This is a genomic window from Catenulispora pinistramenti, assembly GCF_018274385.1.
Taxonomy (GTDB): domain Bacteria; phylum Actinomycetota; class Actinomycetes; order Streptomycetales; family Catenulisporaceae; genus Catenulispora; species Catenulispora pinistramenti.
In genome coordinates this window covers 1-56823 of record NZ_JAAFYZ010000035.1, presented here as the reverse complement: position 1 = coordinate 56823, position 56823 = coordinate 1, and the positions used below count along the sequence as shown (strand labels likewise).

52 protein-coding genes (1 of these 52 only partly in view) are annotated in these 56823 nt (G+C 70.9%); 30 read left to right on the top strand and 22 right to left on the bottom strand.

The window, feature by feature from the left end:
• From KGQ19_RS13240 to gnd, 6 genes are all read left to right on the top strand, one after another.
• A protein-coding gene (locus KGQ19_RS13240; RefSeq protein WP_212009407.1) for a protein kinase domain-containing protein crosses the window boundary here: on the top strand, positions 1–1253 show its final stretch. The gene continues 1699 nt to the left of window position 1, outside the view; only the last 1253 of its 2952 coding nucleotides appear in the window; the start codon falls outside the window, past its left edge; the stop codon is at positions 1251–1253.
• 60 nt (positions 1254–1313) lie between these two features.
• Positions 1314–2753 (top strand): hypothetical protein, encoded by a 1440-nt coding sequence (locus tag KGQ19_RS13235; protein ID WP_212009406.1) that lies wholly within the window; start codon positions 1314–1316, stop codon positions 2751–2753.
• Positions 2754–2839: 86 nt separating this feature from the next.
• Positions 2840–3646, top strand: coding sequence for an SAM-dependent methyltransferase (locus KGQ19_RS13230; protein WP_212009405.1), 807 nt, complete (start codon positions 2840–2842; stop codon positions 3644–3646).
• A 153-nt stretch (positions 3647–3799) separates the two neighbouring features.
• Positions 3800–5149, top strand: coding sequence for an amidohydrolase (locus tag KGQ19_RS13225; RefSeq protein WP_212009404.1), 1350 nt, complete (start codon positions 3800–3802; stop codon positions 5147–5149).
• A gap of 29 nt (positions 5150–5178) precedes the next feature.
• On the top strand, positions 5179–5505 hold the full coding sequence (locus KGQ19_RS13220; protein ID WP_212009403.1) for a hypothetical protein: 327 nt from the start codon (positions 5179–5181) through the stop codon (positions 5503–5505).
• 39 nt (positions 5506–5544) lie between these two features.
• Positions 5545–6984, top strand: coding sequence for an NADP-dependent phosphogluconate dehydrogenase (gnd, locus tag KGQ19_RS13215; protein ID WP_212009402.1), 1440 nt, complete (start codon positions 5545–5547; stop codon positions 6982–6984).
• 154 nt (positions 6985–7138) lie between these two features.
• Here the strand turns inward: gnd and KGQ19_RS13210 are convergent, their stop codons facing one another.
• Positions 7139–7708: a TetR/AcrR family transcriptional regulator gene (locus KGQ19_RS13210; RefSeq protein WP_212009401.1), complete on the bottom strand. Its 570-nt coding sequence runs from the start codon at positions 7706–7708 to the stop codon at positions 7139–7141.
• A 61-nt stretch (positions 7709–7769) separates the two neighbouring features.
• On the opposite strand from KGQ19_RS13210, the gene KGQ19_RS13205 reads away from it, so the two are divergent.
• Positions 7770–8267 carry an FBP domain-containing protein gene (locus KGQ19_RS13205; protein WP_212009400.1) on the top strand — a complete coding sequence of 166 codons (498 nt, stop codon included), beginning with the start codon at positions 7770–7772 and terminating at the stop codon, positions 8265–8267.
• A gap of 3 nt (positions 8268–8270) precedes the next feature.
• On the opposite strand, the gene KGQ19_RS13200 is transcribed toward KGQ19_RS13205, so the two are convergent.
• The 9 genes from KGQ19_RS13200 to KGQ19_RS13160 all read right to left on the bottom strand — a co-directional run bounded on the left by KGQ19_RS13200 (position 8271) and on the right by KGQ19_RS13160 (position 15586).
• Entirely contained in the window at positions 8271–9359 is a 1089-nt protein-coding gene (locus tag KGQ19_RS13200) for a D-alanyl-D-alanine carboxypeptidase family protein (protein WP_307856409.1), read from the bottom strand.
• A 75-nt stretch (positions 9360–9434) separates the two neighbouring features.
• Positions 9435–9779 (bottom strand): YrdB family protein, encoded by a 345-nt coding sequence (locus tag KGQ19_RS13195; protein ID WP_212009399.1) that lies wholly within the window; start codon positions 9777–9779, stop codon positions 9435–9437.
• 64 nt (positions 9780–9843) lie between these two features.
• Positions 9844–10200, bottom strand: a complete 357-nt coding sequence (locus KGQ19_RS13190; protein ID WP_212009398.1) for a GatB/YqeY domain-containing protein — start codon at positions 10198–10200, stop codon at positions 9844–9846.
• A 31-nt stretch (positions 10201–10231) separates the two neighbouring features.
• Positions 10232–10858 carry an HAD family hydrolase gene (locus tag KGQ19_RS13185; RefSeq protein WP_212009397.1) on the bottom strand — a complete coding sequence of 209 codons (627 nt, stop codon included), beginning with the start codon at positions 10856–10858 and terminating at the stop codon, positions 10232–10234.
• Positions 10855–11667 (bottom strand): enoyl-CoA hydratase-related protein, encoded by an 813-nt coding sequence (locus KGQ19_RS13180; protein WP_212009414.1) that lies wholly within the window; start codon positions 11665–11667, stop codon positions 10855–10857. Before KGQ19_RS13180 ends, KGQ19_RS13185 begins: the two co-directional genes overlap by 4 nt.
• A 43-nt stretch (positions 11668–11710) precedes the next feature.
• A complete protein-coding gene (fabG, locus tag KGQ19_RS13175) occupies positions 11711–12517 on the bottom strand; it encodes a 3-oxoacyl-ACP reductase FabG (protein WP_212009396.1) in 807 nt (268 codons plus the stop codon).
• Positions 12514–13551 (bottom strand): phosphotransferase family protein, encoded by a 1038-nt coding sequence (locus KGQ19_RS13170; protein WP_212009413.1) that lies wholly within the window; start codon positions 13549–13551, stop codon positions 12514–12516. The genes fabG and KGQ19_RS13170 overlap by 4 nt, the downstream gene beginning before the upstream one ends.
• A 10-nt stretch (positions 13552–13561) precedes the next feature.
• The gene (locus KGQ19_RS13165) at positions 13562–14332 is read right to left on the bottom strand and encodes an SDR family oxidoreductase (protein WP_212009395.1); all 771 of its coding nucleotides are present in this window, start codon (positions 14330–14332) and stop codon (positions 13562–13564) included.
• Positions 14333–14377: 45 nt separating this feature from the next.
• A complete protein-coding gene (locus tag KGQ19_RS13160) occupies positions 14378–15586 on the bottom strand; it encodes an acyl-CoA dehydrogenase family protein (protein ID WP_212009394.1) in 1209 nt (402 codons plus the stop codon).
• Between the two features lie 56 nt (positions 15587–15642).
• Between KGQ19_RS13160 and KGQ19_RS13155 the strand changes: the two genes are divergently transcribed.
• Positions 15643–16275, top strand: a complete 633-nt coding sequence (locus tag KGQ19_RS13155) for a TetR/AcrR family transcriptional regulator (protein ID WP_212009393.1) — start codon at positions 15643–15645, stop codon at positions 16273–16275.
• A gap of 47 nt (positions 16276–16322) precedes the next feature.
• Here the strand turns inward: KGQ19_RS13155 and KGQ19_RS51850 are convergent, their stop codons facing one another.
• From KGQ19_RS51850 to KGQ19_RS13135, 4 genes are all read right to left on the bottom strand, one after another.
• The gene (locus tag KGQ19_RS51850) at positions 16323–17444 is read right to left on the bottom strand and encodes an acyl-CoA dehydrogenase family protein (protein WP_212009392.1); all 1122 of its coding nucleotides are present in this window, start codon (positions 17442–17444) and stop codon (positions 16323–16325) included.
• Positions 17441–18631: an acyl-CoA dehydrogenase family protein gene (locus KGQ19_RS13145; protein WP_212009391.1), complete on the bottom strand. Its 1191-nt coding sequence runs from the start codon at positions 18629–18631 to the stop codon at positions 17441–17443. Before KGQ19_RS13145 ends, KGQ19_RS51850 begins: the two co-directional genes overlap by 4 nt.
• A gap of 91 nt (positions 18632–18722) precedes the next feature.
• On the bottom strand, positions 18723–19328 hold the full coding sequence (locus KGQ19_RS13140) for a YbhB/YbcL family Raf kinase inhibitor-like protein (protein WP_212009390.1): 606 nt from the start codon (positions 19326–19328) through the stop codon (positions 18723–18725).
• 91 nt (positions 19329–19419) lie between these two features.
• Positions 19420–20328, bottom strand: a complete 909-nt coding sequence (locus tag KGQ19_RS13135; protein WP_212009389.1) for a LysR family transcriptional regulator — start codon at positions 20326–20328, stop codon at positions 19420–19422.
• 92 nt (positions 20329–20420) lie between these two features.
• Here KGQ19_RS13135 and KGQ19_RS13130 point away from each other — a divergent pair, with 92 nt between their 5' ends.
• The 4 genes from KGQ19_RS13130 to KGQ19_RS13115 all read left to right on the top strand — a co-directional run bounded on the left by KGQ19_RS13130 (position 20421) and on the right by KGQ19_RS13115 (position 23885).
• Positions 20421–21116: a type 1 glutamine amidotransferase domain-containing protein gene (locus KGQ19_RS13130; RefSeq protein WP_212009388.1), complete on the top strand. Its 696-nt coding sequence runs from the start codon at positions 20421–20423 to the stop codon at positions 21114–21116.
• 138 nt (positions 21117–21254) lie between these two features.
• Complete coding sequence (locus KGQ19_RS13125; RefSeq protein ID WP_212009387.1) at positions 21255–22271, top strand: NADP-dependent oxidoreductase; 1017 nt, start codon at positions 21255–21257, stop codon at positions 22269–22271.
• A gap of 122 nt (positions 22272–22393) precedes the next feature.
• On the top strand, positions 22394–23050 hold the full coding sequence (locus KGQ19_RS13120) for an SDR family oxidoreductase (protein ID WP_212009386.1): 657 nt from the start codon (positions 22394–22396) through the stop codon (positions 23048–23050).
• A 4-nt stretch (positions 23051–23054) separates the two neighbouring features.
• A complete protein-coding gene (locus KGQ19_RS13115; protein WP_212009385.1) occupies positions 23055–23885 on the top strand; it encodes an aldo/keto reductase in 831 nt (276 codons plus the stop codon).
• Positions 23886–23944: 59 nt separating this feature from the next.
• Here KGQ19_RS13115 and KGQ19_RS13110 read toward each other — a convergent pair whose 3' ends face one another.
• Positions 23945–24607, bottom strand: a complete 663-nt coding sequence (locus KGQ19_RS13110) for a hypothetical protein (protein ID WP_212009384.1) — start codon at positions 24605–24607, stop codon at positions 23945–23947.
• A 51-nt stretch (positions 24608–24658) separates the two neighbouring features.
• Between KGQ19_RS13110 and KGQ19_RS13105 the strand changes: the two genes are divergently transcribed.
• From KGQ19_RS13105 to KGQ19_RS13095, 3 genes are all read left to right on the top strand, one after another.
• Positions 24659–25543, top strand: a complete 885-nt coding sequence (locus tag KGQ19_RS13105; RefSeq protein ID WP_212009383.1) for a Gfo/Idh/MocA family protein — start codon at positions 24659–24661, stop codon at positions 25541–25543.
• A gap of 141 nt (positions 25544–25684) precedes the next feature.
• Positions 25685–26188 (top strand): potassium channel family protein, encoded by a 504-nt coding sequence (locus KGQ19_RS13100; protein WP_212009382.1) that lies wholly within the window; start codon positions 25685–25687, stop codon positions 26186–26188.
• Between the two features lie 5 nt (positions 26189–26193).
• Positions 26194–26853: a DedA family protein gene (locus tag KGQ19_RS13095; RefSeq protein ID WP_212009381.1), complete on the top strand. Its 660-nt coding sequence runs from the start codon at positions 26194–26196 to the stop codon at positions 26851–26853.
• Here the strand turns inward: KGQ19_RS13095 and KGQ19_RS13090 are convergent.
• Positions 26843–28048: an amidohydrolase gene (locus tag KGQ19_RS13090; RefSeq protein WP_212009380.1), complete on the bottom strand. Its 1206-nt coding sequence runs from the start codon at positions 28046–28048 to the stop codon at positions 26843–26845. The genes KGQ19_RS13095 and KGQ19_RS13090 overlap by 11 nt on opposite strands.
• Positions 28049–28098: 50 nt before the next feature.
• Entirely contained in the window at positions 28099–28650 is a 552-nt protein-coding gene (locus KGQ19_RS13085) for a GlcG/HbpS family heme-binding protein (protein WP_212009379.1), read from the bottom strand.
• A gap of 203 nt (positions 28651–28853) precedes the next feature.
• Here KGQ19_RS13085 and KGQ19_RS51845 point away from each other — a divergent pair, with 203 nt between their 5' ends.
• A complete protein-coding gene (locus tag KGQ19_RS51845) occupies positions 28854–30101 on the top strand; it encodes a sensor histidine kinase (protein ID WP_212009378.1) in 1248 nt (415 codons plus the stop codon).
• Positions 30098–30727 carry a response regulator gene (locus tag KGQ19_RS13075; RefSeq protein WP_212009377.1) on the top strand — a complete coding sequence of 210 codons (630 nt, stop codon included), beginning with the start codon at positions 30098–30100 and terminating at the stop codon, positions 30725–30727. Before KGQ19_RS51845 ends, KGQ19_RS13075 begins: the two co-directional genes overlap by 4 nt.
• Positions 30728–30811: 84 nt before the next feature.
• On the opposite strand, the gene KGQ19_RS13070 is transcribed toward KGQ19_RS13075, so the two are convergent.
• Entirely contained in the window at positions 30812–32266 is a 1455-nt protein-coding gene (locus KGQ19_RS13070; protein ID WP_212009376.1) for a methyltransferase, read from the bottom strand.
• A gap of 104 nt (positions 32267–32370) precedes the next feature.
• Here KGQ19_RS13070 and KGQ19_RS13065 point away from each other — a divergent pair, with 104 nt between their 5' ends.
• The 7 genes from KGQ19_RS13065 to KGQ19_RS13035 all read left to right on the top strand — a co-directional run bounded on the left by KGQ19_RS13065 (position 32371) and on the right by KGQ19_RS13035 (position 43882).
• A complete protein-coding gene (locus tag KGQ19_RS13065) occupies positions 32371–35892 on the top strand; it encodes an ABC transporter permease (RefSeq protein ID WP_212009375.1) in 3522 nt (1173 codons plus the stop codon).
• On the top strand, positions 35889–38693 hold the full coding sequence (locus tag KGQ19_RS13060; RefSeq protein ID WP_212009374.1) for a hypothetical protein: 2805 nt from the start codon (positions 35889–35891) through the stop codon (positions 38691–38693). The genes KGQ19_RS13065 and KGQ19_RS13060 overlap by 4 nt, the downstream gene beginning before the upstream one ends.
• An 82-nt stretch (positions 38694–38775) precedes the next feature.
• The gene (locus tag KGQ19_RS13055; protein WP_212009373.1) at positions 38776–39756 is read left to right on the top strand and encodes an STM4015 family protein; all 981 of its coding nucleotides are present in this window, start codon (positions 38776–38778) and stop codon (positions 39754–39756) included.
• Entirely contained in the window at positions 39753–40838 is a 1086-nt protein-coding gene (locus tag KGQ19_RS13050) for an STM4014 family protein (RefSeq protein ID WP_212009372.1), read from the top strand. Before KGQ19_RS13055 ends, KGQ19_RS13050 begins: the two co-directional genes overlap by 4 nt.
• 23 nt (positions 40839–40861) lie before the next feature.
• The gene (locus KGQ19_RS13045) at positions 40862–41671 is read left to right on the top strand and encodes an STM4013/SEN3800 family hydrolase (RefSeq protein ID WP_212009371.1); all 810 of its coding nucleotides are present in this window, start codon (positions 40862–40864) and stop codon (positions 41669–41671) included.
• Positions 41671–42972, top strand: coding sequence for an STM4012 family radical SAM protein (locus KGQ19_RS13040; protein WP_212009370.1), 1302 nt, complete (start codon positions 41671–41673; stop codon positions 42970–42972). The genes KGQ19_RS13045 and KGQ19_RS13040 overlap by 1 nt, the downstream gene beginning before the upstream one ends.
• 7 nt (positions 42973–42979) lie before the next feature.
• Positions 42980–43882 (top strand): STM4011 family radical SAM protein, encoded by a 903-nt coding sequence (locus KGQ19_RS13035; RefSeq protein WP_212009369.1) that lies wholly within the window; start codon positions 42980–42982, stop codon positions 43880–43882.
• Here KGQ19_RS13035 and KGQ19_RS13030 read toward each other — a convergent pair.
• The 4 genes from KGQ19_RS13030 to KGQ19_RS13015 form a co-directional block, all read right to left on the bottom strand.
• Positions 43845–44915 carry a DUF6745 domain-containing protein gene (locus KGQ19_RS13030; protein ID WP_212009368.1) on the bottom strand — a complete coding sequence of 357 codons (1071 nt, stop codon included), beginning with the start codon at positions 44913–44915 and terminating at the stop codon, positions 43845–43847. The genes KGQ19_RS13035 and KGQ19_RS13030 overlap by 38 nt on opposite strands.
• Positions 44915–45259, bottom strand: a complete 345-nt coding sequence (locus KGQ19_RS13025; RefSeq protein WP_212009367.1) for a DUF8820 family protein — start codon at positions 45257–45259, stop codon at positions 44915–44917. The genes KGQ19_RS13030 and KGQ19_RS13025 overlap by 1 nt, the downstream gene beginning before the upstream one ends.
• Before the next feature lie 149 nt (positions 45260–45408).
• On the bottom strand, positions 45409–48285 hold the full coding sequence (locus tag KGQ19_RS13020; protein ID WP_212009366.1) for a VWD domain-containing protein: 2877 nt from the start codon (positions 48283–48285) through the stop codon (positions 45409–45411).
• 103 nt (positions 48286–48388) lie between these two features.
• Positions 48389–48682 carry an LPXTG cell wall anchor domain-containing protein gene (locus KGQ19_RS13015; RefSeq protein ID WP_212009365.1) on the bottom strand — a complete coding sequence of 98 codons (294 nt, stop codon included), beginning with the start codon at positions 48680–48682 and terminating at the stop codon, positions 48389–48391.
• Between the two features lie 473 nt (positions 48683–49155).
• On the opposite strand from KGQ19_RS13015, the gene KGQ19_RS13010 reads away from it, so the two are divergent.
• The 6 genes from KGQ19_RS13010 (at position 49156) to KGQ19_RS12985 (ending at position 56145) form a co-directional block, all read left to right on the top strand.
• Positions 49156–50106 (top strand): ROK family protein, encoded by a 951-nt coding sequence (locus KGQ19_RS13010; RefSeq protein ID WP_230418574.1) that lies wholly within the window; start codon positions 49156–49158, stop codon positions 50104–50106.
• 139 nt (positions 50107–50245) lie between these two features.
• Positions 50246–51970, top strand: a complete 1725-nt coding sequence (locus KGQ19_RS13005; protein WP_212009364.1) for an ABC transporter substrate-binding protein — start codon at positions 50246–50248, stop codon at positions 51968–51970.
• Between the two features lie 114 nt (positions 51971–52084).
• A complete protein-coding gene (locus tag KGQ19_RS13000; RefSeq protein WP_212009363.1) occupies positions 52085–53071 on the top strand; it encodes an ABC transporter permease in 987 nt (328 codons plus the stop codon).
• A 7-nt stretch (positions 53072–53078) separates the two neighbouring features.
• The gene (locus tag KGQ19_RS12995; protein ID WP_212009362.1) at positions 53079–54092 is read left to right on the top strand and encodes an ABC transporter permease; all 1014 of its coding nucleotides are present in this window, start codon (positions 53079–53081) and stop codon (positions 54090–54092) included.
• Positions 54089–55105 (top strand): ABC transporter ATP-binding protein, encoded by a 1017-nt coding sequence (locus KGQ19_RS12990; protein ID WP_212009361.1) that lies wholly within the window; start codon positions 54089–54091, stop codon positions 55103–55105. The genes KGQ19_RS12995 and KGQ19_RS12990 overlap by 4 nt, the downstream gene beginning before the upstream one ends.
• Complete coding sequence (locus tag KGQ19_RS12985) at positions 55102–56145, top strand: ABC transporter ATP-binding protein (RefSeq protein ID WP_307856407.1); 1044 nt, start codon at positions 55102–55104, stop codon at positions 56143–56145. The genes KGQ19_RS12990 and KGQ19_RS12985 overlap by 4 nt, the downstream gene beginning before the upstream one ends.
• Positions 56146–56823 lie beyond the last annotated feature (678 nt).

Genomic DNA, 56823 nt, shown 5'->3' with positions numbered 1-56823 from the left:
CCGGAGCCGTGACCAAGCGGGTCGCGGACGTCGAGCTCAGTCTGTGGACGCCGAGCGGCGCGGTGATCCGCTACGTGAAGCAAGTCAGCCCACTGCTACGTGACCTGACCGACAACCGGATCCCGGGCGACGCGGTGCGCACCGTCGGCTTCCCGACCGGCGCGTGGGGCGAGGAACGCCGGGAGTTCCACATCTGCGTCGAGGTGGCGCCGGGCGAACTCGGACAGGAGAAACTGGCCGCGCGGGTGCAGCTCACCGCGCGCGGGCCGGAAGCCATGGAAGTACTCGGCGAGGGCAAGATCCGCGCGGTGTGGACCGACGACGAGACCATGGTGATGCGGGTCGTGTCGAAGGTCGGCCCCTACACCGGGGCGGCCGAGCCCGAGGTGTGGCTGGACCCCGAGATCGCCGACCTGGAACGCGAACTCGCCGGGCTCGCCGACGAGCTGTCGCAGGCCGAAGCCGAACTCGCCGAGGTGCGCAACCTGCTGACCGTGTTCGGGCGTGCCCACGCGCGCATGTTCGCGCCGCTGCTGGCCGAACTCGACGAGATCGAGGCCCGCATCGCGGAGGTGCACGCGGCGCGCAGCGGGCGCGAGGACGACCAGCGCGACGCGGAGACGGCGCGCGAGCGGGCCCAGCAGTCGGCCCGGCAGGCGGACGAGGAGAAGGTGCGCGCCACCCGCGCCGACCCGCCGCGCCCGGCCCCGACCGGCGAAGCCAAGCGCATGTACCGAAAACTGGCCCGCCGCTGCCACCCGGACCTGGCCGACGACGAGGCCGACCGGCAGCGCCGCGAGGTCTTCATGGCGCGCGTCAACGACGCCTACACCCGCGGCGACATCGGCCTGCTGGCCCAGCTGTCGCAGCAGTGGGACGCCGAGGGCGGTGCCGACAGCACCACCGCGCCGCCTCCGAAGGACCCGGGCGCGCGCCGGAAGCTGAAGGAGCACCTGCGCCAGGCCCTGTCCTCGGTCCACACCCGCCTGGACCGCATCCGCGACGAGCTGACCGCCGCGCGCGACTCGGAGCTCGGCCGCATAGTGTTCGCGCCCGGGCAGGAGGCCGGGATGCCCGCGGCGATGCGCCGGCTGGACACGATGGCGGACAAGCTGAAGACGCTGGTCGACGAGCGGCGGCGGGTGCTGGACGGGTTGTTGGACGCCGCCGCGGCTGCCGGCGCCGCCGGTGTTTCGGGTGCGGGTGCTGCCGGCTCGGCCGGTGCCGGTGTGGGGGATGAGCGCAGACGGTGAGGATCGGCCGGTTGGCCGCGACGGCGAGCGTGGCGGCCCGGTGACGAGGCGGCGGTGAGCATGGCAGGTGACGCGGTCGGCGGCGAAGCGAGTGGCGTGGTTGGCGTCGAGGCAGGTGGCGTGGTCGGCGGCGAGGCGAGTGGCGCGGCTGGCGCTGAGGAACCGGAGCGGGCTGCCACGGGTTCCGAGGTCGCGCTGGCCGGCGTGGCGGATCTGGCGGTCGTCGGCGAGTCCGTGCTCGCCCGGCGGATGTCAGAGCTCGGTCTTGCCGACGAGCCGCGAGTGGTGTGGCGGCGGCCGATCGACGAAGACTTGAGCGTCGGGGCTTGTGAGGATGGCACGCTCGGATTGCACCTGGTCAGGCTTGCCGAGGTCGGTCTCAACGCGCCGGTGGGCTGGGTGGATGCCGCCACCGGTGCGGAGGTGAATCCACTTGGGCCGTACATCGTGGCGGGTTCTGTCATCGGACCGGTGGACACGGTGGTGCGCGTGGACCCGCGCAGCGGCTATCTCGTCTTCACCGATCAGGATCACCCGGGACGGGCCAACACCGTCGCGATCGGTCGGCTGAGTTCCGAGGTCGCGTGGATGATCGTGGCCGACCGCATTACGAAGACGCTGGGCTACGGCTGGCCGCTCTGGGTCCACGACGACCATCCGGACGCCGAGGTCCTGATCCCCTACGCCACTCAGTTCACCGATGACTTCTTGTGGCAGCTCTCTGATCCGCTCAGCGGCCGACCGGTGTGGGGGGTCGACTGGATGGAGGAGCTGGAGCCGCCGACCGGGGCCGGGCCCGATCCCACTCAAGTAGTGCTCGCCTTGCTGCCCGGCGGCACGCGCGGCTACGACGGCTTGCTCGGCCTGAGCGCCGAAGACGGCACGCCGTTGTGGCGCCTCTTCTATACGACCGTCGGCAATCGGTACCGGAGCCGCAAGCACCCGATCTACGCGGGAAAGTCAGACACCTGCGTCGTGTTCGCCGAGGTGATCGATGAGATGTCGTGTGCGTGTGGCGAGGTGGTGGTACCCGGCGGGTTTCCTGAGCGCTTCTGTGAAAGCTGTGGCCAGGGGTTCGACTATCGAGTGACCATCCAGGTCCACAGCCGCGCGACCGGTGGGCTCCTGTTCGCTCGTTCCTGGCCGGACCTCAACGCCCCGGTGACGGAAGTCGCCGACGTCGTCGACATCCGTTCCGAGGTCCTGTTGACCCGCGAGGGTTCTTTCGTGCGCGGATACTCGCTTCCCGAGGGTCGGCAGCTCTGGTCCCTCACCCCGCCGACCGGGACCACCTTCCACGACAGCGGATGCCATCCGCACAGTCGCTGGGCTTGGCTGCGGGGCGTGGCCGACGCGTCGGAAGGCCTGTTCGTCCACGCCGCCACCGGCCGCACCCTCGCCCTGCCCGGCGCGGTCCATCACACTCCCGACGACCACGTCGTCACCCACGTCGACGGCGAACTCGTCTGCTGGGCGCTGCCCGGCGGCGGAATCGGTTAGCGAGCGCTGTTATCAGGAAGCAGAGTTCGTGGGTATGATCCGCGCCAAGCGATCAACACCGGGATGGGCCGGGATGGGGAGGCGACATGCCTGAGGCGGACTGGACTGTGCCGGGAGTGGACACCGAGGTCGCCACGCCGGCCCGGATGTACGACTACTACCTTGGTGGCAAGGACAACTTCGCCGCGGATCGTGACGCCGCTGAGAAGGTCCTGAAGAACATGCCGAAGGTGCGGGCCTTCGCCCGGGCGAACCGTGCGTTCCTGGGCCGTGCGGTGCGGGCGATGGCGGCCGAGGGGATTTCGCAGTTCCTTGATATCGGCATCGGGCTGCCCGGCCCCGGCGGGACGGTGGCCAGTGCGCTGGCGGCCCGGCCGGACGCGCACGTCGTGGGCGTCGACAACGACCCGATCGTGCTGGCGCACGCCCGGGCCCGTCCGGTGGACGCCGGGGCCGGGGCCGCGACGATCGTCGCCGGGGATCTGCGGGATCCGGCCGCGGTGCTGGCCGATCCGCGGGTGCGCGGGGTGCTCGACTTCGAGCGGCCGATCGGCGTGATGCTGATCGCGGTGCTGCACTTCGTGAGCGATGACGAGGACCCCTACGGCATCGTCAACACTCTGATGGACGCGGTCGCGCCCGGCAGCTTCCTGGCGCTGACCCACGTCACCGGGGACTTCGATCAGGAGCGGCTGGCGGTGTCGGCGCAGGCCTACGAGAAGTCGACGGCGAAGCTCACGGTGCGCAGCGCCAAGGAGACCGCCGCGTTCTTCGACGGCCGGGAGCTGCTGGAGCCCGGTGTGGTGTTGCTGCCGCGGTGGCGTCCGGACGGCGCGGTGCCGGCCGACGCCGACGACATCTGGATGTACGGGGCGCTTGGCCGCAAAAACTGACCGAAGAGGCTGACCGAAGCAGCTGACCGAAACGGTTGTCCGAAGCGGCTGACTGAAGTCGCGGCAGCATCTGCCGGTCGAAGTTACTGAAGAGTTGCCTCCGCACCGCACCCCGACCAAGGTGGGAGGCATCCACCTCGGAACGGAGTCCGCATGACCCAGCCCGCCGCGCCGGCCGTCGGCACGCACCCGAACCCGGCCGACCTCCTCCGCGGGCTGGAAGCAGTGCTCCCCGGCCTCCGAGACCTCTACAAGGATCTCCACGCCCACCCCGAACTCTCCTTCCATGAGGTGCGTACCGCGGGCATCGTCGCGCAGCACCTGCGCGCGTCGGGCTGGGAAGTCACCGAGGGCCTGGGCGGCACCGGAGACCTCCCGGGCACCGGTGTCGTGGGTGTCCTGCGGGGTGGCCTGAACGGCGCAGCCGCCGGGCCCGTGATCCTCGTCCGCGCCGATATGGACGCGCTCCCGGTCGCCGAGGAGACCGGCCTCCCCTACGCCTCGACCGTCACCGCCACCGACCGCGACGGCACCGACGTCCCGGTGATGCACGCCTGCGGTCACGACGTCCACGTCACCTGTCTGCTCGGCGTGGCCGACCTGCTGGCCGCGAACCGTGCGGCGTGGGGCGGCACCGTGGTCGCCGTGTTCCAGCCGGCCGAGGAGGTCGGCGGTGCGCCGAAGATGATCGAGGACGGGTTCCTGGATCGCTTCCCGCGTCCCGAGATCTGCCTCGGCCAGCACGTCGCCCCCGCTCCGGCCGGGCTGGTCGGCACCCGGCCGGGTCCGGTGATGAGCGCCTGCGACACGATCCGGGTCAAGGTGTTCGGGCGCGGCGGGCACGGTTCGATGCCGGAGTCGACCGTGGATCCGGTGGTGATCGCGGCCGCGATCGTCATGCGGTTGCAGACGATCGTGACCCGGGAGATCGCCGCGAGCCAGCAGGTCGTGGTGACGGTCGGATCGCTGCGGGCCGGGACCCGGGCCAATGTCATCCCGGACGAGGCCGAGCTCGGTATCACCGTCCGCACCGCGTCGCCGACCACCCGGACCAGGGTGCTGGCCGCGATCGAGCGGATCGTGAACGCCGAGGCCGTCGCGTCCGGCGCCGAGCGGATGCCGGAGATCACGACCGAGGACGAACTGCCGTTGCTGGTGAACGACCCGGCCGCGACCGAGGTGGTCCTGGCGGCGTTCCGCGGGCTGCTCGGCCCGGGCTCGGTGTTCGTGCTGCCCAGTCCGCTGACCGGCAGCGAGGACTTCGGGAACTTCGGCACCGCGCTCGGCGCCCCGACCGTGTTCTGGCACTTCGGCGGCCTGGACCTCGCCGACTTCACCGAGGCCGACATCCAGTCCCTGCTGGAGAACGGCATCCCGGCCACGCTCCCGACCAACCACTCGCCGAAGTTCGCCCCGGCGGTCGATCCGACGCTGGAGTTCGGGGTGCGGTTGATGATCGCCGCCGCCGGTGCGTGGCTGGCGGGCACGTCGGCGGGAGAATAGGCGTTGGGACATTCGGAAGGGAGCGCGGGATGGGTGTGGGTGGCTGGCTGCGCAAGGGCACCGATCGGTTCCTGAGCCGTTTTGAGGATCCGCTGGAGCAGTTCGAGCTCGCCCGGCGGCGGCAGTTGGACCTGCTCGGCGACCTGGAGCACCGGATGCTGCTGGTGCAGCCCGGCTCGAAGGAGGAGGCCAACCTGCTGAAGGCCAAGGCTGATCTGGAGGGCCGCATCAGCGAGTTCCAGGGCATCATCGTGCGGTTGAAGGCCTCGAAGTCGGCCGGGGCCTCGGCCTCGGCGGCGGACCGGTTGGAGGAGGAGATGCGGCGGTTGGCCGAGGACGCCCGGCGGTGGAGTTGAACATCCCCCTCGGCGGCCATGAGTGTTAAGTTGCCGAATATGCAGGCATCCGCACAGATCGGCGTGACCGGACTGGCCGTCATGGGCCGCAACCTGGCCCGCAACTTCGCCCGTCACGGCTACACCGTGGCCCTCCACAACCGCACCGCCGCACGGACCCGGGCCCTCGTCGAGGAGTTCGGGGACGAAGGCTCTTTCGTTCCCACCGAGACCGCCGAGGACTTCGTCGCGGCGCTCGAGAAACCCCGGCGCCTGATGATCATGGTCAAGGCCGGGGACGCCACCGACGCGGTGATCGACGAGTTCGCCCCGCTGCTGGAGTCCGGCGACATGATCATCGACGGTGGCAACGCGCACTTCCTGGACACCCGCCGGCGCGAGAAGGCACTGCGCGAGCGCGGCATCCACTTCGTCGGCTCCGGGGTGTCCGGCGGCGAGGAGGGCGCGCTGCACGGCCCGGCCGTCATGCCCGGCGGCTCCGCCGAGTCCTACGCGGTCCTGGGCCCGATGCTGGAGGCGATCAGCGCCAAGGTGGACGGCGAGCCGTGCTGCACGCACATCGGCACCGACGGCGCCGGGCACTTCGTGAAGATGGTGCACAACGGCATCGAGTACGCCGACATGCAGCTCATCGCCGAGGCCTACGACCTGCTGCGGCACGTCGCCGGCTACACCCCGGCGCAGATCGCCGACGTGTTCCGGGTCTGGAACAAGGGCCGGCTGAACTCCTACCTGATCGAGATCACCGCCGAGATCCTGGCGCACACCGACGCCGGGACCGACAAGCCGTTCGTCGACATCGTCCGCGACGCCGCCGAGCAGAAGGGCACCGGTCGCTGGACCGTGCAGACCGCCCTGGACCTCGGCTCCCCGGTGACCGCGATCGCCCAGGCGACGTTTGCCCGAGTGGCCTCGTCCCGCACCGCGCTGCGCGAGGCCTACCGGCCGCTGGCCGGCGGCACGGAGCACCCGCTGCGGCCGCACGAGGCCGAGCGCTACGTCGCCACGGTCGAGCACGCGCTCTACGCGTCCAAGGTCATCGCCTACGACCAGGGCTGGACGATGATCCGGGACGCCGCCGAGGAGTACGGCTGGGACATCGACCTGGGCAACGTCGCGGCGATCTGGCGCGGCGGCTGCATCATCCGGGCGGCGTTCCTGGACCGCATCCGCGCCGCCTACAACACCGACGCGACGCTGCCCAGTCTGCTCTCCGAACCGGAGTTCGCCGACGAGATCACCAAGGCCCAGGTGCCGTGGCGCGAGGTGATCGCGGCCGCCACCCGTCGCGGGATCCCGGTGCCGGCGTTCTCCTCGGCACTGGCCTACTACGACACACTGCGGGCCGAGCGGCTGCCGGCGGCGCTGATCCAGGGCCAGCGGGACTTCTTCGGCGCGCACACCTACCGCCGGACGGACCGGGAAGGGACGTTCCACACGTTGTGGGCCGAGCCGGGGCAGCCTGAGGTCGAGGCCTGATCCGGTTCTGACGCGGGGCTGAGTTGGCTGAGTCAGTTGAGTCAGTTCCCGCGCGGGGCTGATTCACTGATTCGCTGATGTGCGGCGGGTTTCGGCCGAGGTGTGGACCTGGGTCCTCGCTTCGGTCGAAGCCCGCCGCGTTTCGTCGCGGTCGCTACGCTGCCGGCCAGTTCCGCAGCGCCACGTCCAACGCTTCGATGGCCGCGTTCCACGAGTCCTCGGCAGGCCGTGGGTGGTGCTGATACGAACCCCCGGCCTCCAGCGTGACGAAGCCCAGGATCGTCGCGCCGAGCAGCCGCACCGCGTCGGTCTCGGCGGGTTCGCCGAGGGCGTAGCCGCGCAGCAGGGCGCGGTTGAGGTCCGAGTTCCGGCGCGCGGCGTCGGCGGCGGGGGAGTCGAGCGGGAAGGACATCCGGGCGGCGGCGAAGCGGCCCGGATGGGACTTGGCGTAGTCGCGGTAGGCGGCGGCGAAGGCCAGCAACGCCTCGCGTCCCGCGCGTCCGGCCAGCGCCTCGGCGACCCGGTCCGCGAGCTCGCCCAGCGCCCGCGCCGCGACCCGGACCCGCAGGTCGTTGGCGTTGCGGATGTGCGAGTACAGGCTGGGCTCCCTGACCCCGAACCGCCGCGCCACCACCCCGATCGTGAGGTTCTCGAACCCGATCTCGTCAGCCAGTTCCGCGGCCGCGGTCACGACCAGCTCGGGGGACAGCCCGGCGCGCGCCATCCGACTCCTTCATGAGTTAACGATTTGCCTAAGTGACTTAGGCAACCTTACCGTACCCACCATGGAACCGATCACCGAGCGCGAGATCCGCACCAGCTTCGTCAACTGCTCCAAGGGTGAGGCCCTGCGACTCGGCCTGCCGGCGGACCTGGCCGAGAAGTCCTGGCCCGACCTGGACTTCCTGGGCTGGCGCGACCCCGGGGCCCCCGAGCGCGCCTACCTGGTCGCCCCGTACGAAGGCCGCCTGGTCGGCGTCTCCCTGCGGGCCTCCGGCGGCGGCGCCCGCGGCTTCGGCGCCCGCAGCATGTGCTCCGTCTGCTTCACCACCCGCACCGGCGGCGGCGTGGCCCTGATGACCGCCCGCCGCACCGGCGAGGCGGGCCGGCAGGGCAACTCGATCGGGCAGTATCTGTGTACTGACTTGCAGTGCTCGCTGTTCGTGCGCGGCATCAAGACCTCGGCGGTCGGGCACGACCTGGACGAGTCGATCGATCCGGCGGGACGGATCGCGCGGGCGAATGCGAATCTGCACTCGTTCTTGAACCGGCTTTTCGCTTAGCGGTCAATCCATCGCCTCAACCAGGCGTCGGCTCACCAGCAGAACGCTGGTCAGCCCCGCTTCGGCTGTGGTCCCCGCATTCTCGTGCAGCACCACTCCGAGCACGAAGTGGTCCTCCCCGTTAAGGGTGCGGTGCGCGGCCCACATCAGGGCCCCGCCGGCGGGGGTGCTGGAGCCGGTCTTGCCGCCGACTACGCCGTCGGCGCCGAGGAGGGTGTCAGTGTTCGCCAGCACGGTCGGGTCGTCGGGGACCTCGGTGTCGGGGACGCCGGTCAGGGCGAGCAGGGTGGGGTCGGTGAGGGCGGATTCGGCCAGCAGCAGTTGGTCGGTGGCGGTGCTGCGGGTGGCCGCGTCCAGGCCGCTGGGGTCGGTGTACGTGGTGTGGGTCATGCCCAGCGTGGCCGCCGCGGTGTTCATCTTGGCCACGAAGGCGTCCTCGCTGCCGGCGTCCCAGCGGGCCAGCAGCCGGGCGACGTTGTTCGCGGACGGGACCAGCATCAGCTCCAGCATCGCGCGCTCGCTGAGCCGCTGCCCGGTCCGTACCGGCGCCGAGCTCTCGTCCCGGTCGTAGGACTCGTCCTCGGCCTCCCGGTCGACGGTGATGTCCGGCCCGTTCTGCCCGTCGGCCAGCGGGTGGTCCTTGAGGAGGACGTAAGCCGTCATCACCTTGGCGACACTGGCTATCGGCACCGGTGTCTGGTCCCCGCACGTGCCGAGGCTGCCGATCCCCTGGGCCCACAGCGCCGTCTCGCCGTCGTTCGGCCACGGCAGCGACTCGGCTATGTCCCGGTACGCCGGCGCGACCAGCCTCAAGTCCGGCTCGGCCGGGCTGTCGAAACCGTGCGCGGCCAGCACCGCCACAGTTCCCCCGCCGCCGACCAGCACGACGCCGCCGACAAGGGTCGCGGCGGCGGCGAGCCGGGAACGCCGCCGGCGTCTGCCGGCGCGTGCCGCGGCCCGCGCCGCGGATTCAGGTGCCGCAGCTCCGAGTGCCGCAGCTGGCGTAACAGCTTCGGGCGCCGAGGTCTCAGGCCCGGAAGCCGATATCTCAGGGGGCTCCGATGCCGTCTCTTCCAGTTCTGGATTGGGCACCCATCGAAGCTAGCGGAGCCCCGGTGTCGAACGCGATCTCTAACGCCGCGTTGTGACAGAACTGCGGAACGGCAGTCAGGTCCCGACCGTGTACTCGATCAAGACTGACAGCACCGCCAAGGCGGCGAACCCGATCGCCATCGTCCGATGCCCGGTCCCGGCCAGCGCGAGCGCCGCGATCAGGAACACGGCCAGCTTCAGCGCCGCCTCCGGAACCGTCGGCAGGTTCACCGGATGTCCGCCGGCGGCCAGGAACGTGGCCCAGATCGCGATGGCCGCCGCGGGCGCCCCCACGGCGAGCGCGGTCTTGGCGAGCCCGTTCCCGCCAGTGCGGATGCCCCAATAGACGAGCACCGCGAGCATCGCCATCTCCAGCGCGAAGGCCAAGCCGGCGTTGGTGGCGGTGACGGCGGTCTTCACGGGTTCCTCCTGGGCCGACATCGGGGATCGCGCGGACGTCCGGTGAGCATAACGGCGTCCGCTCTCAGGCGAGGAACGCTGCCAGAGTCGCTGCCGCAGCCCGCAGTTCAGCCGCCTTCTCAGCGTGCCCCGCCCCGTCGTAGACCTCCGCAGCCCGCTCCTGCTCGGCGATCTCCGCGCGCACGATCGCGGCGACGTCCGCCTCACTGAGCTCGCGGCGCGCGGCCTCGGCCACGCCGATCCCCACCGCGCTGGCCTCGATCGCACCGGCCCGTGCCGAGCCCGCGTCCACGGCTTCGGCGTTCTCGATCGCGGCCAGCGTGGCGCGCAGCGTGGAGGCGGTGGCACGGTCGCGTGCCTTCAGGGCGGTCGGCAGGGCGGCACGCAGGCGGTCGCGCAACAGGACAGGAGGTTCGGTCATGCGTTGACGGTAGGTCCGGCGGCGCCGGTGATCAAACTGTTAAGCCGAACCACTCCGCCAGCGTGGCGACGGTTCGCGCGGAATCCGTGTGATGCAGCCCCCTGATACCGAGCCGCTCGGCACCCCGCAGATTGTGCTCCAGATCATCGATCATCACGCACTCGGCGGCCTCGACCCCCAACCTGCCACACGCGATCTCGTAGATCGCCCGCGACGGTTTGCGCACCCCGACCTCGCCGGAGATCACCCAGGTGTCGGCGAGCGCGGCGAGATCGTAGCCGCGATAAGCGTCGTCGCCGAGCGAGTTGGAGACGATCGCGACCGGGACGCCGGCCGCCCGCAACGCCTCCATGGCCGCGACCATCGCCTCATCCGGCTTCAGCAGCGCCTGGAACGAGTCGACGAACCCCGGCGCCGGCACCTCGACATCGTGCGGTGCCAGCAGTTCCGCGATCCCGCGCTCGAACCCCGCTTGATCGATCCGCCCGCACTCGTGCTCCACCAACAGCGCACCGGCCGCGGGGTCGGTCCGGAACAGCGTTCCGAACAAGGCCGGATCGCCTGACACCGACAGCGAATACGTTTCGAAGGCCTCGAAGATGCTCGTCGTCAGGACGCCGCCGAAGTCGGTCAGCACGGCGCGGGGCGCGTCGCTCATGCCGACTCCAAAGGCTCGAACCGCGGGGGACGGCGCTCCAGGTAGCTGTGCACGCCCTCCGCCGAGTCGGGATGCCGGAACGACTCGTGCATCAGCTTCGTCGACAAAGCGACAGCGGTCGGCAGATCCGAGTCCAGCGCCTGGAACACCTGCTGCTTGATCAGCGCCATCGACCGCGGCGAACAGTTCTCGGCCAGATCTGCCGCGTAGGCCAGTGCGTCGGCGAGCAGGGATTCGGCGGGCCGGACCCGGTCGACCAGACCCAGCGCCAGTGCCTCCTCGCCGAGCACCACCCGCGCCGACATCAGCAGGTCCAGTGCCCGGCTGGGCCCCACCAGGCGCGGCAGCAGCCAGGCGATCCCGTACTCGGCGATCAGGCCGCGGCGGGCGAAGGCCGTCGTGAACTTGGCTTGCGGCGTGGTGAACCGCAGATCGCAGTACAGCGCCTGGACCAGCCCGAGCCCGGCCACCGGGCCGTTGATCGCGGCGATCAGGGGTTTGCGAAAGGACAGCGGACGCTCCCGGGGCCGGCCCGGGAGCTGCCCGAAGGTGTCGGGATCGACGGTGCCCAGCTGCGACAGGTCCTCCATGTCGGCCCCGGCGCAGAACCCGCGTCCGGCGCCGGTGACCACCACGACCCGTACTCCGGGATCGGCTTCCGCCGCGTCGAGCAGGGCGAAATACCGCTCCTGGAGCGGTATGTTCCACGCGTTCAGCCGCTCCGGCCGGTTGAGCGTGAGCAGCAGGACCGCGCCGTGCCGCTCGGCCAGGACCAGCTCGGATGTCTCAGTCTCAGTGCTTTGCGTCATGTTGCTCCGCGTCATGCCGCTCTCCGCCTCCTTGAACGAGCGCTCAGTCCTTCGGGCCGCCGGCCGCGTAGATCACCTGGCCGGACACGAACCCGGACTCCTCGCGCACCAGGAACGCCGCGATCGCCGCGATGTCCTCGGGCTTGCCGGAGCGCCCGACCGGGATCTGGCCGATCGCCACCTGCCGGAACACGTCGAAGTCCACGCCCATCCGCTCGGCGGTGGCCCGGGTCATGTCGGTCTCGATGAAGCCCGGCGCGATCGCGTTGGCCGTGACGCCGAACTTGCCGAGCTCGATCGCCAGCGTCTTGGTGAAGCCCTGCATCCCGGCCTTCGCCGCGGCGTAGTTCGCCTGGCCCCGGTTGCCCAGCGCCGAGGTGCTGGACAGGTTCACGATCCGGCCGAACCCGGCGTCCACCATGTGCTTCTGCGCCGCCCGGGACATCAGGAACGCGCCGCGCAAGTGGACGTTCATCACCGCGTCCCAGTCCCCGACGCTCATCTTGAACAGCAGGTTGTCCCGCAGGATCCCGGCGTTGTTGACCAGGATGGTCGGCGCGCCGAGTTCGGCGACGATCCGGGTCAGCGCCGCGGCGACCTGCTCCTCGTCCGAGACGTCGGCGCTCACGGCCAGCGCCTTGCCGCCGGCCTTGGTGATCGCCGCGACGGTGTCCGCGCACGCGGTCTCGTCCAGGTCGACCACGGCGACCGCGTGCCCGTCGGCGGCCAGCCGCAGCGCGACGGCGGCGCCGATCCCGCGCGCGGCGCCGGTGACGATCGCGGTGCGCGCGGTGTCGCGCGTCGTTCCGGAGGCGGCGCCGGAGGTGGTCTGGCCGGTCTGCTCGGTCATGTCAGTGTCCTTAGTGCTTTGGCGATGAGGGAGTCGATCTGGTCGGTGGTCGGCGCGAACGCCGCGGCGCGGTTGCGCGGCTCGTCCTGGACGCGGCGCAGCACGCCCTCGGCGATGATGGCGATCTTCCACAGTCCGAGTGCGTGCCAGAAGCCCAGGGCGGAACCGTCACGGCCGCTGGCTTCCAGGTAGGCCGCGGCCATCTCGTCGCGGTCCGGGAAGCCCGGCATCGCGGAGTTGCTGAGCAGGCCCTGGCCGGCCTCGCCGTCCGCCGGCCAGTACGCCAGCAGCGTGCCGACGTCGGCCAGCGGGTCGCCGAGCGTGCACAGTTCCCAGTCCAGGACCGAGCGGACCGAGCCGTCGTCGGGGGAGACGATCACGTTGCGCATGTGGAAATCGCCGTGCACGAGCGTGAGCTCCCGCTGCCCCGGGATCGCCGCCGCCAGCCCGGCGGTCAGCGTGTCCAGGTCCGCGGATTCGCGGGTCTTCGAGTTCTGCCACTGCGTCGTCCAGCGCTTCAGCTGGCGCTGGGCATACGGCTTGTGGCTGGCCAGGTCGATCAGCTCGGTCCGGGCCAGATCGACGGCGTGCACCGGCGCCAGCGCGCGGGCGATGGACAGGCCGACGGCGTGCCGGGTCGGCTCCGGGACGGCGTCGACGACTTCCTGTCGGTCCAGGACCAGGCCGTCGACGAACTCCATCAGCACCATCGGCACCTCGTCGGTCTTCCACACGCCGAACACGTGCGGCACCGGGACGTCAGAGTCCCGCAACGCGGTCAGGACGCGGGCCTCGCGGGCCACGTCGTGCGCCGAGGCCAGCAGGTGCCCCAGCGGCGGGCGCCGGACGATCCAGCGCCGGTCCGGCCGGCCGGTGGCGTCGGTGACGGCATAGGTCAGATTCGACTGGCCGACGCCGACCCGGGTCAGCGTCAACGGCGGCTCGTACTCGATCCCTGATTCGCCGAGCCAGCCCGAGACCAGCCCGGGCAGCTCGGCGGCGCTGCCAGAGCCCGCGCTGCCAGAGCCCGCCATGTCAGAGCCCTCAGACACCGGCCTGCCCCAGCAGCGCGCCGCCGTCGATGACCAGCGTCTCGCCGGTGATCCAGGCCGCGGCGTCGGAGGCCAGGAACGCCACCGCCGAGGCGACGTCGTCCGGCTCGCCGAGCCGGCCCAGCGGATAGGCGCCGGCGACCTCGGCCTCGTGGTCGGCGAACAGGCTCTCGGCCAGCCGGGTCCGGACCACCGCCGGCGCGACGCCGTTCACCCGCACCTTCGGTGCCAGCTCCAGCGCCAGCTGCTTGGTGACGTGGATCAGCGCGGCCTTGCTGGCGTTGTAGACGCCCAGGTTCTGCGCGACGTGGATGCCGCCGATCGAGGCGGTGTTCACCACCGACCCGCCGTGCTCGCCCATCCACGCCTTCACCGCGAGCGAGGTCCACAGGATCGGGCCCCACAGGTTGGTGTCCAGCGTCTTGGCGAACCGGCTCTTCTCGATGTCGATCAGCGGGCCGTAGGCGGGGTTGGTGCCGGCGTTGTTGACCAGGATGTCCAGGCTGCCGAAGCGCTCGACCGCGAACGCCACGCAGGCCCGGGCCGCGTCCTCGTCGGTGGCGTGCGCCTGGTAGCCGATCGCGGTGCCGGGGCCTTGGACCAGCTTGGCCGCTTCGTCGGCGTTGTCCTGCGTGCGCGAGGTCAGGATGACGTTCGCGCCGCCGGCGGCCAGCGTCTGGGCGATCGCCAGGCCGATGCCGCGCGAGGCGCCGGTGACGATGGCCGTGCGGCCGGACAGGGAGGGGATGAGGGGATTGGTCATGAGCTTTCGGAAACTCCTGCTGGGCGGCGGGTGTGTCAGTACTTGTCAGTGCTTGTATTTGGCCAGCTCGATCTTCGCGATGGCCCGCTTGTGCACCTCGTCCGGCCCGTCGGCCAGCCGCAGCGTCCGCAGGTGGGCCCAGGCCCAGGCCAACGGGAAGTCGTCGGTCACGCCGGCGCCGCCGTGCACCTGGATCGCCCGGTCGATGACGCGCAGCGCCATCTCCGGCGCCGCCACCTTGATCGCGGCGATCTCGGTCCGGGCCGCCTTGTTGCCGACGGTGTCCATCATCCACGCGGCCTTCAGCGTCAGCAGCCGGGTCTGCTCGATGTCGATCCGGGACTCGGCGATCCAGTCCTGGATGTTCGCCCGCTCGGCCAGCGGCCGGCCGAAGGTCACACGCTCGGCGGCCCGCCGGCACATCAGCTCCAGCGCCCGCTCGGCCATGCCGACGGTGCGCATGCAGTGGTGGATCCGGCCCGGGCCCAGCCGGGCCTGGCTGATCGCGAAGCCCTCACCCTCGCCCTTGAGCAGGTCCTCGGCCGGCACGAACACGTCCTCGAAGGTGATCTCGGCGTGCCCCTCGCGGTCCTGGTAGCCGAACACCGGCAGCGAGCGCACGATCGTGACGCCCGGCGCGTCCAGCGGCACGACCATCATCGACTGCTGCCGGTGCGGCACCGCCTCCGGATCGGTCTTGCCCATCACGATCAGCACCCGGCAGTTCTGGTGCATCGCGTTGGACGTGAACCACTTGCGGCCGTTGAGGACGTAACCGCCGCGCGCGTCGTCCCGGACCATGCGCATCTCGATGTTCGTGGCGTCCGACGACGCCACCGCCGGCTCGGTCATCGCGAAGCCGGACCGGATCTCGCCGTCCAGCAACGGCTTGAGCCACTTCTCCTTGTGCGCCTCCGAGCCGAAGAGCGTGAACACCTCCATGTTGCCGGTGTCCGGCGCGGCGCAGTTGGTGGCCTCCGGGGCCAGGTGGCTGCGGCCCATGATCTCAGCCAGCGGCGCGTACTCGAAGTTGGTCAGCCCGGGACCCCACTCGGCGTGCGGGTGGAAGAGGTTCCACAGCCCCCGCTTCTTGGCCTCGGTCTTCAGCTCCTCGATGACCGCCGGCTGGTGGTGCGGGTCCCCCGAGGCGCGCATCTGCTCCTCGTAGACCACTTCTGCCGGATAGACCTGCTCGTCCATGAACGCGAGCAGGTCGTCCTGGTAACGCTGGGCGCGATCAGAGACAGTGAACATGATTCCGGTATAGTTGAGGTCGGCGTCAAGTTCAAGTAGGGAGACCGCGTTTCGCCATGGCGAAGTCTGAGGTGCGCGTCACACCGCGCAGTGCCCGGGGCATCCGCACCCGCAACGCGCTGGTCGCGGCGGCGCGCGTGGTCTTCGAGCGGGACGGCTACCTGGAGGCCCGGCTGGCGGACATCTCCGCCGAGGCCGGCGTCGCCTCCGGCTCGCTCTACACCTACTTCGAGGGCAAAGAGGAGATCTTCCAGGCGGTCGCCGAGCAGGTGACCGAGGAGATGGTCCACCCGCACCTGCGGGCCCGCACCGGCGTCACCGACCCGCGCGAGCTGATCAACCTGGCCAACCGCGAATACCTGCGGGCCTACAAGAAGAACGCCGCGCTGATGGGCCTGTTCGAGCAGGTGTCGCAGATCGACGAGGACTTCCGGGCGATCCGGATCGAGCGCGCGAACGCGTTCGTGCGGCGCAACGCGAAGATGATCCGGACGTTGCAGGACGCGGGCGTCGCCGATGCGGATCTGGATCCGCTGCTGACGGCGCACGCGCTGTCCGGGATGGTGTCGCGGATGGCGTATGTGGCCTTCGTGCAGAAGGCGCCGATGCCGTTCGAGAAGTTGGTGGAGACGCTGAACCGGATCTGGGCCAAGGCGTTGGGGCTGGACCCGAGCGCGGCCGAGAAGTAGGGCGAAGGTCAGGGCTCACCGCTTTCGGCGAGCCCTGACACAAGACCTCAGCTGGCCGGCAGATCCACCAACTCGGCGAGCCGCCGCCGATGCCGGGCCGGACTCCCCAGCGCGATCGACGCGCTCTTGGCCCGCTTCAAATACAGATGTGCGGGGTGCTCCCAAGTGAAGCCGATCCCGCCGTGCATCTGCACGCACTCCTCGGCGGCCTGCACCGCGACCGCCGAACAATGTGCCTGGGCGACCGCGACCGCGATCACCTGCTCGTCGCCGCTGGTCGAGACCGCGTACCGGGCGACTGCGCGAGCCTGCGCGATCTGTACCCATAGCTGTGCCAGCCGGTGTTTTAGTCCTTGGTAGGAACCGACCGCGCGGCCGAACTGGTGCCGTGTCTTCACGTACTCGACCGTCGTCTTCAGGCACTGTTCCGCCAGGCCGAGCTGTTCGGACGCGAGCACCGCCGCCGCGCTCAGCAAGGCCTGCGCGAGCGGTGCGTACCCGATCGCCAGCATCTGGCCGGGGGCGTCGTCGAACTCGATGTCACACAGCACCCGGGTCATGTCCAGCGTGGTGACCGGAGTGCGTTGTGCGTCCGCGGCCTGCACGACGTAGATGGACCCGTCCGCCGGGACCAGCAGCACGTCGGCCGGCAGCGCGTCCGCGACGCTGGTGACCCGGCCGGTGAGCCGGGCTTCGTGCGGATCCTCGCGGGGCGGCCACGGGGTGACCGAGACCTTGCCCCGGTAGGTCGTGTCCGGCGAGCGCGAGAACGGGATCGCGACCGCCGCGGTCTGCTCGCCGGCGGCGATCCGGCGCAGCAGGTCGTCGGCCAGGGCCGCGGTCCCGTTGCCGGATTCGCGGGCCGCCAGCAGCAGCGCCGTGGCGGTCAGGTTGCCGAGGAACGGCACCGGCGCGACCGCCTTGCCCAACTCCTCGGCGACCACCGCGGCCTCGCGCAGCGAAGCACCGGCCCCGCCGAGTTCCTCGGGCACCAGCAGTCCGGCCACGCCGATACCGCCGCCGAGCGTCTTCCACAGCCCGGTGTCGTAGGGCTCCGCGGATTCCGTGCGGGCCAGAACCGAAGCCCACGCGGCGCGGTCGGCGAGGAGGTCGGCGACCGCGGCGCTCAGTTCCTCTTCGGGCTCTGAGTAGAGGAGTGCTTCGCTCACCGGGGCAGGTCCTTCCACGCGACGTCCTTGTCCACCCGGATCTCGCCGGGCAGGCCCAAGACGCGTTCGGCGATGATGTTCAGCAGGATCTCCGAGGTGCCGCCCTCGATCGAGTTCCCCTTGGCGCGCAGGTAGCGGTAGCCGGGGGAGCGGCCGACGAAGCTGACGGTCTCCGGCCGGCGCATCGTCCAGTCGTCGTAGCGCAGGCCCTGCTCGCCCAGTAGTTCCAGTTCCAGACCGGAGATCTGCTGGTTGAGCGAGGCGAACGCGTACTTCGCCGCCGAACCCTCGGGTCCGGGCTGGCCGGCGGCCAGTTGCGCGGACAGCCGCATCGCGGTCAGCCGCGCGGCCTCGGCCGCCACCCACAGCGTCAGCAGCCGGTCGTGGAGCGCGGGATCGCGCACCTCCGGCTGCTCGCGCCAGGCCGAGGCCAGCACCCCGATCATCCCGGACTCACGCGGCGCGGCGCCGCCGCCGATCGCGACCCGCTCGTTCATCAGCGTGGTCTGCGCGACCTTCCAGCCCTCGCCGACGGCGCCGAGCCGCTGGCCGTCGGGCACCCGCACGTCGGTCAGGAACACCTCGTTGAACTCGGCCTCGCCGGTGAGCTGGCGCAGCGGCCGCACCTCGACGCCGGGCGCGGTCATGTCCAGCACGAAGTAGGTCAGGCCCTGGTGCTTGGGGACGTCCGGATCGGTCCGGGCGACCAGGATCGCCCAGCGCGCCTCGTGCGCCATGGACGTCCAGACCTTCTGCCCGTTGACGATCCAGTCCTCGCCGTCGCGCACCGCCCGGGTGGCCAGCGCGGCGAGGTCGGATCCGGCGCCGGGCTCGGAGAACAGCTGGCACCACACCTGCTCGCCGCACCACAGCGGCCGCAGCCAGCGCTGCTTCTGCTCGTCGTTGCCGAAGCCGAGGATGGTCGGGGCGGCCATGCCCAGGCCGATGCCGATCCGCTGCGGTTCGTTGTCCGGCGCGCCGGCCGCGGCGAACGCCTTCTCGGCGACCGGCTGCAGGCCGCGCGGCAGGCCCAGCCCGCCCAGGCCCGGCGGGTAGTGCAGCCAGGCCAGGCCCGCGTCGAAGCGCGCGTGAAGGAAGTCCAGCCGGCTCGTGGTGCCCGGATCGTGGGCGGCGAGCAGGTCTTGGATGCGGTTCTCGAGGTCGTGCTGGGTGATCAATGGCGGCACCCTTGCTTTCCAACCGGTCGGTAACTGTCCGCTCAGTATTCTCCCGGCGCCGGTGGTGTCAACAGGGGTGATCAATTCTTTTCGGCCGGGGTCAGCTGCCCTTGGGCAGCTCGACCGTGCCGATCAGGCTGGCCGACCAGAGCATGTGGCTGGAGATCTCCGAGATCAGCGCGGTGTCGTCGAGCCCGGTGCCGGGGACGCTGGCGGTGTCGAGCGCGAATACTCGGAACACGTAGTGGTGCGGCTGGCCGGTCGGCGGCGGGCAGGGTCCGGCGAAGCCGGTGGTGACGCCGTCGTAGTCGGTGGCGCCTTCGCTGTAGGGGTTCGAGCCGTGCCCGGCCAGACTCGTGACGTCGCCGGGGATGTTGTAGACGATCCAGTGGGTGAAGCCCGGCGACTGCGGGGTGTCCACGTCGTTCACCACGACCGCGAAGCCCTTCGTGCCGGCCGGCGGATTGGTCCAGCGCAGGGCCGGGGCCAGGTCCTTGCCCGGGCAGGAGGGATCCTTGCCCCACAGCGTCCAGGGCGGCAGCTTGCCGCCGTCGTGGAAGTCCGGACTGGTCAGCGTCATCGGGGTCAGGCCCGGCTTCGAGGCGGTGGCCGCCAGTGCGGTGGCGGTCCCGGCCGCGGCCAGGACGACGGCGGCGGCCAGCGCGATCGTGACACGGTGCCGTGGGCGCCGGATCTTCCAGCTCATGGGGTCCTCCAGCGGGGCTGTCGGTCGGTTCGGGCGATCAGGGATCAGGGATCAGGGATCAGGGATCAGGGAATCAGCACTCGTGCCTGAATCAGCACTCGTGCTCGGCCCACCAGGACTTCGCGGCCGCCAGCAGGTGCCGTTGGACCCGCGCCGCGTGCGGGTTGGCCGAACCGCCGGGGCGACGGACCAGGAACGAGGTGTTCAGCGGCGCCTCCTCGGGCTGATGGAGCAGAGTCAGGGTACTGCTGTCCAGCTCGGCGCGGCAGAGGTACTTCGGCAGCACGGTCCAGCCGGCCCCGGCGAGCACCGCGGTGCGGATGCCGCGCAGGTCGGGGATGGTGGTGAGCTGCGCCGGGGCGGTCAGGCGGGTGTTGAAGACGTAGCGCCAGTAGCGGCGGACGATCGGCAGCTCGGCGTCGTAGGCGATGAGCGGGACGTCGGCCAGCCCGGCCGGAAGCTCCGCGCCCTTCAGCCTTTCGGCCCAAGCCGGCGCGGCCACCAGGACGAACTCCTCATCGGCGAAGGGCTCTGAGATCAGTCCACTGATCGTCGGGCGCCGAGTGGAGATCACCAGGTCGTGCCGGCCGGACCGGAGCTCGTCCAGCAAGTCGTCGGTCAGGCCGGTGGTGACCCGGAGCTGCACGCCCTCGGCGATCAACGGCGCGAGCAGTCCCATGCCCACCGCGCCGAGGAATTCCGCCGGGCCGGCCAGGTGCACGGGCTCGGCGGCCGGGGCGGCGCCGTCCTCGGCCAGTCCGGACAGCCGATCCAGCGGCGCCGAGACCTGCGCCGCGAGCTCGTCGGCGTAGGGGAGCGGGGCCACGCCGCGGGCCCGCCGCTCGAACAGCTCGCGGCCCAGCCGGGTCTCCAGCGCGCGGATCTGCGTGGTGACCGTCGACTGGGACAGGCCGAGCAGGTGCGCGGCGGCTGTGAAGGAGCCCGAGCGGTGGACCGCGAGGAAAGTACGCAGCTGGTTGAGGTCCAGGGGATCGGCCATGCGGCGAGGCTACGCGAGCCATCGAAAAATCGATACTCGGTATCGGAGTGGCCATTGGCGCCGATAAGTTCATGAGGTTTAGCGTTTACCGCATGGCGAAGATCCTGATGGTTCTGACCGGTGCCGACTCCTGGACTCTGAAGGACGGCACGAAGCATCCCACCGGCTTCTGGGCTGAGGAGGCCGTGGTGCCCTACCAGGCGCTCAAGGCGGCCGGGCACGAGGTGACGGTCGCGACGCCCGGCGGCGTGGTGCCGACTCCGGACGCCGGCAGCCTGTCCCCGCAGTTCACCGGCGGCGAGGACGGCGCGCGGCAGATGGCCGAGGCGGTGGCGGCGATGACCGAGCTGCGCAGCCCGGTCGCGGTGGCCGACGTCTCGCTCGGCGACTACGACGCCGTCTTCTACCCCGGCGGCCACGGCCCGATGGAGGACCTGTCCGAGGACGCCGACTCCGGCCGGCTGCTGACCGCGGCGCTGGCCTCCGGCAAGCCGCTCGCGGTGGTCTGCCACGGCCCGGCGGCCCTGCTCGCGGCCCGCGAGGCGGACGGCACGTCCTCCTTCGCCGGCTACCGGATCGCCGCGTTCACCAACGACGAGGAGATCCAGGGCGGCCTCGCCGACCAGGCGAAGTGGCTGCTGGAGGACCGGCTGACGGCCGACGGCGTGGTGGTCGACAAGGCCGCGCCGTGGACGCCGCACGTGATCGTCGACCGGAACCTGATCACCGGGCAGAACCCGATGTCGTCCGCGCCGCTGGCGGCCGAGCTGATCAAGGCGATCGGCTGAGCACGGCGCTCGGCTGACCCAAGGCGCTCGGCTGAGCCGGGCGCCGATGAGCGGCGGCTGAGTGGCAGCGCCGCCGGGCCTCGGTGACGATGAGAAGGCCGAGCCCCACCCCCAACCCTCACTTTTTTGGAGTAACCCGTGTCCGTCGCCAGTCGTGAATGGCAGCTGATAGCACGTCCGGTCGGCGAGCCGAAGCCGACCGACTTCCGCCTCCTGCGGGCCGAGGTCGCCGATCCGGGGCCGGGCCAGATCCTGGTCCGGAACACCTGGCTGTCCGTCGACCCCTACATGCGGGGCCGGATGAACGATGTCCCGTCCTACATCCCGCCGTTCCAGCTGAACGAGGCGATGACCGGCGGCGCGGTCGGCGTCGTGGTCGCGGCCGGGGACGGCTCGGCGATCCCGGTCGGCGCGACGGTCTCGCACTTCGAGGGCTGGCGCGAGTACGCGCTGCTGGACGCCGCGAAGACCCAGGTGCTGGACACGTCGAAGGTGCCGGCGCAGGCCTTCCTCGGGGTGCTCGGCATCACCGGACTGACCGCGTATGTCGGCCTGACCGAGATCGCGCCGGTCAAGGAGGGCGACGTCGTCTTCGTATCCGGCGCGGCCGGGGCGGTCGGCTCGGTGGCCGGGCAGATCGCCAAGAAGCTCGGGGCGTCGAAGGTCATCGGCTCGGCCGGCGGGCCGCAGAAGGTGAAGCGGCTCACCGAGCACTACGGCTTCGACGCCGCGATCGACTACCGGGAGGGCGGGCTGCGCACGCAGCTGAAGCAGGCCGCTCCCGACGGCATCGACGTGTACTTCGACAACGTCGGCGGCGACACCCTGGACGCGGCGCTGACCCGCATGAACCTGTTCGGGCGCATCGCTTTGTGCGGCGCGATCTCGGTCTACAACGAGGAGTCCATGCCGGCCGGGCCGCCGCATCTGACGCTGGCCATCGGCAAGAGCCTGACGCTGCGCGGGTTCACCATCGGGCACCACATGAAGGCGTTCCCCGAGTACATCGGCAAGGCTTCGGGGTGGCTGGCCGAGGGGTCGCTGCGGACCGATGAGACGGTCGTGGACGGGATCGAGGAAGCGCTCAACGCCTTCTTCGGAGTGATGAGCGGCGCCAACACCGGCAAGATGCTGGTTCGGCTGCCGGAGGCCTGAGCAGCCCACGAAGCCTGAGCAGCCCCGACGGCGTCGGGCGGGGCAGTTCCGATCCGGGGCTGCCTGGTCCGAACGGTCGCCTCGACCTCCCGTCGCGCGCCCGGGTGGGATAGGGAGGACGCATGCGTATCGTGATTGCGGGCGGCCATGGACAGATCGCCCTGTTGCTGGAAGCGCGGCTGAGCGCCGACGGACACACCGCGCAGGGGCTGCTCCGGCGTCCCGACGGCGCCGCCGATCTGGTGGCCGCCGGCGCCGAGCCGGTGGTGTTCGACCTGGAGAGTGCCACCAAGGAGTCGCTGGCCGAGGTGATCCGCGGCGCCGACGCCGTGGTGTTCGCGGCCGGGGCCGGCGGCGGGAGCAGCGCGGAGCGGAAGTACACCGTGGATCTCGGTGGTTCGGTGCTGCTGGCCGACGCCGCCGAGCTGGCCGGGGTGCGGCGGTTCGTGCAGATCTCGTCAATGGGCGCCGGAGCGCCGGCCTCCCCGGGCTCGGACCAGACCTGGGTGGCCTACCTGGACGCCAAGACCAAGGCCGAGGACGACCTGCGGCCCCGGGATCTGGACTGGACCATCATCCGGCCCGGCGGCCTGCTGAACACGCCGGGTCTGGGGCTGGTGCGGCTGGCCCCGAGCACCGGGCGCGGGACCATTCCCCGGGCCGACGTGGCGAACGTTCTGGCGGAGGTCATCGAACAGCACGCCGCGGTCCGGCAGACCCTCGAACTGGTGTCCGGCGACACCCCGATTTCTCAAGCGGTCGAAGCGTGGAAGGGATGAGGAAATGCAATACATCACTTTGAATGACGGCGTCCGGATCCCGCAGTTGGGTTTCGGCGTCTGGCAGGTCCCGGACGACGGGGCCCGCACGGCGGTCACGACCGCGTTCGAGGTCGGCTACCGGCACATCGACACCGCGGCCGCCTACGAGAACGAAACCGGCGTCGGCCGGGCCATCCGCGATTCCGGGCTGAACCGCGAGGATGTCTTCCTGACCACCAAGCTGTGGAACACCGACCACGGCTACGACGCCACCCTGCGGGCCTTCGACCAGAGCCTGGAGCGGCTCGGCACCGACTACGTGGACCTGTATTTGATTCACTGGCCGGTGCCGGAACGCGATTTGTATATCGAGAGCTGGCGGGCCATGGAGAAGATCAACTCCGATGGCCGGGCCAAGGCGGTCGGGGTCGCGAACTTCCCCGCCGACGCCCTGGAACGCCTGGTGGACGAGTCGTCCAAGGTCCCGGCGATCAACCAGATCGAGCTCCACCCCTACTTCCCGCAGCCGGCGATGCGGCAATTGAATGAGAAACTCGGCATCATCACCGAGGACTGGAGCCCGCTCGGCCAAGGCGGCGACCTGCTCAAGGAGCCGGTCCTGGCCCGGATCGGCCAGGCACACGGCAAGACCCCGGCCCAGGTGGTGCTCCGCTGGCACCTGCAACTCGGCGACGTCGTCATCCCGAAGTCGGTGACCCCCTCGCGCATCAAGGAGAACTTCGAGCTCTTCGACTTCGAACTCACCCGCGACGAGATGGACCAGGTCTCGCACCTGAGCCGGGACGACGGCCGGATCGGGCCGGACCCCTCGCACTTCAACTACGTGGGGTAGACGGCGTAGACGGGTAGTCCAGCGCTCGCACCGGCCGACGATCGGCCGGTGCGAGCGCTTTATCCCGGGCGCCCATGGACCAGTACGTCGTCGCCGACATACCACGCGGCCTCGGCCCACTCGGGCTGGATCTTCGGCAGTGCGGTGAGGCCGGGGTCGTCTCCGGGATCGTATTCGCCGAGTTCCCCGGCGTCGGTCAGGTCTTCGACCTCTGCGATGACCGTCTCGGCCATCAGGGTGTCGATGATCGCCAGGGACAGGCGGTCGGTCCAGCGGTCCCACGTCTGCTCGGCCTTGTCGGCCGGGTCGGGGCAGTAGTAGGTCGGCGGGTCGTCCTGGTCCAGGTCTTCGAGCAGGACCCCCCACCAGCAGACGCCCTGGTTCTCGTTGCGGAAGATGAGCGCGCCCTCGTGGATCTCCAGCTCATCCGGCCTGGCGAGCGGATCCTGGCTGCGCGTGAGGTCGTCGCGGTGGCCGAAGAGCTTCAGCGCCTCGCGCAGCGCCGCCGGGAGGGGGTGGCCGAGGGCGGTCGCGGCGGCGTCGAGGTCGGCGTCGGTGTAGCGGTCGGCGTCGGCGGCGTCGAGCGGGCGCACGGACCAGTCGGCGGCGACGAGTTCGGCGACGCGCCAGGCGGCGGCCCGGTCGTCGGTGGCCACGGCGGCCTGGAGCGCGGCGGCTATGCGGCCCGCCGCGGTGTCGGCCGGGGCTTGAGCGTCGGTCATGGCCCCACACCGTAGCGGCGCGGACCGTCAATATGAGCGACCATGGCGGGTATGGACAGTGACGGGCTCGCGGTCGCCGTGATCGGGCTGGGCGGCATCGCTCGCAAGGCGTACCTGCCGGTGCTGGGGACGCGGGCTGACCTGCGGCTGCGGTTGGTGACGCGGGACCGTGGACGGCTGGACTCGCTGGGTGCGGCGTACCGGGTTCCGGCGTCGTGCCGGTTCACTGAGTTGGCGGCGCTGCTCGGCGACGCCCGGCCGGCGGCGGCCTTCGTGCACGTCGCGACCGTCGCGCACGCGGAGGTCGTCACCCGGCTGCTGGACGCCGGGGTGCCGACGTATGTCGACAAACCGCTGGCCGACACCTTCGCCGAGTCCCGCGCCCTGGTCGGCCACGCCGAGCGCACCGGCACACCGCTGATGGTCGGCTTCAACCGCCGGCACGCCCCGGCCTACGTCGCGGCCACCCGGGCCCCGCGCGAGACCGTGATCCTGCAGAAGAACGAGGCGGACGCGCCGGGAGTACTGCGGGACGTCGTGTTCGACGACTTCATCCATGTGGCGGACACGCTGCGCTTCCTGGCGCCGGGGGAGGTGTCGGACGTGACGGTGTCCGGGCGGGTCGAGGACGGGATGCTGGAACATGTGGCGCTGACCTTGTCCGGGCCCGGATTCACCTGCTTCGGCGCGATGAATCGGCGGGCGGGGACGAAGGCCGAGCGGCTGCAGCTGATCGGGGACGGGCACCGCCGGGACATCCACGACCTCGCCGACGGACCGACGGGCTGGGACCCGGTCGGACGGGTGAAGGGGGTCGAGCAGATCTGCGAGCACTTCCTGGCAGCGGTGCGCGGGGAGACGCAGTACCCGGATCTCCAGGACGCCTTGGCCACCCACGAGCTCTGCGAGCAGGTGGTCGAGCGGCTGGACGGGTGACGCCGGCCGCGTCGCGGGGGCTCGGCGTGGGAAAGCAAGTACCTGATGAAGAGCGAGGGCGAGCGAGAGCCGGAGGAGCGGGGCGGTGATGGCGGCCGCGCCGGTGGTGCTGCTCGCGAGGACGCTGGCCACTTTCCCCGCATGCCGGCCCTGGCCCGCCTCGCCGCCGCGGCCCTGGGCCCGGTCCTGCTCACGGTCGCCTACTTCACGCTCCCTTTCAGCGTGATCGGGCCGCGGCACCGGGTGCTCGCCTGGCTGATCCCGGTGGGCCTGCTCGCGCTGCTCGCCGTCGGCATGACGGTGACCACCGATCGCGCGCTGACTGATCGGTCCGGCCGGTACCGCCATCCGGGCCTGGGCATCCTGCTCCTTTTCTGGGCCGCGATCCTGGTCTTCGCGGCGAGCTACTGGGCCATGGCTGCCCGCCACAACCAGTTCGTCGGGCTCGGGACGCGGCTGGACGCGCTCTACTTCACCGGCGTCACCATGGCGACCGTCGGCTATGGCGACATCCATCCGAGCGGGCAGCTGGCCCGCGCGGTCGTCCTGGTGCAGTTCGTCTATACCTTCGCGTTCCTGGTCGGCGGGATCGCCGCGCTGCGGACTCGGACGCGAGCCATGATCGTTCACGGAATCGGCGGCTGAACCCCATGCTCAACTGGCTCAGCAACCTTCCGCCGGCCCTCGTCTACGTCGTCGTCGGCGTGCTGGTCTTCGCCGAGGACGCGCTCTTCGTCGGCTTCGTCCTGCCCGGCGAGACCGCGGCGGTGATCGGCGGGGTGCTGGCGAACCGGGGCACCGTGTCGATCTGGGGCCTGGCGATCGTGGTGGTGTTCGCGGCGATCGCGGGGGACAGTGTCGGGTTCGAGGTGGGGCGGCACTTCGGGGAGCGGTTGCTGAACACGCGGCCGTTGCGGCGGCACCGGGTGAAGCTGGACAAGGCCCGGGAGATGATTCGGCGGCGGGGGCCCGAGGCGGTGTTCCTGGGGCGGTTCGTGTCCTTCTTCCGGGCCCTGATGCCGCCGCTGGCCGCCATCTCGCGTATTCCGTATCGGAAGTTCCTGCTCTTCAACGCCCTCGGCGGGTTGGTGTGGGGCGTCGGGTTCACTCTGTTGGGCTACTTCACCGGGGCCGCCTATGACCGGGTCGAGCACTTGGTGGGGAAGATCCTGGCAGGGTTCGTGGCGTTGGTCGTGGTCATCGGGCTGATCGTGTGGCGGGTGCGGCGGCGGCGGGCTGACAGCGCCGAGGAGTCGGCCGGGAGTACAGAGCCCCCGGCCGCCACGCCGCAGGACGACGTCAGCCGCTGACCAGTTCCCCGTCCCGGGCGACCACCCGGCCGCCGCGGACCACGACCTCCCGCGTCGGCACGTCCACCACCACCTGCGCCAGGCACTCGCCGCGGACCAGGAAGAAGTCCGCTGGTGAGCCGACACTCAGGTCGCTGACCGGCAGGCCGAGCAGTTCGGCGCCGGCGGTCGCGGCGGTGTGGAAGCCGAGTTCGAGGTCTTCGTCGACCCGGGCCCGCAGCGAGCGCGCCATCAGGTGTGCGCGGTGCAGCATGTCGGCGTTGCCGAACGGCGACCAGGAGTCGCGCACCCCGTCCGAGCCCAGCCCGACCCGCACGCCGAGCTCGCGCAGCCGCCGGACCGGCAGCGTGCGGCCGGCCGGGGCGACGGTCGTCAGCCCGATGCCGGCCTCGGCCAGGTCGGCGGCGCGCCGGTCCAGTTCGGCGTCCGGCAGGCCGACCAGGGCGAAGGAATGGCTGACGGTGACCCGGCCGGCCAGTGACAGCGCGCGCGTGCGCTGGAGCACGGCGTCGAAGACGTCGAGCCCGTCCCGGCCGGTGTCGTGCAGGTGCAGGTCGACGCCGACGCCGTAGCGGTCGGCCAGCCCGAACACCAGGTTCAGCTGGCCGGTCAGGTCGTGGTCGAAGGCGATCGGGTCGATGCCGCCGATGAAGTCGGCCAGGCCGGCGCGCGCCGCCTCCTCCATCAGCTCGGCGGTGCCCGGGGCGGCGTGCACGCCGTGCTGCGGGAATGCGACGGTCTGCACGTCCACCACGCCCCGCAGCTTCTCCCGCGCGTCGGCCACGCCTTCCAGCCCGGCCAGTCCGAAGGCCGGGGCGACGTCGGCATGGGCCCGCAGCGCGCGGGTCCCCTGCGCGGCGGCGTGCGCCATCAGGCGCCGGGCCCGCTCGCCGACCGGGGTGGGCAGGGCGCGGAACAGTTCCGCGTCGGCCTGCCCGAGTTCGGCGATGCCCGTGGCGCGCTTGCGGGAGACCCACGGCTCGCCCCACGCCGTCTTGTCCGGGTGGATGTGCGCGTCGACCATGGTCGGCAGCGCGATCCGGCGGGTGCCGTTGACGACCTGCGCGCCCGGCGTGGCCGCGGCGGCGGTGCCGGCGGGCGCGTGCCGGGTGATGACGCCGTCGGTGACGACCAGGTCGATCGGCTCGCCGCCGTGGGGGCGGATCCCGGTGAAGACGACGGTGGGGGTGGCCATGGGTCTCCTTCGCGTGGCGCTTGTTCGGTGGTTGACGCTTATCCGGCTGCCTACCTGGTGATCGCGTCAGCCCCGGCCTGAGCGTACGCCTCGTCCATCGCCCCGCTCGGCGCGCCGGCCACGCCGACCCCGGCGACCGGGGCGTTGTCGGCGTCCACCGGGACGCCGCCGGCCAGGAACAGGGTGCCGGGGATGTCCTTCAGGGTCGGGGTCTGCTGCAGGTTGTTCACCAGGGCCGAGGTCTTGTTGTTCCACGACACGGCGGTGAAGGCCTTCTGCTCGGCCGAGTCGAAGGACTGCGGGCCCGCGCCGTCGCCGCGCAGTTGGACGATGACGTTGCCGTCGCGGTCCACCACGGCCACCGAGACGTGCTGGCCGGCCTTGGTCGCGGCGTTGAGCGCGGCCTGCGCCGCCTTGGTCGCGGAGGCGGCGGACAGGTGCTGGGTGGTGATGAGGCCCTTGGCATTGGCCGCCTTGGTGTCCGGCTTGGTGTCCGTCTTGGCGTCGGCGTTGGCGGAGAGGGCGCCGAAGGTGGCGGCGCCGACGACGGCCAGGCCGGCGGCTCCGGTGATGACGCGGGCCCGGGTGGAGAAGGTGGTCATGATCGCTCCTGGGGGTGGTTCGGGTTGCTTGCTATCGATCCTGCGGGCCGAATCGGGCACGCGGATCGACGCGACGGGTGGACCTGGCGCGCCGGGTGGCCGAGGGGCTTGTCGGCCGATCGGTTGACGCCGGGGCGATCAGGGCAGGTCAGGATGGATGGGAGGAGATCAAGAACGGTTGGCGCGAGAGAAGCGGAGCGGCGATGCGGGAGGACCGGTCGGCAGCCGGGCGCTCTGGTGGCCTGGCCGAGGCCACGAGCGTCGCGCGACCGATTGGCTCCGCGCGCGAGCGCTCGCGCCTGGACCCCGACGCCCGCTGGCTGGCCGCCGTCATGCACTCGGCGTTCTTCCTCCTTCTCCTCGCCTCGGCCGTCCGCTTCCTCCAGCACCATCGCGGGGAGCCGCGCGCGCCGTGGGTGATCGCGTTGTCCGGGGCGCTGGCCGTGGTTTACGGCGCCGGGCTTGTGCTGGGCATCACCGGGGAGCCGGATGTGGGGCGGCCCACGCGGGCGCATCTGCTCTGGCTCGGTGCGGCCACCGCGTTGTGGACGGTGCTGGTGTTGCTGGCGCCGAGTTTCGCGTGGTGCGCGGTGCCGTTGTTCGTCACCGGGTTGCGCACGTTGCCGACCTGGCCCGCGTTGGCGCTGGTGACCGGGGTGACGGTGCTGGTCGTGGTGTCGCAGAACCGGTTGGCGGTCGGCTTCGACCCCACCTTGACGATGGTTCCGGTGGCGGTGGCCGCGGTCAGCGCGGGCGCGATCACGCACATGCGGCGGCAGGCGGTGCGGCTGCGGGAGTCGGAGCGGTTGGCCGGGGTGCTCGGCGAGCGGCAGCGGTTGTCGATGGAGATCCATGACGCGCTGGCGCAGGGGCTGTCGAGCCAGGCGATGCTGTTGCAGGCGGCGGATCGGACGTGGCCGGCGGATCCGGGAGCCGCGCACGAGTACGTGCGCACGGCCGCGGAGATCGGCGGCCAGAACCTCGCCGAGGCGCGGCGGCTGGTGCAGGACCTGGCGCCGTCGGACCTGGCCGGGGCGACGTTGCCGGAGGCGCTGGCTGCCGTCGCGGCACGTCAGCCGCAGCCGCCGACCGAGTTCGCGGTGGACGGGACGCCACGGGTGTTGCCGGAGCGCGTGCAGTCCACCTTGGTGCGCATCGCGCAGGGAGCGTTGGCGAACGTGGCAGAGCACGCAGATGCGGGGCGCGCCGCGCTCACCCTTACGTATCTGGACGACCAGGTGTTGCTGGATGTGGCCGATGACGGAGCCGGATTCCCCGCGTCCGCCGAGCCGGACGGCGGCCGTCACCCCGGCCACCGCCCCGGGCGCGGCCACGGCCTGGCCGCGATGCGCGCCCGCACCGCTCAGCTCGGCGGCACGCTGACCGTCGAATCGGCGCCCGGCCAGGGCACCGTCATCTCCGTCGCGATCCCCGTGGAGCCGAGGCCGTGATCAGGGTACTTATTTGCGATGACCACGCGGTGGTGCGCGCCGGTCTGCGTGCGTTGCTGGCCGGCGCCGATGACATAGCGGTGGTCGGCGAGGCGGCCGGCGGCCAGGAGGCGGTCGTCACCGCGGCATCGGTGAACCCTGATGTCGTGCTGATGGACTTGCAGCTGGGCGACGGCATCGACGGCGTGGAGGCCACGCGCCGCATCCGCACGCCGAATCCGACCCCTGACACCCCGCGCATCCTGGTCCTCACCACCTACGACACCGACGCCGACATCACCCGCGCCGTGGAAGCCGGCGCCACCGGCTACCTGCTCAAAGCCGAACCCCCGGACGAGCTCTACGCCGCCATCCGTGCCGCCGCCGCGGGCCGGACCGCGTTGTCGCCGCCGGTGGCCAGCCGCATGCTGGCCCGGCTGCGCTCGCCCCGGCCGACGCTCACCGATCGGGAGCGGGACATCCTCGCGCAGCTGGCGCAGGGGCTCGGCAACCGCGACATCGCCAAGAAGCTGTTCATCAGCGAGGCCACGGTGAAGACCCACCTCGGGCGGATCTACGACAAGCTCGGGGTGGACACGCGGGCCGGGGCGGTCGCGGTGGCGAAAGAGCAGCGGTTGTTGGGGTGAGGTGTGGCGCTGTGGTTGCGGCGCTGAGTTATGGCGGCGAGGTTGTAGCGCTCAGGTTGTGGCAGTGAGGCTGTAGCAGTGCGGTCAGTCCGCCAGCGCGAGTAGCAGCCGGGCCCGTTTGGAGACTTCCGTGAGGCGCTCCGGGAAGTCGGTCGCGGACAACAGACTCGCCAGAACCCGGTGTGCCAGGCAGGCGCGGAACGTCGCCTCGTCAGAGGCTGCGACGGCGTCCCGTGCCAGGGCTTGCACGGCCGACGCGGGAGCGTCGCCGATCACGGAGGCCAGCAGGGACACCAGATCGATGGTGCGCGTGCCGCGTCCGAAGCCCTCCAGGTCGATGACGGCGGACAGCGCGCCGTTCCGGCTGAGCAGGTTCGCGGTGGTGAAATCGCCGTGGACGAACTCGGTGCTGGGCAGCGCCGGGACCGGATGCGGCACGAGGGCCAGCGCTCGGGCGGCGAGGCCGGCCAGCTCCGGGTGGAATTCGTGCTCTGTGATGCCGCCGTTCAGGAACAGCGTGACCATCGCCGACCAGTCACGTTCCGGCCGCGGCCGCACGCCGGCCTGCCGTCCCACGGCCGCTGCCGCCTGCGCCAGGAACGTGGCGTCGGTGGCTGCCGGTTCGGCGTCCGGTTCGAAGGCGGTCAGCAGGAAGTGGCGCTCGTCGCCGGCCAACGGGCCGTGGGCGAGGATCGCAGGGGTCGGATATCCGGCCTCGGCCAGCTCGGCGGCCGTGGCCTCCAACTCGGCCAGCTGTGGGCCCCACCACGCCCCGAGCTTGATCTTCGCGACCGCGCGGTCCTCGCCGGAACCGAGGAACTGGACGCTGTCGGAACGTCCGCCCGCGAGTCGGCCCAGGACGTTCCAGGTACGGCCGGTGGCCCGGGCGATGGTGCGCAGGTCGGCGGGCGTGAGGCCCGGTGGCTGTCGGGAATCCGCGTTCGTGTTGACGTGCAGGAGCCGGTAGCCCTGCTTGGAGGCGGCGCGCGCGGCCTGGTACCCGGAGTCGGTGAGCCAGGAGTGCAGGGAGTCGGCGCCCATCGATTGCTTGACGACCAGGAAGGCGTCGCCGCCGTGGGCCAGCCGCTGGAGCCAGCCGTCGAGGAGTTCGTGCATCGAGGACCGGCCGATCTTGATCGGCGGGTGCGAGTAGATGCGGTCGAAGCGCAGTGCGGCGGGGATCGACTCGGGTTCGGCGGTCACGACGTTGTGCGCGCCGGCCGTCGCTGCGTTGCGCGCGGTCAGGGCCAGGGCGCGGCGGTTGACGTCCACGGCCCACACCCCGGCGGCGGGCTGGCGCAGTCCCATCGCGACGGAGATCGGGCCGTACCCGCAGCCCACGTCCACGACACCGGTGCCGGGTGCGGGGGCCGGCGCGTGCCGGATCAGGACGCCGGTGCCCCGGTCGACGCGTTGTGTGCCGAAGACGCCGTCGGCGGTGATCAGGGGCAGGGACTCGGCGCGGCCGGGGACGTCGAGACGTACCGTGCGCTCGCGTGCTGGACCGTCCGGCTCGGCTTGCCAGTACTCACCACCCATGGCGGGAGTTTATGCGGTGGGCAACCGGGCTGCCGGCAAGCGCTCAACATCACCGATTGGTAACGACCGCAACGCCCTTACCTCAGCCCCCCGTTCTAACCCGTATGAGCCGTGTCCCCCCATCCAGCGGCGGCGGTGTTTCAGGCCTGGTCCGCAAGCGCGCGATCGCCCAACGCATGCTCCTGCTGGCCGCCCTGGCAGTCCTGCTGCCGGCCCTGGTCCTGGTCACGCTCATCCGCATGCACGGCACCACCGCCGAACGCGACGGCGTCCGCCAAGCGCTCAGCACGCTCCCGGACGATGAGCGCACCGTGACCGCGGTCTACAACATCGGCTCGCGCTTCCCGGCCGACCCGACCAGCCGCGTCGCGTTCTTGTCCGCCACCGAGCAACAGGTCCGCGCGGCCTTCGTCGGCGTCGACACCTCGGTCATCCACGAGACCGCGACCGTCCCCTACGGCGTCACCGGAACCGGAACCGCACCAGCAGCAGGAACCGGAACCACATCCGGATCCGGATCTGGACCCCAAGCCACCTACTCCGTCTACTTCCTAGGCACCAACGGCGCCACCCAATACGCCCACCTCATCTCCGGCACCTGGCCCGCCCCGGCCCCGGCCACCGTCCAGCCCGGCACCCGCACCGCCTCCGGCACCGAGTTCGAAGCGGTGATCCCGGAAGTCGCCGCCGCCGCGAACCACTGGAAGGTCGGCGACGAGGTCGGCACCGAAGCCCGCCTGGACGGCGTCCAGCAGCGCTTCAAAATCGTCGGCGTCTACACCCCGACCGACAAGACCACCTCGTTCTGGCAAGCCGAGGCCTACAAAGGTGCGGGCAAGGGCCAAGAGGACCTGCCCACCTTCGGACCGCTGCTGGTCGACCAGAGCGTCACCGCCGGAGGGCTGCTGGACATCCGGCAGGAGACGGTGATCGCCGCCCCGAACTTCCGCACCATCCAGACCGGCGCGGCGGCCACCCTGCAGAACCGCTTGGCCGCCCTCGACGCCTGGCTCCCGAACGCGGCGACCAACGTCGACTCCAACATCCACGCCAGCGTCCTGGACCAACTCGCGCCGCAGACCCAGGGCATCGACAGCGACCTGAGCATCAGCAGCCGGCTGAATCTGTTGCCGGTGGTGGAACTGGGGCTACTGGCGCTGACCGCTCTGGTCCTGACCACCCGCCTGCTGTCCGAGCACCGCCGCGAATCGGACGGCCTGCTGCGGGCCCGCGGGGCCTCGGTCGCCGGGCTGCTGCGGGTGGGTCTGGCCGAGGGCTTGATGCTCACGCTCCCGGTCGCGGCCGTCTCCCCTTTCGCGGCAAGGTTTCTGGAACGCGGCCTATCCTCCAGCCACTGGTCCTCGGCCCGGGACAGCGCCCCGCCGATCAGCTCCGACCTGTGGGTCGTCGTCGCGATCGGCGCGCTGGCCACCTTGCTGCTGCTGGCCCTGGTGCCGGTGACGTCCTCGGCCAGCTTCGTCGGCGTCAAGCGCGAACGCAGCCGCTCGCAGGTGCGCACCGCCGTGCAGCGCACCGGGGCCGACGTGATCGTGGTCCTGCTCGGCGTCGGCGCGTTCTGGGAACTGACCCGATTCGGCAACGACCCCTCGCACAATGGGCCGCTCAGCATGCCGCAGGTGGTCGCGCCGTCGGTGCTGTTGCTGGCCGGGTCGCTGGTGCTGTTGCGCGCGCTGCCGCTGATCGTCGGCCCGCTGGAGTACCTGGCCGCGCGTCGCCGGGCCGCGGTCCTGGCGCTGGCCGGCTGGCGCATCGGCCGGACGGCCCGCACCTACGCCGCCCCGATGGCCCTGCTGATCATGGCGGTCGCGGTGGGGACTCAGGCCACTGTCTTCCTCGCTTCGGTCAACCGCTCCGCCGATGATCAGGGCACGCATGTGGTCGGTGCCGACGTCCGCGCCGCCGGGATCCCGGGCGGCCATCTCGGCGCCGCCGGATCGCTCGCCGCGGTTCCGGGTGCCGGCGGCGGCTTCGCGGCGGCCCGCGAGAGTCTGTTCTTCGGCTCCGGGCTGCAACAGCTGCCGATCAACGTCCTGGGCATCGATCCGGCCAAGTCCGCGAACGTCGTGGAGCTGCGTTCTGATCTGGCCGGCAAGAGCTGGCCGCAACTGTCCGCGCAGCTGGCGTCCCAGGGCTGGGACGCGGACGGTATGTCCGGCGGCGTGACGCTGCCCGGCAAGCCGACCAAGCTCACCCTCGACGTCCGCTACCAGGGCCAGGCCCTGGACCCGAGCGTTCCGGGCAGCCTGGGGCCGCTCGACGTGCAGGCCGAGGTGGTGGACCGCTACGGGGTCGGCGCGGTCGTCGACTTCGGCGGGGTCCAGGCCGCCGACGGGCAGACCCACACCCTCAGCGCACAGGTCGACGCCGAGGGCGGGACCATCGCGTACCCGCTGCGGATCACGGCTCTGTCGGTCTCCTACCACGCGCCGCTGTGCCTGACCTACGACAGCGCGGGCAACCCGGTCCCGACCTGCAGCGTCGCGGCCGGGGGCAAGGGCGATCCCGAGACCGCGACCGTGGACGTCGGCAACCTGACCGCCGACGGCGCCCCGGCCCCGCTGCCGGCCGGGGTCCAGGCCCACGCCTTCGGCGAGCCGCTCCAGGCCGGCTCCTCGAACACCTCCGACAGCGACGTCTCACCGGCCGGTTACCAGGTCGGCCAGACTTCCGGCTCGGGGCTGGCGCACTTCACCGAGTTCTCCGGCTTCGGCACCGACTCCGCGCCGATCATCACCCACACCCTGGACCTGGCCCGCTCCAGCGCGGCCCTGACCGACGTCCCGGTCCTGGCCTCCACTCAGCTGCTGACCACCCTGGGCCTGAAAGTCGGCGACACCTACACCACCTCGGCCTTCGGCGCCCCGGTGCGGGTGCACTTCGTCGGCACGGTGAAGGCGATGCCCGCGCCCTACCGGCTGGGCCAGCGGGCCGCCGGCGCCCCGGCTGAGGACTGCGCGGTGGTGGTGCCGATCGGCTTCCTGGACCGCGCGGACCTGGCGTCCCGGGCGGTCAACGAGCAGACCGAGTGGTGGGCCAAGGCCGCCGAGGGCACCACGCCCGCGCAACTCGCCGCCGGCTACCGTGCCGTGCACAACGGCGCGCTGGTGTCCGCGCCCATCGTCACCGACCGGTCCAGCCAGGCCGCGCTGATCCGCGACGACCCGGTCCGCAGCGGCATGAAGCTGACGCTGGTGATCGCGGCCGGCGCGGCGCTGCTGTTCATCCTCATCGGCTTCGCGCTGCACTCGGTCATCGCGCTGCGCGAGCGCACCACCGAACTGGCCTTGCTGAACGCCCTGGGACTGTCCCGCCGCCGCACCGCCGCGATGCTGCTGGCCGAGAACCTGCTGCTGGTGGTCCTCGGCATGGTCGGCGGCGCGGCGCTGGCGGTGCTCACGATCCGATCGGAACTCCCCTTGCTGATCCTCACCGACTCCGGACAGGTGCCGATCCCCGAACCGGTGACCGTGGTGGACCTGCCGGCGCTGGCCGGGGTCGGCGCGGTGGCCGCGGTGCTGCTGCTCGGCCTGGTCGCGCTGGTGTCGCTGACCCGGCGCACCGCCGACACCGGCGGCACGCTGCGCCTGGGGGAGGACGGCCGATGAGGGCGCCGCGCTGGTTCGCCGAACTCGGCCCGGCCCGGCTGGTGCTGGCCGCGCTGGCGCTGCTGGCCGCCGGGACCGCCGCCACCGCGGTGGCGATCCCGGCCGACACGAAGCGTTCGGACGCGTGGACGGTCAGCTCGCTGGTCGGCAAAGCGCCGTACTCGCAACGGGATCTCGTCCTGTCCACACCTCCGGTGTCGATGCAGCCGCAGTATCCGAACTCGAGCTCTGACATCACCTCGGTCGGCTCGACCAACCTGTCCCAGCTGCCGTCGCAGCTCAGCTCGCTGGTGTCGCAGACCTCGATCACGCGGCAGTACGACCACCTGGTGCCGGCCCTGGACCCGCCGGCCCGTCTGGGGGATCCGGCGTGGCTGCGCCTGGACTGGTCGCCGCAGCTGAGCCGGCAGGTGCGCTACGTCGCCGGTTCGGCTCCGGGCCAGGAGGCGGCCCAGCGGACCTTCGACCCGCTCGACGGCTTCCTGTCCTCCCTGCGGATGACGCTGCCGATCGCGGTGTCCCAGCAGACCGCGGACAAGCTCGGGCTGAGCGTCGGCACGTTGGTGAAGATGGACGCCAGCCCGCCGGCCAGTACCGGCGGCATCCCGTTCACGCTGAGCGTCCAGGTCGCCGGGATCTTCGTCCCGGCCGCCGGCCCCGGTCCGGCCGACCCGATGTGGCATATCGCCGACAAACCGGATCCGGCACTCACGACCGTCTGCCTGAGCACCGTCGACTGCGACAAACAGATCACGGTGTGGGAGGCGGACGTCTTCGTCGATCGCCCCGAGGCCATCTCGACGGTTTCGGCGCAGGCCCGGATCGGCGAGTACACCACGGTCTACGACTACGTCATCGACCCGGCCCGGCTGACCTCCGGTGCGCTGGCCGCCGTCGGGCCCGCGCTGGACCAGGCGCAGCTGGACACCGGCGACTTCAAGGCCGCCGTCACGATGAACAGCGGGCTGAAGGCGCTGGCGCAGCAGGTCCTGAGCACGCAGTCGGCCAGCCACCAGCTGTCGGCGGTGGTGCTCGGCGCGCTGGCGGCCGGCGCCTTGGCGGCCTTGTTCCTCATGCTGCGCCTGACCGTGCTGCGGCGGGCGAAGGACGTCACGCTGTGCCGGGCCCGCGGCGCGTCACCGGTCCGGCTGGCGCTCCGGCACGCGACGCAGATCTCGGTGATCGTGTTCGTCTCCGCGGTCCTCGGCGCGCTCGCGGCGGTGGAAGACGGTCGCGGCACACTGCGGACGCCGGCCGCCTGGTCCGGCGTGGTCCTGGCGACGCTGCTGACGTTCGGCGCGGTCGGCTACTGGGTCTACCGCGGCGGCGACCGCGTCATCTCGGCCCGGCACGAGGCGGTCGGCGAGACCGCGCGGGGCAAGCGGATCGTGCGGGACGTCGGCCTGTTGCTGGCGGCCGGCGGCGCGCTGGCGATCTACCGGAGTCAGGGCGCTGCGAACGCCGACGGCTCGATCGACTGGATCGCGGTCGCCGCCCCGGCGCTGCTGGCCTTCGCCGCCGGGGTCGCCGCGGTGCGGCTGGTGCCGGTGCTGTTCGGGCCGGCGGTGCGGTTGCTGGCGCGGCGCAGGAGCGTGGTCGGCTTCGTGGCCGCGGCGCTGTCCGGGCGCCGGGTGCCGGTGGTGGCGGCGCCGCTGGCCGGGCTGGTCGTGGTGGTCGCGGCCGGGATGTTCGCGGCCGGCTACGACGCCTCGGTGATGCAGAAGGTGCGCGACGACTCGGTGCGCGACGTCGGTGCTACCGCGCGGATCGGCGTCCAGACGACTCCGTTCCCTGACACGTTCGCCGCCGCGGCTGCGAAGGCGCCCGGCGTGCGCGGGGTCTTCACCGGCCGCGCCGACTTCGGCGGGATCGCGCCGATCACGGCCCAGGGGATTCCCCAGCCGCGGCCGATCACCGTGCTCACCTTGAATCCGCAGGCGTTCCGGCAGGCCGCCGCGGCCGCGCTGTCCGACGGCTCGGCGCGCGGCCAGGAGGTCCCGGCGAACTGGCCCGCGCCGCAGGCCGCCGACGGCACCGTGACGGTGCTGGCCTCGCCAGGTTTGCAGGGCTTGTATTCAGGACAGGTGTCGGTGTCCGATTCCGGCGGCGCGTTGAAGGCCGTCATCGGCGCGTATGCGGACGTGCCGCTGGCCGATTCGGTCGTGGGCCTCGGCGGGACGGACTACATCGTGGTGCCGTACGGTGAGGTGCCGGACGCCGATCCGGGCCGGCCGAACGTCGCTTGGTTCAGCGGAACCACCGGCGCGATCTCCGCGTCGGCGTTGCGGGCGTTGCCCGGCGTGGTCGGCGGCACCGCGGTGACGACGCTCGCGGATGTGCGGTCGCAGGACTACAGCCAGGGCGGGGTGTCGGCGGCCCGGGACGTCTTCCATCTGGTCGAAGCGCTCTGCGTCGGCTACTTCGCGCTGTGTCTGCTGCAACTGCTGACCGCGACCCGCACCGTGAGCCGGGACAGCGCCTTGCTGCTCCAGGTGTTCGGCCTGCGGTCCGGCCGCAGCCGGCTGGTCGCCACGCTGGTGCCGTTGCCGGTCGCAGTGCTGGCCGCGGCCGCCGGGCTGGCGATGGGCGCCGGGCTGGCGCCGATGCTGGGACCGCTGGACCAGGGCCCGGGCGGCGCGTCCGGCGACTCGGTGGTGGCCACCGGCTCGATCGGCTGGGGCTGGACGGTGCCGGTCGTGGCGGTGGTGCTGGCGATGACGGTCGGCGGGGTGCTGCTGGATCAGCTGCTGCGCCGCCGGATGGAGTTGTCCATCCGGTTGCGGGACGCCGAATTCGAGTGAGCGGACTCAACGGGCCGGATCATCCGGTCGGCGGCGGCTGGTAGAAAGGCCTGCATCCAACCGGCCGGCCCAGGGGGTCCACGTGATCGACAGCGAGTGCGTCAACTTGGCGCGGTGGGGCGGGCTGCCCGTCTTCAGCCTGCCCGGCGCCGACTTCGAGGAGATGGCCGACTGGCCCGGCGGCGTCGGGATCCCGGCCGACGTCGAGGCGTGGGCCTGGTGCGTCTCGGTGTCGGGCTGGGACGGCCTGAGCCATTCGACGATGTTCGAGGCCTTCCTGCGCGACGTGGACCCGGCCCGGGTCGGCGCCTTCGTGATCGGCAACTGGGTCACCGAGAACAACATGGACCAGACCGCGGCCGACGTGTTCGCGCCGCTGGTCGCCGCCGCCGACCGGTTTCCGAATCTGCGGCACTTGTTCATCGGCGACGTCGAGGCCCAGCAGTGGGAGATCTCGTGGATCAAGCAGAGCGACCTGACGCCGCTGCTGCGCGCGTTCCCGAAGCTGCTGACGTTCGGCGCGCGGGGCAGTGAGAACCTGGGTTGGGAGCAGCGCGCGTACCCGGAGCTCAGGGAGCTGACGTTTCAGTGCGGCGGCCTGCCGCCGGAGGTGGTGCGCGCGGTCGCCGGATCGGAGTTCCCCGAGCTGACCGATCTGGAGCTGTACCTCGGCACCGAGGGGTACTTCGGCGGCTCGGACGTCTCCGACCTGGACGGCATCCTGGGCGGCACCGGCTTGCCCGAACTGCGCTACCTCGGCCTGCGCAACGCCGAGAACAGCGACGAGATCGCCGCCGCCGTGGCGCACGCCCTGATCGTCTCCCGCCTGGAAGTCCTCGACCTGTCGCTGGGCAGCCTCGGCGACGAAGGCGCGGCGGCGCTGCTGGCCGGCCAGCCGCTGACCCACCTGAAGAAGCTCGACCTGCACCACCACTTCCTGTCGGAGGAGATGCAGGACCGGTTGCGCGAGGCGCTGCCCGGCGTCGAGGTGGACCTGTCGGAGCACCAGGAGCCGGACAACTGGGACGGCGAGGAGACGCGGTTCGTCTCCGTCGCCGAATGACCGTCTCGCACCGGCCGGCCGTTCCGCTGCGCTTCGCGGTCGTCGGCAACCCGGAGAACCGGCGGGTGAAGCTCTTCGCGCAGGCCGTCCGCGAAGCCGGGCTTCAAGAACCGCGTGTCGTGCCGTGGCTGGACGTGCTGCGCGGCGACTTCGGGTTCCGCGCCGGGGAGTTGGCCCGGGTGGACTCGCCGGGCGAGGACGCCGAGGTGGCCCGGCTGCTGCGCGGGTCGGACGAGGCGGTCGACATGTATCGGGTCGAGGGCACGCGGCAGTGGTATCAGGGCTTTACCGCGGTGGTGGCGAAGCTGGAGCGGGCCATCGACGACGCCGGCGCGGTGCGGCTGTTCGATCAGCGGGACGTGGCCACGGCCTTCGACAAGGCGGCCACGCACAGGCTGCTGACCGAGGCCGGCGTGCCGGTGCCGCCCGAGGCCGGGACCGACGGTTCGGAGTCGGCGTTCATCAAGATCCGGCACGGCTCCTCGGCCTCCGGCGTCGTGGCGCTGACCGTACGGGGCCGACACCGGCGCGCGGTCACCTCGGCCGAGATGGTCCGCACCGAGGCCGGGATCGAGCTCTACAACTCGCTGAAGATCCGCACCTACCTGCGGGACCAGGACATCGATGACCTGCTGGCGGCCTTGGCGGTCGACGGACTCCACGCCGAGCGCTGGGTGCGTAAAGCGAGTATCGACGGCAGAGACTGCGATCTGCGGATCGTCACGGTCGGCGGCCGTGCCACCCACGCGGTGCTGCGTACCAGCACGTCCCCGATGACCAACCTGCATCTCGGCGGGCAGCGCGGCGATCTGGCGGCGTTCCAGGCACAGATCGGCGAGAAGCGCTGGCTGGCCGTCCTCGAGCTCGCCGAGTGGGCGGCGGCCTGCTTCCCCGGCACGCACTGTCTCGGGATCGACGTGCTGCCCGGCGCCGACGGCGGCGCCGATGTCGACTGCATCGGCGAGGTCAACGCGTACGGCGACCTCTTGCCGAACCTCATGGGACTTCCGGGCACTCCCGGGGAGGGCGTCGGGACCTACGGCGCTCAAGTACGTTCACTGATAGGTCGTTTCGCGCCATGACCATGCCGCCAGTTTCAAAGCGGATGAACGAGATCGTCGGGAGTCACGACCTCTTGTTCGTCACGCTCGACACGCTCCGCTATGACGTCGCCGCCGAAGAGCTCGCCGCCGGCCGGCTGCCGAACCTGGCCCGCGTGCTGCCGGACGGCTGGGAACGGCGGCACACGCCGGGCTCGTTCACGTTCGCCGCGCACTCGGCCTTCTTCGCCGGCTTCCTGCCGACGCCGGTGGCCCCGGGCCGGCATCCCCGGTTGTTCGCCGCGCGCTTCGGCGGCAGCGAGACCACGGCCGAGGACACCTGGGTCTTCGAAGAGCCGGATCTGGTGGCCGGGCTGCGTGCGGCCGGATACCGGACGGTCTGCGTCGGGGGAGTGGGGTTCTTCAACCCGGAGAGCCGGCTCGGGCAGGTGCTGCCCGGCTTCTTCGAAGAGGCGCACTGGTCGGTCGCGACCGGGGTGACCGATCCGGATTCGTTCGGCAACCAGCTCGGTGTCGTGGAACAGGTGGTCGCGGCGCAGCCCGAGGACCAGCCGTTGTTCCTGTTCGTGAACGTTCCGGCGCTGCACCAGCCGAACTGGTTCCACCTCGACGGTGCGACCAAAGAGGCCGGTGACACCAGGGCCACCCACGCGGCCGCATTGCGTTACGTCGACACGCGTATCGGCCGGCTGTTCACGCTGATGGCGGCTCGCCGCGCCTGCTTCACCATCGTCTGCTCCGACCACGGGACCGCCTATGGCGAGGACGGCCATGTCGGGCACCGCATCGGCCATGAGGTGGTCTGGACGGTGCCGTATGCGGACTTCGTGCTGCCGAAGGGATACGAGGGCTGATGCTGGATCGTCCTTACCAGGCCTACGTCTACGCCTATCCGCACAAAACGGCGTACCGGCCGCTCGAACCCAAGCCGCTCCTGGCCGATGTCTGGCGTGGCGAGGAGCGCGATGCGTTGTCCTTTTATACGCACGTCCCGTTCTGTGACGTCCGCTGCGGTTTCTGCAACCTGTTCACCCGCACCGGTGCGCCCGAGTCACTGACCGCGGCGTATCTGGACGCCCTGGAACGGCAGGCGATCGCGGCCCGCGCCGCCCTGGACGAGTCCGGTCCGGCGCCGCGCTTCGCCAACGCGGCGATCGGTGGCGGCACGCCGACGTATCTGAGTCCTGACGAGCTGTCCCGGCTCTTCGATATCGCCTCGCAAGTGATGGGAGTCGGCCTCGGCGCGATCCCGTTGTCGGTCGAGGCGTCCCCGGCCACCGCGACGCCGGACCGGCTGGCGGTGCTCGCGGAGCGGGGGACCACGCGGCTGAGCCTGGGCGTGCAGAGCTTCGATGACGTCGAGGCGCGCTCGGCGGTGCGTCCGCAGAAATCGGCCGACGTCTTCGCCGCCTTGGACGCGATCCGCGCCGCCGAGATCCCGGTGTTGAACATCGATCTGATCTACGGCATCGACGGCCAGACCCGCGAGTCGTGGCGGGCCTCCTTGCAGACGGCGCTGCGTTGGACGCCCGAGGAGATCTACCTCTACCCGCTGTATGTACGACCCCTGACCGGCCTGGGCCGCCTGAACCTGAGCCACGACGCCGAGTGGGACGCGCAGCGCCTGGACCTGTACCGCTCCGGCCGCGACTTCCTGCTGGAGAACGGCTACGAGCAGGTGTCGATGCGGATGTTCCGCCGCCTGGACGCACCGGTCGTCGCGGGCGGCGAGGACTACGCGTGTCAGACCGACGGCATGATCGGTCTCGGCTGCGGCGCGCGGTCCTACACCGCCTCGCTGCACTACTCCTTCGACTACGCGGTCTCGGCGTCGGAAGTGCGCGGGATCATCGACGCCTACGTGGCCACCGAGGACTTCAGCCGGGCCGAGGTCGGCTACCGGCTCGATGCCGACGAGCAGGCTCGCAGGTTCCTGATCCAGTCGCTGCTTCAGGCGGCGGGAATGGAGCGTGACGATGCCTCCGAGCGCTTCGGGACCGGGCTGGAACTGCTGCGCACACGCGGTTTTCTGGAGTCGGCGCCGGATGATCGGTTGCGGCTCAGCGCCGAAGGGCTGGCCTGGTCGGACTCCGTCGGGCCGATGTTCTTCTCCGAGCCGGTGCGCGCGGCCATGCGTGCCTACGAACTGAAGTAGGCCTCTGATGGATCTGTCGATTCTCTACCGCGGGCCGCTGGCCAGTTGCGACTACGACTGTGGCTACTGCCCGTTCGCCAAGCGTCGCGATTCGCCGGAGACGTTGCGGGCCGATCGTGCGGCGCTGGAGCGGTTCGTCGCGTGGGTGACCGCGCAGACCGAAGACCGGATCAGTGTTCTGTTCACGCCGTGGGGCGAAGCGCTGACCCGGAGCTGGTACCGGCGGGCCCTGGTCGGACTCAGCTGTCTCGACCACGTCGGCGAGGCGGCGATCCAGACGAATCTGAGCTCGCGGGCCGGGTGGACGACGGGCGCCGACCTCGATTCGCTCGCTCTGTGGTGCACGTACCATCCGGACCAGGTGCCGTACGAGCGCTTCCTCGGCCGGTGTTTCGAGCTGCGGGACGGCGGGGTCCGGTTCAGCGTGGGCATCGTCGGGGTGCCGGAGCATCTGGCCGCGGCGCGACGGCTGCGCGCTGACCTGCCCGAGGACGTCTATCTGTGGGTCAACGCCGCGGAGGGCCGCACCTACACCGATGCCGAAGCCGAACCGTGGTCGGAGCTCGATCCGCTGTTCCCGGTCTCGCGCTTTCCGCATCCTTCGCAGGGGCACGCCTGCCGCGCCGGTGAGTCCGTCATCTCGGTGAACGGCGACGGCGAGGTGTACCGCTGCCATTTCGTCTCGCGCACCGATCCCACCGAACGCCTCGGGAATCTCTACGACGGCTCATATCGCGATGCCCTGCGGCCACGACTCTGTCCCCTGACACAGTGCGACTGCCACATCGGCTACGTGCACATGCCGGAACTCGGGCTCCACAACACGTTCGCCGGCGGGGTCCTGTCACGGATCCCCGCCGGCGCGCCTGTGCTCAGGTCTGCCGCAGTGGCTGGTACTCGTCCTCGGTGAGGCCGAAGGTCCAGGCGACACCGGCCTTCGCGGTCTTCGTGGCCGGCGGCACCCGCAGGAAGTAGATGTTGAACGTGCCGTCCGGCTCCGGCGAGGAGTTCACGACCTCGACCACGACGATCGGCTCGTCCGATCCCATGTCCATGCGCCACAGCTTCCCGGCTTCGTCCTCCTGGAGCGGCTTGGCGCCGGACTCCTTCAGGAAGCGCTCGGGCGTGTAGTGCTCGACCATCATCCGGCGCAGTTCGGTGTTCTCCTCCGCGCGGATGGCCTCCGCCGTGGTCTCGGCCAGGCGCTGTCCGAACTCCGGGGTCAGCGGGTTCCCGCGCCAGGAGTAGGCGGCGAGGCCGTCGGCGTAGGCCAGGGCCGGGCCGTCGCCGTGGTGCAGGCGGTCCTGGTCGTCCAGGCGCAGGGCCAGCGGGCGCTCGGTGAGGATGACCGTGTTCTCGAAGGGCCACCACCAACTCACCGAGCGGGCCATCCGGCCCAGGCCCGAGTCCAGACCGGCGGCCTCGTAGAGCGGGAGCCAGCCGGCGTCGAGCTGGCCGTGGACCGCGTGCGTCAGCGCGACGCGCAGCGCGGTGCGCTCGGCGGTGTCCTCGGTCTGCTGCTCGACGGCGATGGCGATGCGGGTGATCAGGGTACTCATCAGCGGGGCCAGGTCCCCGCACGTCGCCTGCCAGACCCGGCCGAACTCGCGCGGGCCGAGCCGTTCGGCCAGTCGGGCCCGGCCCAGTGCCCACGGCAGGTCCCTGATGCGGTCCCGGACCGGGGTGCCGAACTGGTTGGCGTCCGCGACGACGAGTCGCGCGGCTTCCAGCGGGGAGCGGCACCAGATGATCGCGGGCGGAGTCGTGTCGGGCAGCGCTTCGGCGTAGAGCCGGAGCACCGCCTCCTCGGCGGCTTCCCGGTCCACGGCCTCGGTCGACAGGGCGACGGCGCGCCAGGCCTCGTGGCCGGCGGCGGCGACCGCGACGATGCCGTCGGCGGTCAGATCGGGCTGTGGGGCCACGTCGGTCGCGGGCGTCGGCATCAGTCCGCCACCACCCGGAACGAGCGCAGCGCCCGCGGCTCGTACTCGCGCTGGCGCACCACCTTGAACCAGCCCTCGGGCAGCGGGATCACGCCGTGCTCCTCGTGCACGACCTTGCCGCCGAGCGGCAGGAACACGAACGCCGGCTCGCTCTCGCTCGGCGCGGGGTAGAAGTCGCCGTTGTCGTGGGTGGCGAGCAACGCGTGCGCGTGCCCGGTGCTCTCGCCGAGCGCCAGCACCATCGATTCGCGCGGCCGGCGCTTCTTGGGTCCGGCCGCGCGGACCCCGGCCGGCACGGCGTTCTCCGTGACCGGCACGATCAGTACGTCTCCTTGGCGGTACACGGCCCCTCCTTGTTCCGCGGCTCCGGCGGCTCCGGTGGCTACGTGGTTCACGGTAGGAGTCGGCACTGACACCCCGGATTCGCGAGGTGTCAGTGCCGACGTAGGGCAGCCGACATGGAGGATCTGACAGAGAAGAGCCGAGACGGAGCTCAGCTGACGATCACCGGCGTGAACGAGTATTGCCCCGTGTCCTGGTCGTCCGACCAGATGATGAGGTCGTACTTCTTCCCCGCTTCCACCGTCTCCATGTCGATATCGGAGCAGACGCCGTACGGCACCAGGACGTTCGGCGCGGGCGAGTCGTCGACGAGCCCCGCCGACAGATCGCAGCCCGTGCCGTTGTCCAGATGCAGCTTGCCCGTCGCGGGTGCGGTGAAGGTGTGGATGTCCACGCGGCCTCGGGCTTCCAGGTTCCCGGACACCGGCTGGCCGACGGTCATCGGGATCCGCTTCTCTTTTGCGGTGAGCAGAACGAAGCCGTACGGGCCGGTGTCGCCGTCGGTCCGTGTCACCGTCAGCGTGTAGGTGCCGCCTTGGTCCACCCGCCACTGGTAGTTGCTCGTGTAGGTGAAGCCCGGCGCGTCAAGGCTCTGATCCGGATCCAGCTTGAAGGTCAGCGTGAAGGCGCCGCTGTCCCCGTTCTCCTTGGTGACGTCGGCCAGCCTGAACACCGTCGCCGGCCCCAGATCCAGGTGGTAGACATCGATCTGGCCGGGTTTGGCGAGCGTGCCGGCGGCTTGGCTGCCGTCGCGCAGGGTCCCGCCGGGTTCGACCACGCCGCCGGGGGGCGGCGTCTGGCCGGTCACGTGCTGGTCCACGTCCTCCGCCGCGGTGGCGAACGCGGGCTGGCCGCTCAGGGCGACGTCCAGGACGCAGGCCTCCGACTCGGGGGAGTCGGTGACGCCGAGCGCCCGGCACAGGGCCCGGGCCTCGGCGACCCGGGTCGGGTCGAGGTCGGCGAGGGTGACCGGCTTGTCGGGGAACGTCTTGTCGGTGAACGTCGCGGTGTTGGTCCCCGGCGGGTAGGGAAGCAGCGAGGTGGCATCGGTGACCCGCCAGGAATCCGCGAACGGCCCGAACAGCAGCTTCGGGTCGGGCGGGTCGGCCAGCACTTGGCCGGTGCTGGTGACCAGATCGTTGGCCGGGTCCCCGTCGTAGTTCCCGAGGAGCCCGCGGGTCTTCCCGCGGGCAGTGGTGGACGGGACCACTACGAGGCTGAGCCCCCAGCTGCTCATGGTGCCGATGCGGGCCTCGGTGCCGTCCGGCCACCGGGTCTCGAACTGCCCGTCGTCGGCGACCACCAGGGTGCCGCCGCCGGGCAGGGTCAGCTCGTCCGTGGACGGCACGATGTCCACGCCGTTGAGCTGGACCCGGATGCCGTCCTGGTCCTGCGTCGCGAAGCTCAGCCGGTCCGGGCCGACCCGCAGCCCGACGGCGCTGTTGACCGAGGCCAGCCGCGAGTCGAACAGCGGCGCCTGCCGGGCCTGCACCTCGATCCCGTCCGCCTTGGCCAGCACGAACTCGCCGACGGTCTGGAAGTCGTAGTGCCGGCCGTCGAACGTCGTGACGTGCGGGTCGCCGGTGCTGCACGACGCGCCGCTGAAATCCGGCTCCGGCGGTTCCGCGTCCCGGCGCACGGCCCGCGGTTGCGCTTGCGGACGCTCCCGATCGGGGATGTTGCACCCGCCGGTGCTGCGGACCGGCGGCGGTGGGGGTGGCGGCTGCGTCGCGTCGCAATCCTTGGCGACCGCGGCGTGGTCCGGATCGGTTCCCGGCGGCAGCGGCTTCGTCCCGTAAGTCGGACGCGGCAACAGCCCGCGATTCGTCCGGTACAGATTCTCGGCCCGGGTGGCTCTGACCTCTTCCCGCTTCACGGGGTACTTGTCACTGCACGGGGTGTCGTCCGTCGTGGCCGCCGACATATCGTCGATGTGGACGAGCTCGTGATACAGCGTCGCGCACTTGTCCTCGGGCACGCCGCCGGCGAACACGAGCGGGGCGTGCGGGTTCCAGAGGACCTGCAGGAGGGTGGGGTCGAAGAAGTTCCGTTGCGCCGAGCTGACGTCGCCGTCCTCCCGGAAGAGCTCGACACGGATGAGGTGGAGGAGGCTGGGCATCATGTCCAGCGGGTCGTCGGTCTTGAATGTCGCGAGGCACTCGTTGTAGTCGGCTTTGAGGTCCGTGTCGGCGCCGTTCATGACGACGATTTCGGCGCTGGCCGCCATCGGCGTGCTCAGGCCGATCAGGGCCGTACACACCGCGACGGCCGTCGCGCGGGCGAGCACGAGTCGGCGGGTGCCGAGGCGGCCCAGGAAAGACAGGGCGGCCGGAATGGCAAGCGCCGCGCCTCCGCCGAACAGCCATGGCAGAACCGGAAGCAGCGGCGTCAAGAAGCCCTTCGCGCAGTGCTTGGTGACCGTGACGGTGACCGTCGCCGTCCCGCTTCCGCCGGGGCACTCGCCCGCGCCGCCCGGCATCGCGTAGGTCACCGCGATCGCGTAGCTGCCCGGCTTGTCCAGCAGCCACCGGGCCTTGACCGTGGTTCCGTCCGGCGCCAGCGAGAGCGCGGACAGAGCGGAGGCGCCTGATTCAGGCGTGGACGACAGGTCCAGCGAGATCCGGCCGCCCGGAGCCGTGGTCTGCGCACTCGCGGCGAGCGCGGACCGGATGTCCACGATGGGCTCCACGACGGCGAAGCCCGGATACAGCGGCACGCCGTCGTGTCGGACCGCGAGTCCGACAGTGCCCTGCGACGACGGCGCCAGACCGCACGGCCGGCCGGTCTGGTTCGTCACCGTGAGGTGCAGGGCGAGCGGGTCGCCCACCTTGACTGTCTGCGGAGCCGAGACCGTCAGACCGAGCCAGGCCGACCGCGTCGCCGCGGCCGCGCGCTGCTGACCGCCGGCGGTCAGCCCCAGCAGGAAGACCGTGACGGCGGCCAGGCAGAGCAGCTGTCCGGCGAACGCCAGGCCGGTGGCCAGGCGCGGGACGCGCAGTCCGCGGGTGTTCGTCGGGCGGGCGCTCATCGCGCGTCCCGGCGAGGGGGCTGACCGGCAGCGGCCCGCAGTCGCAGGCTGCCGAAGCACAGGCCGCCGAAGCACAGGCTGCCGAGACACAGCCCGGCGGCGCTCATCGCGCGTCCCGGCGACGGAGCCGACCGGCAGCGGCCCGCAGCAGCAGCCCGCCGACCAGCAACCCGGCCGCGGCGATGAACGTGGTCTGCGACCCACCACCGGTGTCCGGAAGCGTCCCCCGGGCCGCGGCCCGGGAGACGGCGCGCGCGGGCGGGGGAGCCGTCACGCAGCCCCGGTCGGACGTCGCCGCCGCCGCGGCGACCGGTCGGCGCAGGGCCGCCCCGCTGTCACCGGCCGCCCCGGCCGCCGCGCCCGCGGTCGGCTCCAGGACCAGGTACGCGGCGGCCACGAAGGCGGCGAGACGGAGCGGGCGTCGGCGGGCGCCGGTCCCAGGGGACTGAGAGGAAGTATCTGGATGCACCGTAGTATTCGAGCGCAATACCGACTAATCGGTATGACGACACGCGGAAGGCCGGGGTCTGCGGGCGGTCGGGGCCCAGCGATCGAAGGCTGATTTCCGCCTCGCCGTCGGCGAACGGGTCCAGGCGTCCCGGCCGGTTCCAGACTCTGCGCGCGCAGTCCAGCTGTCCGCATTGGCTTGCGCGGCACGCGTCCGCCGCCGATTTCGCCCGCCCGAAACATCACTGGATGCACATTTTGTGCCCATCGGGGCGTTGCCGAATGGTTACCCGCGCGCGCCGTCCGACCCCTTCCGTCCGCCCAATATTTAGTTTACTTTACTGACGAACTCGCACCACCGTCCCACCGCAGAGCGCACCACGTCCCACCCGCAATGCCCGACATCTCCGTCGAGGAGGACGCTTGCTCCCGCCCCAGACCCACCCCACCGAAGGCGTTGTGCTGGGTATCGACTTCGGCGGCACGAAGACCGCGATGGCGGTCGCCGAGGCCGAGGCCGGAACCCGGCTCGGCGCGGCCACCGTCCCGACCCACGCCGCCGAGGGCGGCAAGGCCTCGCTCGGGCGGGGGCTGCGCGCCGCGCGGGCGCTGCTGGACCGGGTCGCGCCGGGCCGCGAGCCGTTGGCGGTCGGCGTCTCCACGATCGGGATCCCGCGGGAATCAGGGGTCGATCTCGCCCCCAACATCCCCGGCTGGGCGGATCTGGCGCTGGCCAAGGAGATCCAGGAGGCCTTCCCGTCCTCGGCCGTCCGGGTCGAGACCGATGTGAAGGCCGCCGCCCGGGTCGAGGCCGTCGAAGGCGCGCTCCGTGACGCCGATCCGGGCCTGTACCTCAACCTCGGGACCGGGCTGGCGATCGCCATCGTCACCAAGGGCCAGGTCATCGCCGGGCGCAACGGCGCCGCCGGGGAGATCGGCTACAACCTGCGGGCGTTGGGCGACGTCGGCGTGCTCGCCGGGGAGCGCTCGATCCTGGAGGACCAGGTGAGCGGCATCGGCCTGCTGGCCCGGGCCAAGGAGATCGATCCGGGCGCCACCGGCGCCAAGGACCTGTTCGCCGTGGCCGGCCACGATCCGCGCGCCGCCCAGATCCTGCGCGAGTTCACCGAGGAGCTGGCCTTCCACCTGGTGAACCTGGCCATCGCGGTGGACCCGGCCCGGATCGCGGTCGGCGGCGGCATGGTGCGCTCCTGGCCGGCGCTCTACGGCCCGTTGCGCCGCGCGCTCGACAACGCGGTGCCGTTCCCTCCGGAGCTGGTGCAGGCCGCCTTCCCGTTCGACGCTCCGCTGGCCGGCGCGCTGACCCTGGCCCGGTCCGCCGTCGAGATCTCCACGACCTCAAAAGCAATCTGATGACATCCCCGGCAGTTCTCTGTGACGATCGGGGACTTCGCACCACCGGCACGACAGCACCACCGGTAGAGGCAAGGCACCACACCACGAAACCAACCAACTCGGGCGCCACATCCCGCAATCGGAAAGGAAGCCCAGCATGAGGCGTAGCAAGTCGTCATTGCTCGCGATCGCCGTCTCCATAGGCCTGGCGGCCTCCGCGTGTTCCAGTACGAAGCACACCTCGGACTCCAGCAGCGGCGGCTCCACCGCGGCGAGCTCGGCCGGCGGGGCGTCCACCGGGAACGCGAGCTACAAGCAGGGTGGGTCGCTCACCATCGCGAACGAGCAGGGGCAGACCTGGCCGTGCTCGTTCAACCCGTACAACTCCAGCTTCAACCAGGAGTCCCTCGGCTTCATCTACGAGCCGCTGATCTACGTCAACATCCTGCAGGACGCCAAGGAGACGCCGATGCTGGCCTCCGGCTACCAGTGGAACGCCGACAAGACGCAGATCACCTTCACCATCCGCGACGGGGTGAAGTGGAGTGACGGCCAGCCGCTGACCGCGGACGACGTGGCGTACACGTACAACCTGATGAAGCAGACCCCGGCGCTGGACGACTACTCGCTGTGGTCCGCGGCCGGGCTGACCTCGGTCACCGCCAGCGGCAGCCAGGTCACCATGACCTTCAAGCAGAACGCGCAGGTGTACTTCTACACCTTCGCCACGCTGGTCGGGATCATCCCCAAGCACGTCTGGTCCACCGGCGACGCCGCGGCGCACCCGGACACCTGGACGGACCCCAACCCGGTGGGTTCGGGCCCGTACACGGTCAAGTGCACGCCGAACAACATGGAGTACAAGGCCAACGCCGACTACTGGCAGCCCGGCAAGCCGTATGTCAGCACCCTGGAATACCCGGCCTACCTGGACAACGGCCCGGCCAACCAGGACCTGGCCAGCGGCAAGGCGCAGTGGGGCTCGCAGTTCATCACCGGCATCAAGTCCTTCTACCTGAACAAGTCCCAGGACAACCACACCTGGTCCCCGCCGGTGCTGAACGTCTCGGTGATCCCGAACCTGGACCCCTCGCACAAGGCCACCAGCCAGCTCGGCGTGCGCCAGGCCATCGCCTACGCGATCGACAAGGCCAAGGTCTCGGCGATCGGCGAGGACGGCCAGGAGCCGCCGGCCAACCAGACCGGCGTGATCACCCCGACCTTCGACAAGTACAACGACGCGGCGGCGATCGCGGCGGCCGGCTACGACAAGCCGGACCTGACCAAGGCCGCGGCGGATCTGGCGACGGCCGGCTACAGCCCGAGCAACCCGCTGAACCTGACCATGATCTCGATCCAGGGCTACACCGACTGGGACGCCTCGATCGCGGTGATCAAGCAGGACCTCAAGCCGCTGGGCATCAACATCACCGAGAGCTCGCTGACCAACCAGACCTACTTCGACAAGCTCTACAAGGGCGACTTCGACCTGGCCTACGGCTCCGAGCCGTCCGCCGGACCGTCCCCCTACACCGAACTGCGCGCCTGGCTGCACTCGGCCAACACCGCGCCGCTCGGCCAGAGCGCGGCGGCGGGCAACTTCGAGCGCTACAAGAACCCCGCGGTGGACAGCCTGCTCGACCAGTACGCCACCGCCGGTACCGAGGACCAGCAGGTCTCGCTGATCAAGCAGGTCGGCGCGCACATGCTCCAGGACCTGCCGATCATCCCGGTGACCGAGTCCGCGGACTGGTTCCAGTACAACACCAAGAACTTCGGCGGCTGGCCGACGGCGGACAACCCGTACGCGCAGCCGGCGGCGTTCAACTACCCGGACAACGAGCAGGTGCTGCTGCACCTGTACTACAAGCCGGCCCAGTAACCGCGAGACCGCCCCGCTTGCGCGGGGATCGCCGGCGGCGTCCGGAACCGTACCCCCGGACGCCGCCCGCCGTGCCACCTCGCCGTCGCCGCCAGTAAACGAAAGGACAGAGGGTTGAGATATCTTCTGCGCCGAGTAGGGTTCTTCCTTCTCACCCTCTGGGCCGCCCTCACGCTGAACTTCTTCCTCCCGCACTTCATGCCGGGCAGCCCGATCAACACCCTGCGCGCCCAGACCAAGGGCCGGGTCTCCGACGCCCAGCTGGAACAGATCCTGACCTCCTTCGGCTACAAGCCGCACGAGAACATCTTCGAGCAGTACATCCACTACTTCGGCAACATGCTCACCGGCAACTGGGGAGTGTCCCTGGGCAGTTCTCTGGGCACGCCGGTGTCCAAGCTGATCGGCCAGGCGCTGCCCTGGACGCTGGGCCTGGTGGGCTTCACCACGGTGCTGGCGTTCCTGCTCGGCTCGCTGATCGGGACGATCGCGGCCTGGCGCCGCGGCGGCATCGTGGACTCGGTGCTGCCCTCGGTCTTCGTGATCACCAGCGCGCTGCCGTACTTCGTCGTCGGGCTGTTCCTGATCCTGTTCATGACGATCGACAACACCTGGCTGCCGTCCTCGGGCAACTACGACACCTCGATCGTCCCCGGCTTCTCGCCCGGCTTCGTCGGCAGCATCGTCAAGTACGCGGCGCTGCCCGCGCTGACCCTGTTGATCACCTCGATCGGCGGCTGGGTGCTGACCATGCGGAACAACATGATCACCACGCTGGCCGAGGACTACATCCGGATGGGCCGGGCCAAGGGCCTGTCCGACCGCAAGGTGATGTTGAACTACGCGGCGCGCAACGCCTTCCTGCCCAACCTGTCCGGCTTCGCGATGTCGATCGGCTTCGTGCTCACCGGCGCCATCCTGGTGGAGAAGATCTTCAACTATCCGGGCCTGGGCTACCAGCTCTACAACGCGGTCAACAGCATCGACTACCCGATGATGCAGACCCTGTTCATGTTGTTCACAGTGGCGGTGCTCGGCGCGCTGCTGATCTGCGACCTGGTCACCGTCTGGCTGGACCCGCGGACCCGGGCGAAGGGGTGAGGAACCTATGACGACCCTGACATCAGCGGATTCCGCGACCGCCCCGGAGGCGCCGGTCGGTCCGCCCGCGTCCGGCAGGCGCCGGGGCCGCAGCGGCGTGTGGCGCGCGTTCCTGAGCAACCGCAAGGCCAACGTCGGCTTCGGCATGTTCTTCGTGCTCCTGGTGATGGCGGTCTTCCCGTCCCTGTTCACCTCGGTGTCCGATCCGACCGCGCCGGGCAAGTTCATGCCGCGGCTGACCCCCTCCGGCGGGCACTTGTTCGGCACCACCTCGCTGGGCCAGGACATCTGGGCGCTGTTCGTCTACGGCGCCCGCGAGCCCCTGATCATCGCCGTGGTGGCCGGCGGTCTGGCGACCATCGTCTCGGTGCTGGTCGGCGTCTCGGCCGCCTACCTCGGCGGGATCCCGGACGACATCATCTCCTTCGTCACCAACGTGGTGCTGGTCATCCCGACCTTCCCGCTGGTGATCGTGCTGTCCGCCTACGCCGGCAAGCCGACCCTGACGATCATGATCGCGGTGCTGGTGGTCACCGGCTGGTCCTACGGCGCCAACCAGATGCGGGCCCAGGCGCTGTCCCTGCGCAACCGCGACTTCCTGGAGTCGGCGCGGGTCCGCGGCGAGCGCCGGTCCTACATCATCGTCTTCGAGATGCTGCCGACGATGATCTCGCTGATCATCGCCAACTTCCTCGGCGCCGCCCTGTACTCCGTGCTCGCCGCGGCCGGCCTGCAGTTCCTGGGCCTGGGCGACCCGAACTCCGACAGCTGGGGCACCATGCTCTACTGGGCCGACTCCCAGTCCGCGCTGGAGTCCGGCACGGCGTGGTGGGCCATCCTGCCGGCTATCGGTATTGCTGTTCTTGGTGTCGCCTTCGCCCTGATGAACTACGCCTTCGACGAGATCAGCAACCCGGCTCTGCGGCCGGTGAGGAGGCAGCGCGGCAAGAAGCTCGCCTCGCGCCTGCGTCCCGCGTCCGCACCGGCTTCGGCGATCGCCGGCGGAGGTGGGAGGAAATGAGTGAGCCGATGACCGTGCTGAATTCAGACCGCGAAATCCTGCTCGAGGTGCGGGACCTGCGGGTGGAGTACGCCACCCAGAACGGCCCGGTGGAGGCCGTGGCCGGGGTGGACCTGACCCTGGCCAAGGGCGAGTTCCTGGGCGTGGTCGGGGAGTCCGGGTGCGGCAAGTCGACGATGCTGTTCGGCATCGCGCAGCTGCTGAACCCGCCGGCCACGGTCTCCGGGGGCGAGGTGCTCTTCAAGGGCGAGAACCTGGTGGCGATGACCGCCAAATCGCTCAACGCCCTGCGCTGGCGCGACTTCTCGGTCGTGATGCAGAGCGCGATGAACGCGCTGAACCCGGTGCACAGCATCGGCCGGCAGTTCAAGGACGCGATCAAGGCGCACGCCAGGTGGCCGGAGTCGCAGATCAAGGCCCGTTCGGCCGAGGTGCTGGAGCTGGTCGGCATCGATCCGGTCCACCTGAAGTCGTTCCCGCACCAGCTCTCCGGCGGGATGCGGCAGCGGGCGATGATCGCCATGGCGCTGCTGTTCACCCCGGACCTGATCGTGATGGACGAGCCGACCTCGGCGCTGGACGTGGTCGCGCAGCGCTCGCTGATGGCGCAGATCAAGGAGTTGCAGAAGCAGCTCGGCTTCGCGGTCATCTTCGTGACCCACGACATGTCGCTGGTCAGCCACTTCTCGGACCGGCTGATGGTGATGTACGCCGGTCAGGTGGTCGAGCTCGGCGGCACCCGCGCCGTCTTCGACGCGCCCGCGCACCCCTACAGCAGGGGCCTGCTGGACGCGTTCCCCTCGATCCGCGGCGAGGTGAAGCGGCTCACCGGCATCCCCGGAGCGCCGCCGAACCTGGGCCGGCCGCCGTCGGGCTGCCGGTTCCACCCCCGGTGCCCGGTGGCGATGGAGCGGTGCTCGGTGGACGTGCCGGAGCTGTACCTCGTCGACTCCGTGCAGGCCCGGTGCCTGCTGCACGAGCCGGCGGCTGTGAGCGTGGAGGTCGAGTCGTGAGCGAGAACCCGAGCGTGCGGACAGCGGAGCCGGCAGCCGAACCCGCCGGCGCCGAACTGCTCAAGACCGTGAACCTGACCCGGCACTTCCGGATCGGCGGCGGCTTCTCGAGCAACAACCTGCACGCCGTCGACGAGGTGAACCTGACCATCAACCGGCGCGAGATCGTGGCGCTGGTCGGCGAATCCGGCAGCGGCAAGTCGACCATCGCCCGACTGCTGGCCCAGGTCTACAAACCGACCTCCGGCCAGATCCTATTCGAGGGCAAGCCCCTGAGCTCGATGCACGGACGCAAGGCACAGCTGGCCTACCGCAGCGACGTGCCGATGGTGTTCCAGGACCCGTTCGCATCCCTGAACCCGGCCTACCGCGTCTCACACGGGATCGTGCGCGGGCTCAAACTGCACCGCACCGACCTGTCGGCGTCGCAGCGGCTGGAGGAGGCCGAACGCGTGGTCGAGGCGGTCGGGCTGAACCCGGCGGCCGAGATCCTCCAGCGCTACCCCTACGAGCTCTCCGGCGGCCAGCGCCAGCGCATCGGCTTCGCGCAGGCACTGGCCTACCGCCCCAAGCTGATCCTGGCCGACGAGCCGGTCTCGATGCTGGACGTCTCGATCCGCATCGGGCTGCTGAACGTGATGGCGGACCTGCGCGAGGCCGAGGGCGTGTCATTCCTGTACATCACGCACGACATCGCGAGCGCGCGGTACGTCAGCGACCGCGTGATGGTGATGTACGGCGGGCACATCGTGGAGGCCGGTCCGACCGAGTCGCTGCTCCAGGAACCGAAGCACCCCTACACGCAGCTGCTGCTGTCGGCGGTGCCGGACCCGCGCGCGCCGCTGACGGTGGACGTGGAGACGGCGAAGGCCGAGCCACCGAAGGTGGTGAACCCCAAGCCGGGGTGCCGGTTCCGGGACCGGTGCCCGATGGCCGAGGCCATCTGTCATGAGAAGACGCCGGTGCTGCAGGAGCTGGCGCCTAAGCATGAGGCTGCTTGTCATGTGGCGCAGCGGGCCGCTGCTGGGGTGGGGGTTTAGCGCTGCATCAGGCAACCTTTGCCTGGCAGTTTGCGCCGCGCCGTGCCGCGCTGGTTGCTGGTCGCCGGTCGCCGGTCGCCGGTCGGGATTCGTTCCCGGCCGGCGCTGGGGGCTGGCGTGACCTGTGGCTGAGGTGATGGTGCGGGGCTTCTTATGGGCTGGAGTTTGCGGGCCGGGTTGCGGTTGGGGTGTGGGTTTCAAAGCTTTTTACGGCCTTCGGTCATAGTTGAGCCGGTTCGGGGTCCGTGGCGGCGAGTCTGTGTTTCGGCTGCCGGTTCGCGCGTTCACAACCCCGCCCCACCTCAGGCCTCTTCAACTCCAGCAAGTCAGAGCACGAGCAAAGGCCAGATCAAGAGCCACAAGCAAGATCAAGGTCAAGGGCTGTGGTGAAGAGCCGGGCCTCCGGCGGGCCTCGGCAACCTCAGGGAAACTAGCGCGGTTCCCTCGGGTGGCTGGGTGAGTCTCAGCGGCTGCGGTTTGTGGGGTGGTGCGGTCCGTTCCCCACGGTCGCGTCGTCAGCCCGATGGGTACAGCACCGGTGTCCGGGGGTAAAGTCCGCGCGCTTGCGGTCATGCGTGTGAGCTGCGGTTTTGATAGCGCGAACTTGACCCCCGGCCACCGGCACTGTAGGCGAAGCCCTGCCGACGCGACCGAGGGGAACGAACCGAAAACCAGCCG

Coding starts and splice junctions, on each gene's coding strand:
- KGQ19_RS13155 (WP_212009393.1), top strand. CDS start 15,643: ATGGCGAAGTCTGAGGTGCGCGTCACACCGCGCAGTGCCCGGGGCATC.
- KGQ19_RS13035 (WP_212009369.1), top strand. CDS start 42,980: ATGGATCTGTCGATTCTCTACCGCGGGCCGCTGGCCAGTTGCGACTAC.
- KGQ19_RS13110 (WP_212009384.1), bottom strand. CDS start 24,607: ATGACCGACGCTCAAGCCCCGGCCGACACCGCGGCGGGCCGCATAGCC.
- gnd (WP_212009402.1), top strand. CDS start 5,545: ATGCAGGCATCCGCACAGATCGGCGTGACCGGACTGGCCGTCATGGGC.
- KGQ19_RS51845 (WP_212009378.1), top strand. CDS start 28,854: ATGCGGGAGGACCGGTCGGCAGCCGGGCGCTCTGGTGGCCTGGCCGAG.
- KGQ19_RS13140 (WP_212009390.1), bottom strand. CDS start 19,328: ATGAGCTGGAAGATCCGGCGCCCACGGCACCGTGTCACGATCGCGCTG.
- KGQ19_RS13070 (WP_212009376.1), bottom strand. CDS start 32,266: ATGGGTGGTGAGTACTGGCAAGCCGAGCCGGACGGTCCAGCACGCGAG.
- KGQ19_RS13065 (WP_212009375.1), top strand. CDS start 32,371: ATGAGCCGTGTCCCCCCATCCAGCGGCGGCGGTGTTTCAGGCCTGGTC.
- KGQ19_RS13180 (WP_212009414.1), bottom strand. CDS start 11,667: ATGACGCAAAGCACTGAGACTGAGACATCCGAGCTGGTCCTGGCCGAG.
- KGQ19_RS12990 (WP_212009361.1), top strand. CDS start 54,089: ATGAGTGAGCCGATGACCGTGCTGAATTCAGACCGCGAAATCCTGCTC.
- fabG (WP_212009396.1), bottom strand. CDS start 12,517: ATGACCGAGCAGACCGGCCAGACCACCTCCGGCGCCGCCTCCGGAACG.
- KGQ19_RS13230 (WP_212009405.1), top strand. CDS start 2,840: ATGCCTGAGGCGGACTGGACTGTGCCGGGAGTGGACACCGAGGTCGCC.
- KGQ19_RS13170 (WP_212009413.1), bottom strand. CDS start 13,551: ATGGCGGGCTCTGGCAGCGCGGGCTCTGGCAGCGCCGCCGAGCTGCCC.
- KGQ19_RS13090 (WP_212009380.1), bottom strand. CDS start 28,048: ATGGCCACCCCCACCGTCGTCTTCACCGGGATCCGCCCCCACGGCGGC.
- KGQ19_RS13105 (WP_212009383.1), top strand. CDS start 24,659: ATGGACAGTGACGGGCTCGCGGTCGCCGTGATCGGGCTGGGCGGCATC.
- KGQ19_RS13220 (WP_212009403.1), top strand. CDS start 5,179: ATGGGTGTGGGTGGCTGGCTGCGCAAGGGCACCGATCGGTTCCTGAGC.
- KGQ19_RS13205 (WP_212009400.1), top strand. CDS start 7,770: ATGGAACCGATCACCGAGCGCGAGATCCGCACCAGCTTCGTCAACTGC.
- KGQ19_RS13100 (WP_212009382.1), top strand. CDS start 25,685: ATGCCGGCCCTGGCCCGCCTCGCCGCCGCGGCCCTGGGCCCGGTCCTG.
- KGQ19_RS13185 (WP_212009397.1), bottom strand. CDS start 10,858: ATGAGCGACGCGCCCCGCGCCGTGCTGACCGACTTCGGCGGCGTCCTG.
- KGQ19_RS13210 (WP_212009401.1), bottom strand. CDS start 7,708: ATGGCGCGCGCCGGGCTGTCCCCCGAGCTGGTCGTGACCGCGGCCGCG.
- KGQ19_RS13120 (WP_212009386.1), top strand. CDS start 22,394: ATGCGTATCGTGATTGCGGGCGGCCATGGACAGATCGCCCTGTTGCTG.
- KGQ19_RS13135 (WP_212009389.1), bottom strand. CDS start 20,328: ATGGCCGATCCCCTGGACCTCAACCAGCTGCGTACTTTCCTCGCGGTC.
- KGQ19_RS13160 (WP_212009394.1), bottom strand. CDS start 15,586: ATGTTCACTGTCTCTGATCGCGCCCAGCGTTACCAGGACGACCTGCTC.
- KGQ19_RS13005 (WP_212009364.1), top strand. CDS start 50,246: ATGAGGCGTAGCAAGTCGTCATTGCTCGCGATCGCCGTCTCCATAGGC.
- KGQ19_RS13235 (WP_212009406.1), top strand. CDS start 1,314: ATGGCAGGTGACGCGGTCGGCGGCGAAGCGAGTGGCGTGGTTGGCGTC.
- KGQ19_RS13190 (WP_212009398.1), bottom strand. CDS start 10,200: ATGACCGAACCTCCTGTCCTGTTGCGCGACCGCCTGCGTGCCGCCCTG.
- KGQ19_RS13085 (WP_212009379.1), bottom strand. CDS start 28,650: ATGACCACCTTCTCCACCCGGGCCCGCGTCATCACCGGAGCCGCCGGC.
- KGQ19_RS13165 (WP_212009395.1), bottom strand. CDS start 14,332: ATGACCAATCCCCTCATCCCCTCCCTGTCCGGCCGCACGGCCATCGTC.
- KGQ19_RS12995 (WP_212009362.1), top strand. CDS start 53,079: ATGACGACCCTGACATCAGCGGATTCCGCGACCGCCCCGGAGGCGCCG.
- KGQ19_RS13030 (WP_212009368.1), bottom strand. CDS start 44,915: ATGCCGACGCCCGCGACCGACGTGGCCCCACAGCCCGATCTGACCGCC.
- KGQ19_RS13130 (WP_212009388.1), top strand. CDS start 20,421: ATGGCGAAGATCCTGATGGTTCTGACCGGTGCCGACTCCTGGACTCTG.
- KGQ19_RS13050 (WP_212009372.1), top strand. CDS start 39,753: ATGACCGTCTCGCACCGGCCGGCCGTTCCGCTGCGCTTCGCGGTCGTC.
- KGQ19_RS13060 (WP_212009374.1), top strand. CDS start 35,889: ATGAGGGCGCCGCGCTGGTTCGCCGAACTCGGCCCGGCCCGGCTGGTG.
- KGQ19_RS13045 (WP_212009371.1), top strand. CDS start 40,862: ATGAACGAGATCGTCGGGAGTCACGACCTCTTGTTCGTCACGCTCGAC.
- KGQ19_RS13095 (WP_212009381.1), top strand. CDS start 26,194: ATGCTCAACTGGCTCAGCAACCTTCCGCCGGCCCTCGTCTACGTCGTC.
- KGQ19_RS13225 (WP_212009404.1), top strand. CDS start 3,800: ATGACCCAGCCCGCCGCGCCGGCCGTCGGCACGCACCCGAACCCGGCC.
- KGQ19_RS13020 (WP_212009366.1), bottom strand. CDS start 48,285: ATGAGCGCCCGCCCGACGAACACCCGCGGACTGCGCGTCCCGCGCCTG.
- KGQ19_RS13115 (WP_212009385.1), top strand. CDS start 23,055: ATGCAATACATCACTTTGAATGACGGCGTCCGGATCCCGCAGTTGGGT.
- KGQ19_RS13040 (WP_212009370.1), top strand. CDS start 41,671: ATGCTGGATCGTCCTTACCAGGCCTACGTCTACGCCTATCCGCACAAA.